Annotated in this window: 53 protein-coding genes and 1 pseudogene (1 of these 54 only partly in view); 23 read left to right on the forward strand and 31 right to left on the reverse strand. The window is 74.6% G+C overall.

The window, feature by feature from the left end; genetic code table 11:
* Positions 1-1,424: HAD-IC family P-type ATPase (locus AB0A74_RS14220; RefSeq protein ID WP_358249380.1), on the forward strand; the 1,424-nt coding region annotated here is incomplete at its 5' end.
* On the opposite strand, the gene AB0A74_RS14225 is transcribed toward AB0A74_RS14220, so the two are convergent.
* From AB0A74_RS14225 to AB0A74_RS14235, 3 genes are all read right to left on the reverse strand, one after another.
* Positions 1,390-1,959 (reverse strand): hypothetical protein, encoded by a 570-nt coding sequence (locus AB0A74_RS14225; RefSeq protein ID WP_358249382.1) that lies wholly within the window; start codon positions 1,957-1,959, stop codon positions 1,390-1,392. The genes AB0A74_RS14220 and AB0A74_RS14225 overlap by 35 nt on opposite strands.
* A 167-nt stretch (positions 1,960-2,126) precedes the next feature.
* Complete coding sequence (gene ppsA / locus AB0A74_RS14230; protein WP_358249383.1) at positions 2,127-4,352, reverse strand: phosphoenolpyruvate synthase; 2,226 nt, start codon at positions 4,350-4,352, stop codon at positions 2,127-2,129.
* On the reverse strand, positions 4,349-5,344 hold the full coding sequence (locus tag AB0A74_RS14235) for an NAD(P)H nitroreductase (RefSeq protein WP_358249385.1): 996 nt from the start codon (positions 5,342-5,344) through the stop codon (positions 4,349-4,351). The genes ppsA and AB0A74_RS14235 overlap by 4 nt, the downstream gene beginning before the upstream one ends.
* 169 nt (positions 5,345-5,513) lie before the next feature.
* Here AB0A74_RS14235 and AB0A74_RS14240 point away from each other — a divergent pair, with 169 nt between their 5' ends.
* Entirely contained in the window at positions 5,514-6,608 is a 1,095-nt protein-coding gene (locus AB0A74_RS14240) for a lycopene cyclase family protein (RefSeq protein ID WP_358249386.1), read from the forward strand.
* On the opposite strand, the gene AB0A74_RS14245 is transcribed toward AB0A74_RS14240, so the two are convergent.
* From AB0A74_RS14245 to AB0A74_RS14255, 3 genes are read right to left on the reverse strand one after another with little or no spacing between them, the layout of a single operon-like run.
* Positions 6,592-7,245 (reverse strand): universal stress protein, encoded by a 654-nt coding sequence (locus AB0A74_RS14245; RefSeq protein WP_358249388.1) that lies wholly within the window; start codon positions 7,243-7,245, stop codon positions 6,592-6,594. The two genes, AB0A74_RS14240 and AB0A74_RS14245, sit on opposite strands and share 17 nt — an antisense overlap.
* Positions 7,242-7,463 carry an SHOCT domain-containing protein gene (locus AB0A74_RS14250; RefSeq protein WP_358249532.1) on the reverse strand — a complete coding sequence of 74 codons (222 nt, stop codon included), beginning with the start codon at positions 7,461-7,463 and terminating at the stop codon, positions 7,242-7,244. The genes AB0A74_RS14245 and AB0A74_RS14250 overlap by 4 nt, the downstream gene beginning before the upstream one ends.
* 32 nt (positions 7,464-7,495) lie before the next feature.
* Complete coding sequence (locus AB0A74_RS14255) at positions 7,496-7,783, reverse strand: HPF/RaiA family ribosome-associated protein (protein ID WP_358249390.1); 288 nt, start codon at positions 7,781-7,783, stop codon at positions 7,496-7,498.
* A 142-nt stretch (positions 7,784-7,925) separates the two neighbouring features.
* Between AB0A74_RS14255 and AB0A74_RS14260 the strand changes: the two genes are divergently transcribed.
* The 5 genes from AB0A74_RS14260 to AB0A74_RS14280 are packed head-to-tail and all read left to right on the forward strand — an operon-like array spanning position 7,926 to position 12,723.
* Positions 7,926-9,278, forward strand: a complete 1,353-nt coding sequence (locus AB0A74_RS14260) for a DUF4389 domain-containing protein (RefSeq protein WP_358249392.1) — start codon at positions 7,926-7,928, stop codon at positions 9,276-9,278.
* On the forward strand, positions 9,271-9,960 hold the full coding sequence (locus AB0A74_RS14265; protein WP_358249393.1) for a CBS domain-containing protein: 690 nt from the start codon (positions 9,271-9,273) through the stop codon (positions 9,958-9,960). The genes AB0A74_RS14260 and AB0A74_RS14265 overlap by 8 nt, the downstream gene beginning before the upstream one ends.
* Positions 9,961-9,962: 2 nt before the next feature.
* Positions 9,963-10,823: a universal stress protein gene (locus AB0A74_RS14270; RefSeq protein ID WP_358249395.1), complete on the forward strand. Its 861-nt coding sequence runs from the start codon at positions 9,963-9,965 to the stop codon at positions 10,821-10,823.
* Positions 10,820-11,347 carry a flavodoxin domain-containing protein gene (locus AB0A74_RS14275; protein WP_358249397.1) on the forward strand — a complete coding sequence of 176 codons (528 nt, stop codon included), beginning with the start codon at positions 10,820-10,822 and terminating at the stop codon, positions 11,345-11,347. The genes AB0A74_RS14270 and AB0A74_RS14275 overlap by 4 nt, the downstream gene beginning before the upstream one ends.
* Complete coding sequence (locus tag AB0A74_RS14280) at positions 11,344-12,723, forward strand: MBL fold metallo-hydrolase (RefSeq protein WP_358249398.1); 1,380 nt, start codon at positions 11,344-11,346, stop codon at positions 12,721-12,723. The genes AB0A74_RS14275 and AB0A74_RS14280 overlap by 4 nt, the downstream gene beginning before the upstream one ends.
* Before the next feature lie 78 nt (positions 12,724-12,801).
* Here the strand turns inward: AB0A74_RS14280 and AB0A74_RS14285 are convergent, their stop codons facing one another.
* The 6 genes from AB0A74_RS14285 to AB0A74_RS14310 all read right to left on the reverse strand — a co-directional run bounded on the left by AB0A74_RS14285 (position 12,802) and on the right by AB0A74_RS14310 (position 16,600).
* On the reverse strand, positions 12,802-13,293 hold the full coding sequence (locus AB0A74_RS14285; protein WP_358249399.1) for a DUF6069 family protein: 492 nt from the start codon (positions 13,291-13,293) through the stop codon (positions 12,802-12,804).
* Between the two features lie 152 nt (positions 13,294-13,445).
* Positions 13,446-14,393, reverse strand: coding sequence for a DUF2157 domain-containing protein (locus AB0A74_RS14290; RefSeq protein WP_358249401.1), 948 nt, complete (start codon positions 14,391-14,393; stop codon positions 13,446-13,448).
* 9 nt (positions 14,394-14,402) lie between these two features.
* Positions 14,403-14,690: a DUF4342 domain-containing protein gene (locus AB0A74_RS14295; protein ID WP_358249403.1), complete on the reverse strand. Its 288-nt coding sequence runs from the start codon at positions 14,688-14,690 to the stop codon at positions 14,403-14,405.
* Between the two features lie 97 nt (positions 14,691-14,787).
* Positions 14,788-15,531, reverse strand: a complete 744-nt coding sequence (locus tag AB0A74_RS14300; protein WP_358249405.1) for a hypothetical protein — start codon at positions 15,529-15,531, stop codon at positions 14,788-14,790.
* A complete protein-coding gene (locus AB0A74_RS14305; RefSeq protein WP_358249407.1) occupies positions 15,528-16,403 on the reverse strand; it encodes an ABC transporter ATP-binding protein in 876 nt (291 codons plus the stop codon). Before AB0A74_RS14305 ends, AB0A74_RS14300 begins: the two co-directional genes overlap by 4 nt.
* 5 nt (positions 16,404-16,408) lie before the next feature.
* On the reverse strand, positions 16,409-16,600 hold the full coding sequence (locus tag AB0A74_RS14310; RefSeq protein WP_343939931.1) for a PLD nuclease N-terminal domain-containing protein: 192 nt from the start codon (positions 16,598-16,600) through the stop codon (positions 16,409-16,411).
* 625 nt (positions 16,601-17,225) lie between these two features.
* On the opposite strand from AB0A74_RS14310, the gene AB0A74_RS14315 reads away from it, so the two are divergent.
* From AB0A74_RS14315 to AB0A74_RS14330, 4 genes are all read left to right on the forward strand, one after another.
* A complete protein-coding gene (locus AB0A74_RS14315) occupies positions 17,226-17,984 on the forward strand; it encodes an ANTAR domain-containing protein (RefSeq protein ID WP_358249409.1) in 759 nt (252 codons plus the stop codon).
* A complete protein-coding gene (locus tag AB0A74_RS14320) occupies positions 17,981-18,700 on the forward strand; it encodes a GAF and ANTAR domain-containing protein (RefSeq protein WP_358249411.1) in 720 nt (239 codons plus the stop codon). The genes AB0A74_RS14315 and AB0A74_RS14320 overlap by 4 nt, the downstream gene beginning before the upstream one ends.
* 133 nt (positions 18,701-18,833) lie before the next feature.
* On the forward strand, positions 18,834-19,169 hold the full coding sequence (locus tag AB0A74_RS14325) for a metalloregulator ArsR/SmtB family transcription factor (RefSeq protein WP_358249413.1): 336 nt from the start codon (positions 18,834-18,836) through the stop codon (positions 19,167-19,169).
* Positions 19,166-20,767, forward strand: coding sequence for a SulP family inorganic anion transporter (locus tag AB0A74_RS14330; protein WP_358249415.1), 1,602 nt, complete (start codon positions 19,166-19,168; stop codon positions 20,765-20,767). The genes AB0A74_RS14325 and AB0A74_RS14330 overlap by 4 nt, the downstream gene beginning before the upstream one ends.
* A 9-nt stretch (positions 20,768-20,776) precedes the next feature.
* Here the strand turns inward: AB0A74_RS14330 and AB0A74_RS14335 are convergent, their stop codons facing one another.
* From AB0A74_RS14335 to AB0A74_RS14350, 4 genes and pseudogenes are all read right to left on the reverse strand, one after another.
* Positions 20,777-21,214 carry a hypothetical protein gene (locus AB0A74_RS14335; protein ID WP_358249417.1) on the reverse strand — a complete coding sequence of 146 codons (438 nt, stop codon included), beginning with the start codon at positions 21,212-21,214 and terminating at the stop codon, positions 20,777-20,779.
* Positions 21,215-21,230: 16 nt separating this feature from the next.
* Complete coding sequence (gene pflA / locus AB0A74_RS14340) at positions 21,231-21,956, reverse strand: pyruvate formate-lyase-activating protein (protein WP_358249419.1); 726 nt, start codon at positions 21,954-21,956, stop codon at positions 21,231-21,233.
* A pseudogene (pflB, locus tag AB0A74_RS14345) lies at positions 21,953-24,197 on the reverse strand (formate C-acetyltransferase). The gene pflA and the pseudogene pflB overlap by 4 nt, the downstream one beginning before the upstream one ends.
* A complete protein-coding gene (locus AB0A74_RS14350; RefSeq protein WP_358249421.1) occupies positions 24,194-25,231 on the reverse strand; it encodes a zinc-dependent alcohol dehydrogenase family protein in 1,038 nt (345 codons plus the stop codon). Before AB0A74_RS14350 ends, pflB begins: the two are co-directional and overlap by 4 nt.
* A gap of 171 nt (positions 25,232-25,402) precedes the next feature.
* Between AB0A74_RS14350 and AB0A74_RS14355 the strand changes: the two genes are divergently transcribed.
* From AB0A74_RS14355 to AB0A74_RS14365, 3 genes are read left to right on the forward strand one after another with little or no spacing between them, the layout of a single operon-like run.
* On the forward strand, positions 25,403-25,912 hold the full coding sequence (locus tag AB0A74_RS14355; RefSeq protein WP_358249423.1) for a flavodoxin domain-containing protein: 510 nt from the start codon (positions 25,403-25,405) through the stop codon (positions 25,910-25,912).
* Positions 25,909-26,799: an ABC transporter ATP-binding protein gene (locus tag AB0A74_RS14360; RefSeq protein ID WP_358249425.1), complete on the forward strand. Its 891-nt coding sequence runs from the start codon at positions 25,909-25,911 to the stop codon at positions 26,797-26,799. The genes AB0A74_RS14355 and AB0A74_RS14360 overlap by 4 nt, the downstream gene beginning before the upstream one ends.
* Positions 26,796-28,367 (forward strand): ABC transporter permease, encoded by a 1,572-nt coding sequence (locus tag AB0A74_RS14365; protein ID WP_358249427.1) that lies wholly within the window; start codon positions 26,796-26,798, stop codon positions 28,365-28,367. The genes AB0A74_RS14360 and AB0A74_RS14365 overlap by 4 nt, the downstream gene beginning before the upstream one ends.
* A 6-nt stretch (positions 28,368-28,373) precedes the next feature.
* On the opposite strand, the gene AB0A74_RS14370 is transcribed toward AB0A74_RS14365, so the two are convergent.
* From AB0A74_RS14370 to AB0A74_RS14395, 6 genes are all read right to left on the reverse strand, one after another.
* Entirely contained in the window at positions 28,374-29,372 is a 999-nt protein-coding gene (locus tag AB0A74_RS14370) for a nitroreductase (RefSeq protein WP_358249429.1), read from the reverse strand.
* A 321-nt stretch (positions 29,373-29,693) separates the two neighbouring features.
* Positions 29,694-29,849, reverse strand: a complete 156-nt coding sequence (locus AB0A74_RS14375; RefSeq protein WP_358249431.1) for a hypothetical protein — start codon at positions 29,847-29,849, stop codon at positions 29,694-29,696.
* 25 nt (positions 29,850-29,874) lie between these two features.
* Positions 29,875-30,795: a carbamate kinase gene (locus AB0A74_RS14380; RefSeq protein WP_358249433.1), complete on the reverse strand. Its 921-nt coding sequence runs from the start codon at positions 30,793-30,795 to the stop codon at positions 29,875-29,877.
* 1 nt (position 30,796) lies between these two features.
* Complete coding sequence (argF, locus tag AB0A74_RS14385) at positions 30,797-31,789, reverse strand: ornithine carbamoyltransferase (RefSeq protein ID WP_358249435.1); 993 nt, start codon at positions 31,787-31,789, stop codon at positions 30,797-30,799.
* A 15-nt stretch (positions 31,790-31,804) separates the two neighbouring features.
* Positions 31,805-33,055, reverse strand: coding sequence for an arginine deiminase (locus AB0A74_RS14390; protein WP_358249436.1), 1,251 nt, complete (start codon positions 33,053-33,055; stop codon positions 31,805-31,807).
* Positions 33,052-34,437 (reverse strand): amino acid permease, encoded by a 1,386-nt coding sequence (locus AB0A74_RS14395; protein WP_358249438.1) that lies wholly within the window; start codon positions 34,435-34,437, stop codon positions 33,052-33,054. The genes AB0A74_RS14390 and AB0A74_RS14395 overlap by 4 nt, the downstream gene beginning before the upstream one ends.
* Before the next feature lie 687 nt (positions 34,438-35,124).
* Here AB0A74_RS14395 and AB0A74_RS14400 point away from each other — a divergent pair.
* The 6 genes from AB0A74_RS14400 to AB0A74_RS14425 all read left to right on the forward strand — a co-directional run bounded on the left by AB0A74_RS14400 (position 35,125) and on the right by AB0A74_RS14425 (position 46,211).
* Positions 35,125-37,662 carry a heavy metal translocating P-type ATPase gene (locus AB0A74_RS14400; protein WP_358249440.1) on the forward strand — a complete coding sequence of 846 codons (2,538 nt, stop codon included), beginning with the start codon at positions 35,125-35,127 and terminating at the stop codon, positions 37,660-37,662.
* A 750-nt stretch (positions 37,663-38,412) separates the two neighbouring features.
* Positions 38,413-39,648, forward strand: a complete 1,236-nt coding sequence (locus tag AB0A74_RS14405) for an aspartate kinase (protein ID WP_358249442.1) — start codon at positions 38,413-38,415, stop codon at positions 39,646-39,648.
* Entirely contained in the window at positions 39,645-43,649 is a 4,005-nt protein-coding gene (locus tag AB0A74_RS14410; protein ID WP_358249444.1) for a Pls/PosA family non-ribosomal peptide synthetase, read from the forward strand. Before AB0A74_RS14405 ends, AB0A74_RS14410 begins: the two co-directional genes overlap by 4 nt.
* Complete coding sequence (locus tag AB0A74_RS14415; RefSeq protein ID WP_358249445.1) at positions 43,646-45,007, forward strand: diaminobutyrate--2-oxoglutarate transaminase family protein; 1,362 nt, start codon at positions 43,646-43,648, stop codon at positions 45,005-45,007. Before AB0A74_RS14410 ends, AB0A74_RS14415 begins: the two co-directional genes overlap by 4 nt.
* A gap of 93 nt (positions 45,008-45,100) precedes the next feature.
* Positions 45,101-45,238: a hypothetical protein gene (locus AB0A74_RS14420; RefSeq protein WP_358249447.1), complete on the forward strand. Its 138-nt coding sequence runs from the start codon at positions 45,101-45,103 to the stop codon at positions 45,236-45,238.
* Positions 45,231-46,211: a helix-turn-helix domain-containing protein gene (locus tag AB0A74_RS14425; protein WP_358249449.1), complete on the forward strand. Its 981-nt coding sequence runs from the start codon at positions 45,231-45,233 to the stop codon at positions 46,209-46,211. The genes AB0A74_RS14420 and AB0A74_RS14425 overlap by 8 nt, the downstream gene beginning before the upstream one ends.
* Positions 46,212-46,254: 43 nt before the next feature.
* Here AB0A74_RS14425 and AB0A74_RS14430 read toward each other — a convergent pair whose 3' ends face one another.
* The 4 genes from AB0A74_RS14430 to AB0A74_RS14445 form a co-directional block, all read right to left on the reverse strand.
* Complete coding sequence (locus tag AB0A74_RS14430; protein WP_358249451.1) at positions 46,255-50,052, reverse strand: S8 family serine peptidase; 3,798 nt, start codon at positions 50,050-50,052, stop codon at positions 46,255-46,257.
* A gap of 200 nt (positions 50,053-50,252) precedes the next feature.
* Positions 50,253-50,909: a lamin tail domain-containing protein gene (locus tag AB0A74_RS14435; RefSeq protein WP_358249453.1), complete on the reverse strand. Its 657-nt coding sequence runs from the start codon at positions 50,907-50,909 to the stop codon at positions 50,253-50,255.
* Between the two features lie 99 nt (positions 50,910-51,008).
* Positions 51,009-51,359: a helix-turn-helix transcriptional regulator gene (locus tag AB0A74_RS14440; protein WP_358249455.1), complete on the reverse strand. Its 351-nt coding sequence runs from the start codon at positions 51,357-51,359 to the stop codon at positions 51,009-51,011.
* A 115-nt stretch (positions 51,360-51,474) separates the two neighbouring features.
* A complete protein-coding gene (locus AB0A74_RS14445; RefSeq protein ID WP_358249457.1) occupies positions 51,475-51,969 on the reverse strand; it encodes a lamin tail domain-containing protein in 495 nt (164 codons plus the stop codon).
* A 445-nt stretch (positions 51,970-52,414) separates the two neighbouring features.
* On the opposite strand from AB0A74_RS14445, the gene AB0A74_RS14450 reads away from it, so the two are divergent.
* Positions 52,415-53,155: a hypothetical protein gene (locus tag AB0A74_RS14450; RefSeq protein ID WP_358249458.1), complete on the forward strand. Its 741-nt coding sequence runs from the start codon at positions 52,415-52,417 to the stop codon at positions 53,153-53,155.
* A gap of 26 nt (positions 53,156-53,181) precedes the next feature.
* Here AB0A74_RS14450 and AB0A74_RS14455 read toward each other — a convergent pair whose 3' ends face one another.
* From AB0A74_RS14455 to AB0A74_RS14465, 3 genes are all read right to left on the reverse strand, one after another.
* Complete coding sequence (locus AB0A74_RS14455) at positions 53,182-53,523, reverse strand: spore germination protein GerW family protein (protein ID WP_358249459.1); 342 nt, start codon at positions 53,521-53,523, stop codon at positions 53,182-53,184.
* A gap of 113 nt (positions 53,524-53,636) precedes the next feature.
* Entirely contained in the window at positions 53,637-54,299 is a 663-nt protein-coding gene (locus AB0A74_RS14460; RefSeq protein WP_358249461.1) for a DUF998 domain-containing protein, read from the reverse strand.
* Positions 54,296-54,505, reverse strand: coding sequence for a hypothetical protein (locus tag AB0A74_RS14465; RefSeq protein ID WP_358249463.1), 210 nt, complete (start codon positions 54,503-54,505; stop codon positions 54,296-54,298). Before AB0A74_RS14465 ends, AB0A74_RS14460 begins: the two co-directional genes overlap by 4 nt.
* Positions 54,506-54,704: 199 nt before the next feature.
* Between AB0A74_RS14465 and AB0A74_RS14470 the strand changes: the two genes are divergently transcribed.
* Both AB0A74_RS14470 and AB0A74_RS14475 read left to right on the forward strand, forming a co-directional pair.
* Entirely contained in the window at positions 54,705-55,139 is a 435-nt protein-coding gene (locus AB0A74_RS14470; RefSeq protein WP_358249465.1) for a nitroreductase family deazaflavin-dependent oxidoreductase, read from the forward strand.
* A 34-nt stretch (positions 55,140-55,173) separates the two neighbouring features.
* Positions 55,174-55,350 carry a hypothetical protein gene (locus tag AB0A74_RS14475; protein WP_358249467.1) on the forward strand — a complete coding sequence of 59 codons (177 nt, stop codon included), beginning with the start codon at positions 55,174-55,176 and terminating at the stop codon, positions 55,348-55,350.
* A gap of 31 nt (positions 55,351-55,381) precedes the next feature.
* On the opposite strand, the gene AB0A74_RS14480 is transcribed toward AB0A74_RS14475, so the two are convergent.
* Complete coding sequence (locus AB0A74_RS14480) at positions 55,382-55,891, reverse strand: hypothetical protein (protein WP_358249469.1); 510 nt, start codon at positions 55,889-55,891, stop codon at positions 55,382-55,384.
* Between the two features lie 238 nt (positions 55,892-56,129).
* Positions 56,130-56,511: the 3' portion of an MMPL family transporter gene (locus AB0A74_RS14485; RefSeq protein WP_358249471.1), read on the reverse strand. It continues 1,793 nt past the right edge of the window; the window shows 382 of its 2,175 coding nt (coding positions 1,794-2,175); the start codon falls outside the window, past its right edge; its stop codon occupies positions 56,130-56,132.

The raw sequence follows: 56,511 nt of genomic DNA on the forward strand, positions 1-56,511 counted from the left end.
GGGTGCCCGTCGGCGACCCGATGGAGGTCGCGCTGCACGCCCTGGCCGCCCGGCTCGGGGTGGACGGGCCACCGCCCGACGCCGTGCGCCGCCCGTTCGACCCGCGCCGCCGGCGCTCGTCCGCCGTGGACTCCGACGGCGTGCACGTGATGGGCGCGCCGGACGCGGTGCTGCCGTTGTGCCGCGACGACTTCGGCGCGCACGACGAGGTGGAGCGCCTGGGCCGGGAGGGGTTGCGGGTGCTCGCCGTCGCCCGGCGGCCCGACGGGGACACCGAGGAGGACCTGACCCTGCTGGGCGTGGTGGCCCTGCAGGACCCGCCCCGCACCGACGTGGCCGAGTCCGTCGCGGCCTGCCGCACCGCGGGCATCCGGCTCGCCATGGTCACCGGCGACCACCCCGCCACCGCCCGCGCCATCGCCGAGCAGGTCGGCCTGCTCGGCCCCGACCGGCTCGTGGTGACCGGCGCGGACCTGCCGGACGACGACGCCGCGCTGGGCGAGCTGCTCGACCGCGACGGCGTGGTGGTGGCCCGCGTGACGCCGGAGGACAAGCTGCGCATCGCCCGCGCCCTCCAGCACCGCGGCCACGTGGTGGCCATGACCGGGGACGGGGTCAACGACGGGCCCGCGCTGCGCGCCGCCGACATCGGGGTCGCGATGGGCGCCTCGGGCACCGACGTGGCGCGCGAGGCCGCGGACCTGGTGCTGCTGGACGACCACTTCGGCACCATCGTCGCCGCCGTGGAGCTGGGCCGGGCGACCTTCGCCAACATCCGCCGCTTCCTGACCTACCACCTCACCGACAACGTCGCCGAGCTGACGCCGTTCGTGCTGTGGGCGTTGTCGGGCGGCTCGTTCCCGCTCGCGCTGAGCGTGTTGCAGGTGCTGGCGCTGGACATCGGGACCGACCTGCTGCCCGCGCTCGCGCTGGGCGCGGAACCGCCCAACCCGCGCACCCTGCGCGGCCCGGCCCGCACCGGCGGTCTGCTCGACGGCTCGGTGCTGCGGCGGGCGTTCGGCGTGCTGGGACCGGCGGAGGCGGTGACGTCGATGGCGGCGTTCGCCGGGGTGCTGTGGCTGGGCGGCTGGGACCTGGACGACCCCGCGCTGCTCGCGACCGCGTCCGGGACGGCGTTCACCGCGATCGTGATCGGGCAGCTGGCCAACGCGTTCGCGTGCCGCAGCGCCACGAAGCCGGTGCGGACGTTGCGCGGCAACCGGTTGCTGCTCGGCGCGGTCGCCTTCGAGGTGGCGGTGCTGGCGGTGTTCCTGTTCGTGCCGCCGCTGCCGGGACTGCTGGGCGGCGGCCCGCCGAGCGCGTGGGGGTGGCTGTTCGCCGCCGCCGCGGCACCCGCGGTGCTGCTGGTGGACGCGCTCTACAAGAAGGTCACCGCACGAGCCGGCGCAACGCGAAACCGGTGACGGCGGCCATCGTCGCGGCCATCAGCACCCCGCCCGCCGCGCCGACGAGCACCACGGTCGCGGCGGGCTGGCCGGGCCGCCACAGGGGCGTGGTGAAGGCGGCGAAGACGGTCAGCGCCGCCGCCCACGCCAGCCCGTTGGCCCAGATCCAGCCCGCCGACCGGGGCACCCACCGCCGCAGCACCAGCCACTGCGCGCAGCCGATCGCCACCAGCGCCGGCGGTCCCGCCACGACCGCCACCGCGACGAGCAGCGGCAACGGCCACCGCGCGGCCCGTTCGCCGAGCGCGACCGCCGTCATGGCCACCGACCAGGTGAACCCGGCATCCAAAACGGTCGCCACCACCCACGCCCGCGCGTCGAACCCGCGCACCACCCGCCGCAGCACGTGCGCCTGCGCCGCGCCGAGCACCGCGCCCTCGACGCACCCGGCGAGCACCAGCGCCACCGGCGCCGTGCTGACCGCGCCGACCACGGCCGGCACCGCGAACCCGACGGCCTCACCGGCCGTGACCCACCAGAACCACCGCTTCACACCCACGACGATCGACCGGTCCGGGCCGCGGGGGCAGTAGCGAAGGTCCCGTCCCACCAGGGACCGCGCCCGCACGGCGAAGGGATCGCTGTCCGCCCGGATCAGACGCCCGCACGGCTGAGGGGGACCGCACCCGTCCCGGCGCGGTCCCCCTCAGCCGTGCGGCGTCACCGGGCCCGTTGGAGCACCAACCGCCGTTCCGCCGACCCGATCACCCTGCGGGTCGCCGCCACCGCGTCGGGGTTGACCGACACCGACGTGATGCCCATGCGCACCAGGTGCTCGGCGAAGTCCGGCCGGTTGGACGGGGCCTGGCCGCACAGCGACGACGTGATGCCGGCGTCGCGGCAGGCCGTGACGATCCGGCCGATGAAGTCCAGGACCGCCGGGTCGGACTCGTCGAACAGCTCCGCGCACACCTCCGAGTCGCGGTCCACGCCCAGCACCAGTTGCGTGAGGTCGTTGCTGCCGATGGACACGCCGTCGATGCCCATCCGCGCGTACTCCGGGATCCAGTACGCCACCGACGGGACCTCCGCCATGACCCACCGGTGCAGTCCGCGCTGCCGGCCCAGCGGGCTGCGGTCGATCTGCTCCAGGCACGCCTCCAGCTCCCACTTGGTGCGCACGAACGGGATCATCAACCCCAGGTTCGGCGTCTGCTCCCGCACCCGCGCCAACGCCTGCAACTCCAGCGCGAACAGCATCGGGTCCCGCACGTACCGGTAGCAGCCGCGGAAGCCGATCATCGGGTTGTGCTCGACCGGCTCGAACTCGCCGCCGCCGGACAGCTCGCGGAACTCGTTGGTGCGGAAGTCCGTGGTCCGGTAGACCACCGGCCGGTCGCCGAACGGCCGGGTGATCCGCAGCAGCGAGTCCGACAGGGCGTGCAGGAACTCCTCGCTGCCGTGCCGGGCCAGGAAACGGCGCGGGTGCTCGGCGTTGAGCGCCTCGGTGAGCATGAACTCCGCGCGCAGCAGCCCGACCCCGTCGACCGGCAGCGCGGCGACCTCCTCGGCGTGCTCGGGCATCGCCAGGTTGACGTACACGCGCGTGCCCAGCGCCTCGACGGCGGTCACCACCGGCGTCCGGTCCGCGGTCACCACCGGGGCGCTCACCGCGCCGGCGACGACGGTCCCGGCGCTGCCGTCCACGGTCACCTGTTGCCCGTCGCGCAGCACGGCGGTCGCGGAACCCGTGCCGACCACGCACGGCACGCCCAGTTCGCGCGCCACGATCGCGGCGTGGCAGGTGATGCCGCCGCCGTCGGTGACCACGGCCGCCGCGCGGCGCATGGCGGGCACCCAGTCCGGGTTGGTCATCCGCGCCACGAGGACCTCGCCGTCGCGCAGCTTCGAGCCCTCGGCGGGGGAGCCGAGCACGCGGACGCGGCCGGTGGCGGTGCCGGGGGACGCGCCGAGCCCGGAGACCAGCGGGCGGGCCCCGCCGGCGGGTTCGGGCAGGGTCGTGATGGGCCGCGACTGCACCAGCCAGCACTCGCCGCCGGTGATGGCCCACTCGATGTCCTGGGGCGTGCCGTAGTGCTGCTCGACGCGCACCCCGAGCCGGCCCAGCGCCTCCGCCTCGGCCGGGTCGAGCACCCGGCGCGCGGAGTCCTCCGGACCCAGCGGCACGCGCAGGTCCCGCCCGTCGGCGCCGCGCACGATCTTGTGCGTCTTGCGGCCCACACGAGTGTCCACAAGGGACACCTCGTCGCCGCCCTCGCGGCGCAGGGTGTAGGTGTCCGGCTCGACCGCGCCGCTGACCACCACCTCGCCCAGCCCGAACGCGGCCTCGACCACGACCGCGCCCCGGTCGCCGGTGGCGGGGTCGGCGGTGAACAGGACGCCGGACCGCTCGGAGTCCACCATCCGCTGCACCACGACGGCGATCGCGGGCTCCTCGGCCAACCCCTGCTCCGCCCGGTAGGCCAGCGACCGCGCCCCGAACAGCGACACCCAGCAGTCCACCAGCCGGCCCAGCACGTCGTCCTCGCCGGTGGTGTTGGTGAACGTGCTGTTCATGCCCGCGAACGACGCCCCGGCGGTGTCCTCGGACGTCGCCGACGACCGGATCGCCACCGACCCGCCCAGCTCCCGGTAGGCGGCCCGCACGTCGGCGGCCACCTCCGGGGCCACCCCGGCCGACCGCACCAGCTCCTGCAGGCGTTCCACGACGTCGTCGTCGGGCGAGACCAGAGCTTTGGCCAGCAGCTCGTCCAGCTCCGCGCGCACCGGCCGCACCGACGCCAGGTAGGCGTCGGCGGTCACCACGAACCCCGGCGGCACGGGCAGCCCGGCGGCGGTCAGCTCGCCGAGGTTGGCGCCCTTGCCGCCGGCCACGGCCGTGTCGCGCACGCGCAGCTCCGCGAAGTCCCGGACGTACCGGCTCATACCCTTTCCCACCCTTCGATGACGCCCTCGACGGCGCGCCGCGGGGTCGCGGGCAGCGGCGCGGTCTGGAACGGGGCCCAGCCCACGCGCAGCACGATCTGCGGGCACAGGGCGTCGTCCAGCACGGCCGACCGGACGCGGTCGCGGGTCGCGGCGACCTCCAGCGGCTGGCTGATCGGCGTGGTCGCCAGGCCCGCGACGGTGGCCTCCAGCAGCACGGCGCTGAGCGCCTCGCCCGCGCGCAGGACCGACAGCCGGTCGTCCGACGACGTGCCCAGCACCACCAGGGCCGCGCCGTCGTCCTCCCACTCCCCGGCGTGCTCGTCCACCAGCTCACCGCCGGGGAACTCGCGCAGCTGCACGTCGCCGTGCCGGGGCAGCCCGGCCGGCGCGTTCGCCGCGGGCACGCCCTCGTCGTCGGCGTGGGTGCCGCTCCACGCCGAGGTCTCCGACCGGTAGAACGGGTCGCCGTCCTGCACGGCGGCGGCCTGCGCGATGGCCGTGGTCAGGTCGAACCGCGCCCGCGAGCCGGTGACCTCGCGGAGGATCGCCCCCTCGGCCGTCGCCCGGTCCTCCAGCAGCAGCAGCACCGCGCGGGGCACGCCCCAGGACGAGAAGCGCCGCCGGTCGGTCCGCCGCCGCGGGATCGCCCCGGCCAGCGCGACCTCGTCCTCGGTCGGCTCGTGGGGCGTGAACTCGACCGCCGCCAGGTGGTGCGGCTCGGCCGGGTTGGGCAGGCGGTGCACGACCGCGCGCAGTCCCATCGCCGCCAGCGCCACCCGCAGGTGGTGCAGGGCCGCGCCGCAGCTGAGCAGCAGGTCGCGGCCCTCGGGGTCGGTGGCGGGCAGCCTGCGCGAGTCGTCGGCGTACAGGTGCACGCTCCGGTCGCCGATCCGCCACCGCCAGGGCTGGGTGTTGTGCACCGAAGGGGCACGGCACGCCAGCGCCAGGGCGGCCCGGACCGTGGCGTGGTCGGGACGGCCAGGCTCCATCGGGCTCACCTCCGCACTCGTGTCCATGCCTCGACAGTGACCCGGCGGCCGGCCCGGCGAGAGGGTCGGAGGTCCCCACCCGGCAGGGACCCGCTCCTCCGCCGCCGGGTCCCCGACGCCTCTGGGCGGTGCGCGGGCGCCGGGGCGACGGTGGGGGCGGGAGGTTGTCGTGACCGGACTGGTGATCGCGGGCGGTGGGATGAGCGGGCTGAGCCTGGCCGCCCACCTCGCGCCGCTGCCGGTGACCGTCGTGGACGACGGGCGCCGGGACGTGGCGGCGCTGTCGTGGGCGTCGTGGGCCGACCGGCCGGGGCTGCTCGACGCGGCCGTGTCCCGGCGGTTCGACCGGGTGCGCGTGCACGTCGGCGGGCGGACCCGGGTGCTGGGGCTCGGGCGGTACCGGTACCGGGTCGTGCGGGGCGCGGACCTGCTGCGCGTGGTGCGGGAGCGGGCGCCGGGGTGCTCGTTCGTCCGCGGGCGCGTGTCGGAGGTCGGCGACGGGCGGGTCGTCGTGGACGGTCGCGAGCTGGCCGCGCGCTGGGTGTTCGACAGCGTGCGCGAGCCGCCGCCGGCGCAGGCCCTGTTGTCCTTCCACGGGTGGCACGTGCGCTCGGAGCGGCCGGTGTTCGACGCCGGGGTGCCCACGCTGTTCGACTTCCGCACGGCGCAGCTCGGCGGCGCGAGCTTCGTCTACGTGCTGCCCGTCGACGCGCACCGGGCGCTGGTGGAGCACACCTCGTTCACGCGGTCCGCGGTGGACTCGGCGGACGCGGTGCGCGAGTACCTGGAGGACGTGCTGGGCGCGGGCGACTTCGTCGTGGAGCGCGCGGAACGGGCGGTCCTCCCGCTGTCGGCGCGGGAACCGGTGCGGCGGCGCGGGTCGGTGCTGGAGATCGGCACGCCCGGCGGCCTGGTGAAGGCCTCGACCGGCTACGCCTACCAGCGGGTGCAGCGGGACAGCGCCGCCATCGCGGCCTCCCTGCGCCGGCACGGGCACCCGTTCGACCTGCCCGTGCCGCCCGGCCGGTTCCGGCTCTACGACGCGGTGCTGCTCGACGTGGTCGGGCGGGAGCCGGCGCGGTTGGAGCAGGCGTTCGCGGCGTTGTTCCGGTACGGGACGGCGGAGCCGGCGTTGCGGTTCCTGGACGAGCGGACCTCGCCGGCCCAGGAGGCGCGGCTGTTCGCGGCGATGCCCGCCGGGGTGTACCTGGCGGCCCTGCGCCGTCGGGTCAGTGGGCGCCGTAGGGTCAGTGGGCCGCGGTGACGCGCGGGTCGCGTTGGGCCGGCACGTGCGGGACCGCCGGGTGGCGCACCACGAGCACCGGGCACGTCGCGTGGTGCAGGGCGGCGCGGGTGACCGGTCCGGGGTCGCCGGTGACCAGCAGGTCGGTGTCGGCGTAACGGGTGATCGCCTCGTGCGGGTGCATCCGGGCCAGCACGGACGTGTGCCGCACACCGCGCAACAACTGGTCGGCGTGCGCCACCGGCCACCGCGCGTCGTCCACGCGCACCGGCAGCGGCGGCACCGCGTGCAGCACGCGCAACGCGCAGCCCCGCAGCCGCGCCAGCTCCACCGCCTCGGCGAGCACCGGCGCGTCGTGCACGGTCCCGGTGACCAGCGCGGTCACCCGGTCGAACGTCGGGCGCGGGTCGCCGCGGACCACCACGACGTCGCACGCCGCGTGGTCCACCACCGCGAGCAGCGGTCGGCGCAACGCGAACGGCCCGGCGTGCCCGACCACCACCGCCCGGGCGCGGGCGGCGGCGACCAGCAGGTCCGGCGGGTCGCACGGGCAGGTCTCCAGCGGCGCGCCGAGCAGGCGGGCGAACCCGGTCGCCCACCCCACGGCGGCGGCGCCGGCCGGCGTGCGGTCGGCGGCCACCACCACGGGCGCGGTCATCGCGCCCCCAGGGCGCGCCGCAGCCGGTCGAACTCGTCCTCGTCGATCTCGCCCCGGGCCAGCCGCAGCTCCAGCGTGCGCACGGCGTCGTCGTCGCGCGTGGGGCGGCGCAACGCGACGACCGCGAACGCCACCACGGTGCCGACGACCGCCAGGGTCGCCAACGTCATGAACAACATCCCGGCCCACCCGGGTCCGTAACCGCCGTACCAGTGCATCACGGCCGGCTCCTCTCTGGTCCTGCCCGAGGTCAGTCGGACATGGCGAGCAGTTGGTGCTTCAACTTGTCCTGCAACAGGTCCACGGCCTCGGTGTAGGTCGCGGCGGCGGCCTTGGCGTTGACCGGGACGCCGTTCACGTCGAGCCGGCCGTGCGCGACGACCAGGTGCGGGCCGTCGAAGTCCAGGCGCGCGGTGGCGACCGGGACGTCGGCGGGCGCGTAGCGGGCCAGCGCCCCGACCTTGGCGCGGGCGTAGTCGCCGGCCGCCGAGGGGATGCCGTGGGCCAGTTCGGTGTGGATGTTCGCGATCTCGTGCATGGCCGAATCGTCGGTCGGCGGGCGAGCGGCCCCACAGTGGCCAAGGTCCCGACCGAACAGGGACCACCGGGACGACCAACGACTCTGTGCCCGGCCGCGGGCCGGCGGCAGCGTGGGGGTGGACACGAGGAGGTCGGTGGTCATGACGACGTATCCGGTCCGGGTGCGCGCTCGGCTCGACCCGGGGCTGAACCGGTGGCTGTGGCTGGTGAAGTGGTTCCTGGCCATCCCGCACTACGTCGTGCTGTCCCTGCTGTGGGCGGCCTTCGCGGTGCTCAGCGTGGTCGCGTTCGTGGCGATCCTGGCGACCGGCCGCTACCCGCGGTCGCTGTTCGGGTTCAACGTGGGCGTGCTGCGGTGGACGTGGCGCGTCGCCTACTACACGTTCGGCGCGCTGGGCACCGACCGGTACCCGCCGTTCAGCCTGGGCGAGGAGCCGGACTACCCGGCCACGCTGGACATCGCCTACCCCGATCACCTCTCGCGCGGCCTGGTGCTGGTGAAGTGGCTGCTGGTCGTGCCGCACCTGCTGGTCGTGGGCGTGTTCCTCGGCGGCGGCGGGTACCTGGCGACGCGCGGCGGCGAGTGGGCCTTCGGGCTGGTGGGGCTGTTCGTGCTGATCGCCGGGGTGGCGCTGCTGTTCACCGGCCGCTACCCGCGCGGGGTGTTCGACTTCGTGCTGGGCATGGACCGGTGGGCGTTGCGGGTCGCGGCCTACGCGGGCCTGATGACCGACGCCTACCCGCCGTTCCGCCTGGACACCGGCGGTGACGAGCCCGGCACGGCCACCCTCGACCCGCCGCCGCCCGCCGCCGCCCCCGCGCCCGCGCGCGGTTCGGCCGGCCGGGTCGTCGCCGCGGTGTTCGGGGTGCTGCTGCTCGTGGCCGGCACGGGGTTCGCGGCCACCGGCGCGGTCGCGCTGTGGGCGCACCAGACCGAGCGCGGCGCGGACGGGGTGCTCGCCACCCCCGCGCAACCGCTGCACAGCGACGGGTACGCGGTGGAGATGGGCGGGTTCGACCTGCACCGCACCGGCACGGGCTGGTTCCTCGGCGAGGACTGGCTCGGCGCGGTGGGGCTGCGCGCCGACCGGGACGCCTTCGTCGGCATCGGCCCGGCCGACGACGTCGCCCGCTACCTGTCCACTGTGGACCGCGACCGGGTGGTGGAGGTCGGCGAGCGGGTGGGCTACGAGCACGTGACCGGTGGCGCGCCGACGTCCGCGCCGACCGCCCAGCCGTTCTGGGTCGCCTCCGGCGTCGGGTCGCTGACCTGGGACGTGCGGCCCGGCCGCTGGACCGCCGTCGTGATGAACGCCGACGGCGCGCGGGTCGTGGACACCGCCGTCACCGCCACGGCCACCCTGCCCGCGCTCGGACCGGTGGCCTGGCTGCTGGTCGCCTCGGGCGCGCTGCTGCTGCTGTTGGGCGGTGTCCTGCTGTTCACCGCCGTCTTCCGCTTCGACCGGACCAGAGGAGAGCCTTCCCATGCGTGAGCCCGAGATCGAGACCGTGATGACCCGCGAGGTGGTCACCGTCCGCCCCGCCACGCCGTTCAAGGAGATCGTCGAGCGGCTGGCCGCCGGGTCGTTCAGCGCGGTGCCCGTGGTGGACGACGACGGCCGCCCGGTCGGCGTGGTCTCCGAGGCGGACCTGCTGGCCAAGGAGGAGTACCGCGGCGGGGTCGAGGAGCGGCCCGGTGTGCTGGCCGGGCGCGCCCCGCGGCGGCGGTGGCGGCAGGCGCACGGCGTGACCGCGCGGGACCTGATGACCGCGCCCGTGCGCACCACCACCCCGGCCACCCGGATCAGCGACGCGGCGCAACAGCTCGCCTCCGCCGGCGTGCGGCGGCTGTTCGTGGTGGACCGCGACGGGAAGCTGGTCGGCGTGCTGTCCCGCCGGGACCTGCTCAGCGTGTTCCTGCGCGGCGACGACGAGGTCGAGGCGACCGTCGTGCGGGACGTCCTGGGCCGCGCGCTGTGGCTGGACCCGTTGGCGGTGACCGTGGAGGTGACCGACGGCGTGGTGACCCTGCGCGGGCACATCGAGCGGCGCAGCGAGGCGGACATGGCGGTCCGGCTGACCCGCGCGCTGCCCGGCGTGGTCAGCGTGGACCCGCACCTGTCCTACGGCTGGGACGACACGGCGTCGGCGGCCCGCTACACCACGGGAGGGTGACCATGACCACGAGCAGGACCGTGACGGTCGGCGTCGACGGCTCGGAGTCCGCGCTGGACGCGGTGCGCTGGGCGGCGGAGGAGGTCCGGCTGCGCGGTGGCCGGCTGCGCCTGGTGCACGCCGAGTCGCCGCTGTTCGACGCGCCCGACCTGGAACGGCGGGTGCGCGCCGCGTTGCGCGAGGCGTCCTGGCGGGTGGTGCGCGAGGCGGCCGAGGTGGTCGATCCGTTGGTGGAGCTGGAAGTCCACGTCGAGGTCGGCGGACCGGCGCAGGTGCTGGCGGTGGAGTCCGCGCACGCCGCGCTGCTGGTGCTCGGCACGCGTGGCCTGGGCGGGTTCGGGGCGCTGGCGGTCGGGTCCACGGCCATCGCGGTGACGTCGCACGCGGCGTGCCCGGTGGTGGTCGTGCGCGGCGACAAGCCGACCCGTCCCGGCCCGGTGGTCGTCGGTGTGCACGGCGGTCCGCACAGCGTTCCGGTGCTGGCCAAGGCGTTCGCCGAGGCGTCGGCGCGCGGTGCGGGTGTGGTGGCGGTGCACGCGTGGCACCCGGTGGTCGGTGACGTGGTAGCGATGTCCGCGGGCATCGACCTGGCCGAGTACGACGCCCTGCACGGCGGCCGGCTGGCCCGGCTGGTTTCCCCGTGGCGGGCGAAGTACCGCGACGTCCCGGTCGAACTCGTCGTCGACCGCGGTTCGGCGTCGGCGGTGCTGCTGGGCCGGGCCGAGGACGCGGCGCTGGTGGTCGTGGGCGGCCGGGGCCGCAACTCGCTGACCGGCCTGTTGCTGGGCTCGACGTCCCACGCCCTGCTGCACCACGCGCCGTGCCCGGTGATGGTTGTGCACACCCCGGCGGAGGACACGTGACGCGCGTGCTGGTCGCCTACGCCACCGCCGAGGGCTCGACCCGGGGCGTGGCCAGGCGGGTCGGGACCGTCCTGGCGCGCCACGGGCACGACGTCGTGGTGCGCGAGGTCGCCGACGTGACCGGGCTCGACGGGTTCGACGCGGTCGTGCTCGGCAGCGCGGTGCACGACGAGGCGTGGCTGGCCGGGGCGACGGCGTTCGTCGCGGCCCACCGCGCCGAGCTGGCCCGGGTGCCGGTGTGGGCGTTCAGCGTCGGCATGCCCGACGCGCTGCCCGGCGTGTTCGCGCGGGCGGTGCGGGCGGAGGGGGCCGTCCTGCTGGACGACCTGCGCGCGCACGTCACCCCGTTGAGCCACCGGCTGTTCTCCGGCGTCACCCGGCCCCGGCAGTACCCGTGGCCGCGCCGGTTGCTGTTCCGCCTGGCCGGCGGCCGGTTCGGCGACCACCGCGACTGGCCGGCGATCGACCGCTGGGCGCACGAGATCCACCGCGCCCTCTCCACCGCACCGAGGAGCACCGCGTGAGCACGTCCCTGACCTTCCTCGGCGGCACCGGCACGGTGACCGGCAGCAAGTTCCTGTTCGACACCGGCCGCGCGGCCGTGCTCGTGGACTGCGGCCTGTTCCAGGGCCTGGCGCCGCTGCGCCGCCGCAACTGGCGCCCACCGGAGCTGGACCTCGACCGCCTCGACGCGGTCGTGCTGACCCACGCCCACCTGGACCACTGCGGCTACCTGCCGGTGCTGGCCCGCAACGGCTGGCGCGGCCCCGTCTACGCGACGGAGGGCACCGCCGAGCTGGCCGCGATCGTGCTCGCCGACAGCGCCCACCTGATGCAGGAGGACGCCCGCCAGGCCAACGAGGGCGGCTGGACCAGGCACCGCCCGGCGCTGCCGCTCTACGACACCGACGACGCCGCCGCGGCCCTGCGCCTGTTCCGCCCGGTGGACTTCGGCGCCACCGAGGCCGTCGCGCCCGGCGTGGCGCTGGAGTTCGGCCGCGCCGGGCACATCCTCGGCTCGGCGTGGGCGCACCTGGACCTCGGCGGGCGCACCGCGGTGGTCAGCGGCGACCTGGGGCGGCAGGAGCACCGCGTCCTGCGCCCGCCCCAGCCGCGCCCGGACTGCGACGCCCTGCTGGTGGAGTCCACCTACGGCGACCGGTCCCACGACGACGCCGAGGCGACCAGGCGGCTGGCCGACACCGTCAACCGCACCGTGCGGCGCGGCGGCAGCGTGCTGGTGCCCGCGTTCGCGGTGGACCGCACGGAGGTCGTGCTGGTGGAGCTGGCGAAGCTGGTGCGCTCCGGCGCGATCCCGGACCTGCCGGTGCTCGTGGACAGCCCGATGGCGCTGGCGTCGCTGCGCGTCTACCGCAAGGCGATCGCCAACCAGCGCCCCGAGATCCGCCCGGAGCTGTTGGACGCGTCCGACGACGTGTTCGACCCGGGCCACCTGTCCGAACTGCGCACCGCCGAGCAGTCGATGCGCGCCAACCGCCCGGAGACGCCGTCGATCGTCATCTCGGCGTCGGGCATGGCCACCGGCGGACGCGTGCTGCACCACCTGAAGTCGATGCTGCCCGACCCGAAGCACACCGTGCTGATCGTCGGCTACGCCGCCGCCGGCACCCGCTCCCGCCGCCTGGCCGACGGCGCCCGCGAGGTGAAGATCCACGGCCGTTACGTGCCGGTCCGCGCCGAGATCGAGGTGATCGACGCGTTCAGCGCCCACGCCGACGTTGGCGAGCTTGTCGCTTGGACGACGACGGGAACGCCGCCTTCCGCCACTTACGTCGTGCACGGCGAACCGGAGAGTTCCGAGGCTTTCGCGTCACGCCTGACCGCGGACCACGGGTGGAACGCCGTCGTGCCGCGCGACGGGGAACGCGTGCTGGTCTGACCCTGTGGTTCACGACGGCGGCGTAGGCGGCGTGCGTCCCTTGCGGGAGAGGCACTTCGTCTACGCCGCCTCGTGCCGTCACATCCGGGACCGGCGGGCGACGTCCCGCAGCGAGGCCGTGATGGTGATGCCGATCAGGCTGTTGAGCACGGCGGTGGCCACGCGGGCGCCGGGGTCGAGGTCCAGGCTGAGCGGTACGACGGCGGTGATCGCGGTCAGCAGCAGCACGCTCCACGTGAAGAAGTGCACCGGGTCCGGTGTCGTGGTCAGCAGCAGGTGCAGCAGGCCGGTGGCCGCGAACGCGCACCCGGCCGCGGCGATCGTGTAGGTGAGCGTGTCCGCCACATCGCCCTGCGGGGCGAGCACGGCGAGGTCGAGCAACCCGCGCGCCACCAGGGTGCCGACGACGGCGAGCAACCCGGACACCAACGCGGTGGCCGCCCCGCCGGCCCACAGGCGGCCCGCCGAGTACGGGCGCAGGACGTCGTCCTCGGGCGGCGCGGGGTGTTCGATCTCGAACCGCTTGGTGGGGTCGTGGCGGGGCCGGGTGTCGTTCCTCCGGTCGGTCATGGTGGTACCCCTCTCTCGGGTGGGCCTCGTGCCCGTCACCCGAGGGTCCCTCCGGCCGTTCCCGGCAGGCAGTGCCCAAAGACCCGTCGCGCCGGGGACAAAACGCCAGGTAGCCGCACATGTGCGGCTACCCGGGGACCGTCCGCCCCCGGCTACTCCGCGGGGGTGGCGCGACGCAGGCGCAGCCCGACACCGCCGGTCGCGAGGAGGACGGCTCCGGCGACGAGCAGCAGCCAACCACCGCCGACCGCGCCGTCGGTCCAGTCCCACACCGCCTCGGTCACGACGACCGTGGTCGCCACGACCCCCGCCACCAACAACACGATCGTGCGCGCCTGCACGTAACCCGCGAAGCACACCACGGCCAGCGCCGCGGTCAGGACGTAGGCCCAGACCGCGTCGTCGGACGAGCCAAGCGGTTGCTGCGCGCCGAAGAACGCGACCACCGCGCCGATCGCGAGCCCCAACCGCCGGTGACGGACCAAGCGACCCGCCGACACCAACAGCCACACCGCGCCCAACCCGAACAGGCACAGCCCCATCGCCGGCGGACCGGCGGACGGGTCTTCGCCGACGAACGCCATGACCGCGACCACGCTCAACGCCCCCGACACCAGCAAACCCGCACCGGTCGGGACCACCGCGTAACCCGCCACCGCGACCGGCAGCCCCACCGCGGCTCCGACGAGCACGACGTGGTCGTCCACCGCGACACCGCCGGCCAGCGCCGCCGTGATCGAGGCGAGCGCGAACAACACGCCCACGACCCGGTGCGCGACCGTGCCCGCGTCGAGCCGCAGGAGGGCGCGGGGCCCGCCCCCGACGAGCACCCCCGCCACCACCAACAACACCGTGGCCGCGAGCGGCAGCACCAGTCGGCCCACGCGCGGGAGGTCTTCCCACGCCGCACCGACCAGCAACACCGCGCCGCCCAGCAGAAGACCACCGCCCACGTACCCGGCGGCCTCCACCAGCCGCCCCGCCCGGGACGTCACCGCCGGCGCGCCGTCCAGGGCACCCCGCACGGCCCGCTCCTGCTCCGCCGAGATCACCCCGTCCCGGACCAGGCCGCGCAACGCGGCGGACTGCCGCTCGTCCACGGCTCCTCCTCAGGCTTCCGGTCCGTCCGCGGGCCGGTCGCCCTCCACCGTCTCCCGCCGCTGGACCTCGATCGTCCAGTCCCCGGCCAACGCCGCCACGGCCGCGACCGCGGTCACGACCGGCGCGGCGACGGCGGCGACGACGCCCGCGGTCACCGGGACCTCCATCACGGTGTGCCCCTTGGCGTCCTTGATGACCAGCCGCCGGACAGTGCCCTCGTGCAGGAGCTCCTTGACCTTCACCACGAGCGCCTCACCGCGCAACCGGTGCACCTTCTCCTCGACGTGCTGCGACATGACCAATCCTCCTGTTCGGCTGACATGATCAGTGTCCGACCGGACCGACAACCCCGACCGCAGCCGGAAGTCCCGCGACACCAGGGACTTTCGAGGGCTAGATGTCCCGGCGGCTCAGCAAGGCGGTCGCCGCTGCCGTCGCCGCCACCGCCAGGACCGCCGTCACCACCAGCGCCGGCGTGTACGACGACGGCGCGGCTCCGCGCAGCAGACCGTCCAGCGCACCGACCAAGCGGCTCGGCAGCCATCGGCCGAAGGTGCCGAGCGGTTCGAGCAGCGCGGCCGACAGGAGGACACCCAGGCTGGTGAGGGCCGTGCCCACGACGCCGCGCAGCACCGCCGCCGCCAGTGCGGTCAGGGCCACCGCGAACGCCAGGTACAGCGCCATGCACGCGACCCCCAGCACAGCGCGGCCCACGGGCGGTGCGCTCAGCAGGACCGCCGTTTCGTACCAGGCCGCCGCCGCGCCGAAAGCGAACGCCCCCACCCCGGCCGCCGCGTTCACCACGACCTTCGGCACCACCACACGCCACAGGGCCGCCACCCGCGTTCGCAGGAACACAGCGCTGTCGCGTTGCGCGTCGAACGCCAGCGCCGCGGCGGCGACCAGCACGAGCACCGGCAACCCCAGTTGCACCGCGTTCTTGACGTACCCGGCCATGCCGTCGGCGGCCGTCGCGGGCGGCAGGACGACCTCCACCCCGCCGAAGCGGCGGATGATCTCCGGCAGGTAGCGGACCGAGATCGGGCCCACCAGACCGAACAGCCCGTACACCGCGAGCAGCGCGACCAACCGGCGCGTCCGCACCAGGCGCAGCCACTCCAACCGCCACAGGCTCACCGGGTCAACTCCAGGAACACGTCCTCCAGGTCGGCGCCGCGGCGGTCCACCCGCAGGACGTGCGCGCCGACGTCGGCGAGGACCCGGACCAGGTCGGTCTCGGCGTCGGCGGGCGAGGAGGTCTCGACGACCAGCTCCTCGGCGCCGGTCCGCCGCACCGCGGCCACCCACGGGCGGGCGGCAAGCGCGGCCTCCACCGGTTCCAGCGGCGGCCGGCAGCGCACCACCCACGTGGGCGCGGCACGTCCCACCAACAAGTCGTCCAACGCGCCCTGGTGCAGCAGGCGGCCGTCAGCGAGCACGCCGACCCGGTCGCACACCTCCTGGACGTCCGCGAGCAGGTGCGTGGACAGCACCACGGTGGCCCGGCCGCCCATGCGCGCGATCAGTTCCAGCACCTCCCGCCGCCCGGCGGGGTCCAGCGCGGAGCACGGCTCGTCCAGCAGCAGCAGTTCCGGATCGCCCACGACCGTGGCCGCGATGCCGAGCCGTTGCAGCATGCCGCGCGAGTAGCCGCCGACGCGGCGGTGCGCGGCCCCGGTCAACCCCGCGTCCGCCAACACCTCGGCGACGCGCCGGCCGGGCACCTCCGGCGCGGTCAGGGCACGGGCCAGGCCGACCACTTCGGACCCGGTCAGCCACGGGTCGAACCCGGGCGTGTCGGGCAGCACCGCCACCCGCCGCCGGTCGCACGCGAGGTCCACCGCGCCACCGGTCGGCCGCCGGAGTCCGGCCAGGACGGCCAACAACGTGGTCTTGCCCGCCCCGTTGGGCCCGACGAGCCCGTAGACGCTGCCGCGCGGCACGACCAGGTCCACCCCGGCCAGCGCCTCGTGCCGCCCGTACCGCTTGCGCAGCCCGGCGGTCGTCACCGCGTTCACCGGTCCCGCCGCCCGGCGAACAGGTAGACGATCCCGCCCAGCGGGATGGACAGCAGGCACACCAGCGCCCACGCCCACTTCGGCAGCCCCCGCACGGGGTGGTGGGCGATGTCCCACCAGCACCAGCCCACCCACCCCAGCGCGAGCAGGACGACCGGCAGCAGCGCGGCGATCGGGATCTGTTCCACCACCCCATCGCAGCACCCGCCGGGTGACGCCGCCGGGGGCCGAAGTCCCGTCGCCACGGGGCCGCAAGACCCGACCGGGGGACGGCTTTCACCGAGCCCGACCGGCGGAACCACACGGAACGACGAGTCGCGAACCGGCGCGCGAGGCCAACCCTGGACCACGCCGCCGGGTGGGGCGGATGCTGGCGGGACCCCGTTGCGCGGGAGAGGCGCGGTGTTGGCAGGGAGCACCGCGCGCGTGGAAGGGGGCACCTCCGCACGTGGATGTCGCGCGTCCGACACACAGCACTCCGCGGCGCACCAGGAGTGCCCCCTTCCCGCCGCCCGCCGGCTGCGGACCGCTCCTGCCCGCGGCGCGCGGCCGCCACTCGTCTGCCGTGCGCGGCCGCCACTCGTCTGCCGTGCGCGGACCGCTTCCATCTGCCGGCCGCGGGCTGCGGTCGTCGCGCGCGGACCTATGCCGGAATGGCCGCTGCCCCGCGCGGTCGCCGTGCAGTACTGTCGCCGCCGGCCGAAGCCGTGGTGTCGCACCCGCTCTGGTCGGGAGCGGCCGTTCCGGTGCCGCCGGCGGAGGTCCTCGACGCAGTCCCTGCCCGACACGACCGTCTGACAGGATGGGTCGGCTATGCCGGACGACGACGCCGCCGACGAGCGGAGAGCCAGGCTGTGGACGTGGATCCGCGAGCTCGCCGACCGGGACGGGTCGGCGGTCGCCGTGCGGCACGTGTGCGCGGTCGCCGTGGCGGTGCTCGGGGCCGAGGACGTGGTGGTCTACCAGACCTCCACGGACGGGAACTGCGAACCCGTCGCGGTCACCGGGCCGCTGGCCGACCGGGTCAGCGAAGCGGAGATCACCTTCGGCGAGGGCCCGGCCCTGGAGGCGATGGTCGACGAGCGGCTGGTCGTGGCGGCCGACCTGGAGGCCCGCAAGTGGCAGGTGTGGTGGCCGGTGTTCGCGCCGTTCGCCGTGGCCGAGGGCGTCCGCGGGGTCACCGCGTTCCCCATCGTCATGGGCGCGGTCGTGATCGGGGGCCTGGAGGCCTACCACCGCTCGCCGGTCGCGCCGGACCGCGAGCGGCTGGTCGACGGCCTGCTGCTGGCGGACGCGGCGTTGCTGGTGCTGCTGCGCGGCGACTTCGAGGGCACCGGTGACGACCCGTTCAGCGACGGGCTGGAAGCGCGCTGGGCGACGGTCCACCAGGCCACCGGCGCGGTGTCGGTGCAGCTGGGCACCGACCTGGCGACGGCGTTCGTGCGGCTGCGGGCGCACGCCTACCGCACCGGGCGGCGGCTGGGCGACGTCGCCGCGGACGTGGTGGCGCGCAGGGTGACCTTCAGGCCGGAGTCGGGGCGGGAACCCGACGCCGAGGCGGAGCAGGGGTGATCGGGGTGTGGGAACAGCGGATGGTGCGCAGCCTCGTGGAGCTCGCGGACGTCCTGGTCGCCGGCGCGGACGTGATCGAGTTCCTCCAGGCGGTGACCGAGCACTGCGTCGCGGCGCTGGAGGCGGACGCGGCGGGCGTGCTGCTGGCCGACCACGGCGGCGCGCTGACCGTGCTCGCGGCCAGCGACGAGGGCGCGGCGCTGCACGGGCTGCTCGACGCCCGGGACGGACCGGCCCGCGAGTGCTACCAGCGCGGCGCGCCGGTGCGGTGGGACCTGACCGCGGCGAACTCGACGGGGTTCGCCGCGCTGGCCGGCGACGCGGGGTTCGGCGCGGCGCACGCGGCCCCCATGCGGCTGCGCGAGCTGACCGTGGGCGTGGTGACGGTGTTCCACCGCGCGGGGTCGCCCCACGGGCACACCGGCCGGTTCACGCAGTCCTTCGCCGACATGGCGAGCATCGGCATCCCGCACGTGCGGTCGCGAGAGCACCCGGAGCTGGTGGCCGAGCAGGTGCGCACGGTCGTGCGCGACCGCGTCGTCGTGGAGCAGGCCAAGGGCGTGCTCGCCGAGCGCCGCGGCATCGACGTGGTCGAGGCGTTCGCGGAGATGCGCGCGTGGGCCCGCCACCACCGGACCCAGGTGGTGGAGGTGGCGCGCGCGGTGCTGGAGAACGGCCCGGCGGTCGCCGACCTGGTCCACCGCCGCGACGGCTGACCCCCGGCCTCACACCCCCGGCGCCGCACCACCGGGCGTCACACCCCGGCGTCACACCACCGGCCGGAGGGTCGCGACGACCGACTTGTAGAGTTGAAGAAGTCTTCAACTCCTCGACCGTCGGAGGTCCGGCGTGCCCCTCCCGCTGCACGAGGCCAAGGCCGAGTTCTTCCGCATCCTCGGGCACCCCGTGCGGATCAGGGTGCTCGAACTCCTCCAGGACGGCCCGACCCCGGTGCGCGACCTGCTGGCCGACATCGGGATCGAGGCGTCGAGCCTCTCGGCGCAGCTCGCGGTGTTGCGCCGCTCGGGCATCGTGCAGGCCACCCGGGACGGCACGACCGTCGTGTACGCCCTGACCAGCGAGGACGTGGGCGAGCTGCTGCGGGTGGCGCGGAAGGTCCTGCGGGGCCTGCTGGCCGGGCAGAACGAGCTGCTGGCGATGCTGCGCGAGGAGGAGCGGCCGTGACGGCGTTCCTGCCGGCCCGGGCGGACTGGGTCGGCGCGACCCGCCGCGACCTGCTCGCCGGGGTGACGGTCGCGGTCGTGGCGCTGCCCCTGGCCCTCGGGTTCGGCGTCGCCTCCGGGTTGGGCGCGGCCTCGGGCCTGGTCACGGCCGTCGTGGCGGGGGCGCTGGCGGCGGTGTTCGGGGGTTCGAGCCTCCAGGTGTCCGGGCCGACGGGCGCGATGACGGTGGTGCTGGTGCCGATCGTGGCCCGGTACGGCGTGGACGGCGTGCTGACCGTCGGGCTGCTCGCGGGCGTCCTGCTGGTGCTGCTGGCGGTGGCCCGTGCGGGGCGTTACATGCGGTACGTGCCCGTGCCGGTCGTGGAGGGGTTCACGATCGGCATCGCGGCGGTGATCGCGTTGCAGCAAGTTCCCGCCGCGCTGGGGGTCCCCACGCCCGGCGAGGACCACGTCGTGCGGGCCGTCGGCGCGGCCTTCGCGGAGTTCGCCGCGGCGCCGCGGTGGGAGCCGGTGGCGCTGGCCGGCGGCGTGGCGCTGGTGGTGCTGGCGGGCGCGCGGTGGCGGCCGGGTGTGCCGTTCTCGCTGCCCGCGGTGGTCGTGGGCACGCTGGCCGCGCAGTGGTTGACCGTCGACCGCATCGGGGACCTGCCGGCGACGCTGCCCGCGCCGTCGCTCGCGTTCCTCGACCTCGGCGCGGTGTGGTCGCTGCTGCCCTCGGCGGTGGCGGTGGCCGCGCTGGCGGCGCTGGAGAGCCTGCTGTCCGCGGCGGTGGCCGACGGGATGAGCGTCAACCAGCGGCACGACCCGGATCGCGAGCTGTTCGGGCAGGGCCTGGCCAACCTGGTCGTGCCGCTGTTCGGCGGGGTGCCCGCCACGGCCGCCATCGCGCGCACCGCGGTCAACGTCCGCTCCGGCGCGACCTCGCGGCTGGCCGCGTCCACCCACGCGGTGGTGCTGCTGCTGATCGTCCTGGTCGCCGCGCCGTGGGTGGCCCGCGTGCCGCTGGCGGTGCTCGCCGGCGTCCTGCTCGCCACGGCGGTCCGGATGGTCGAGGTCGGCTCAGTGCGCGCGCTGGTGCGGTCGGGCCGCTCCGACGCGGCCGTGCTCGCGCTCACCGCCGTGGCGACGCTCGCCCTGGACCTCGTCACCGCGGTGATCGTCGGTCTGGTGCTGGCGGGGGTGTTCGCGCTGCGCGCGGTGTCGCGGACGGCGCGCCTGGAGGAGGTGCCGCTGGAACCGGGCGACCACCGGGAGGAGGAACGCGCGCTGCTCGCCCAGCACATCGTCGCCTACCGCCTGGACGGCCCGCTGCTGTTCGCCGCGGCCCACCGCTTCCTGCTGGAGTTGACCGAGGTCGCGCCGGTGTCGGTGGTGATCCTGCGGATGTCGAGGGTGTCGGCGATCGACGCCACCGGCGTGCACGTGCTGCGCGACGCCGTGCGGCGCCTGGAGCATCGGGGCATCACGGTCCTGGTGTCCGGGGTGCGCGCGGAACACCGGCGGGCGCTGGGCGCGCTGGACGTGCGCGCGTTCGACCACACCCCGGACGCCATCGAGCACGCCCGCGCCCTGCTGGCCGAGCGCGACATCCTGCCCTGACAACAGGCGTCACGGCCGGCGCTCGCGCGCCGCCGCCGTCCGCGCGAACAGCACCAGCTGCACCACCAACGCGATCGACACGACCACGATGATCGACGTGAGCGCCGCCTTCGTGATGAACGCCCAGTCGGTCGGGCCGTCGGCGAAGGCGAACGGGAACACCGCGCGCAGGTGCGTCACGGCGGCCAGGCCCAAGGCGGTCGTCACGACGTCGACCGCCCGCATCAGGAGCGGACGCGGGCGCAGCACGCACCCCAGGTTCAGCACCAGCCCGATCGCGAGGACCACGTCGATCGTGACGACCACCTCCCGGGCGGCTGCCGTCACCACCGGGACCGCGCGCCACCCCGGCCACACGTTGAGCAGGTAGAGCGCCACGACGCCGCCCGCGACGGACAACAGGTACCCGAGCCGTCGCGACGACGTGCGTTCGGCTGACGTGGTCATGACGGCCTCCCGGGGTTCACGCCGCCAGCCCGTGGGCGGCGAAGCGGGCGCGGGTCGCGTCGACCAGCGCCGGGGTCGGTGTGGGGGTGTCGGCGAGGGGGAACGGGATGCCCAGGGCGGCGTACTTCGGTGCGCCGAGCTTGTGGAACGGCAGCACGTCCACGCGTTCGACGCACCCGAGCCCGGCGGCGAAGGACGCCACCCCCTCGACGTTGGCCGGGTCGTCGGTCAGGCCGGGCACCAGCACGAACCTCAGCCACACGGGCTTGCCCAGCTCGGCCAGCCGCACGGCGAAGTCCAGCGTCGGGGCCACGTCCACGCCGGTGAGCCGGCGGTGCAGCGCGCGGTCCCAGGACTTGATGTCCAGCAGCACCAGGTCGGTGTCGGCGAGCAGCGCGTCGGAGGCCCGCGCGCCCAGGTGGCCGGAGGTGTCCAGCGCGGTGTGCAGGCCCAGCCGCTTGACCTCGTGCAGCAGGTCGCCCACGAAGTGCTCCTGCAACAGGGGTTCCCCGCCGCTCACGGTCACGCCGCCGCCGGCCACCTGGATGAACCGCCGGTAGGGCTCGATCTCCGCGACCACGTCGGCGACCTCCACGCGCTTGCCGCGGCGCTCGTGCCACGACTCGGGGTTGTGGCAGTACAGGCAGCGCAGCGGGCACCCGGCCGTGAAGACCACGAACCGGGTGCCGGGGCCGTCCACCGCCGTGGCGATGTCCCAGGACAGGACCGACCCGGTGGTCACAGCGACCCGTGGAAGGTCCGGTTGAGCACGTCCAGTTGCTGCTCCCGGGTCAGCCGCACGAAGTTCACCGCGTAGCCGGACACGCGGATCGTGAGCTGCGGGTGGTTCTCGGGGTGGGCCATCGCGTTAAGCAGGGTCTCCCGGTCGAGCACGTTGGCGTTGAGGTGGAAGCCGCCCGCGTCGGTGTAGGCGTCCAGCACGCCGACGAGGTTGTCCACCCGCTCCTCGGGCGAGCGGCCCAGCCCGTCGGGCGCGATGCTCGCGGTCAGCGAGATGCCGTCCAGGGCGTCGTCGTAGGGCAGCTTCGCCACCGACAGCGCGGCGGCCACCAGGCCGTGCCGGTCGCGGCCGTTCATCGGGTTCGCGCCGGGCGCGAACGGCTCCCCGGCGCGGCGGCCGTCCGGGGTGTTGCCGGTGTGCCGGCCGTAGACGATGTTGGAGGTGATGGTCAGCACCGACTGGGTGTGCCGGGCGCCGCGGTGGGCGGGGTAGCGGCGCACCAGCGCCATGAAGTCCTCGACCAGGCCCACGGCGATCGTCGGCGCGGTCGTCGTTGTTGCCGTAGCGCGGGAAGTCGCCCTCGACCACGTAGTCCACCGCCAGGCCCGACTCGTCGCGCACCACCCGGACCCGGGCGTGCCGGATCGCCGAGAGGCTGTCGGCGACGACCGACAGACCCGCGATGCCGCAGCCCAGCAGCCGTTCCACCGGGTGGTCGTGCAACGCCATCTCGATGCGTTCGTAGGCGTACTTGTCGTGCATGTGGTGGATGACGTTCAACGCGTCCACGTACGTGCGCGCCAACCAGTCCAGCATCCGGTCGAACGCCGCACGGACCTCCCGGTAGTCCAGGTACTCGCCGGTCACCGGCGGGTGCGCGGGCCCGACCTGCTCGCCGGTCACCTCGTCCCGGCCGCCGTTGATCGCGTACAGCAGCGCCTTCGCGAGGTTGACCCGGGCGCCGAAGTGCTGCACCTGCTTGCCGACCCGCATCGCCGACACGCAGCACGCGATGGCCGCGTCGTCGCCGAAGCGCGGCCGGACCAGCTCGTCGTTCTCGTACTGGATCGAGCTGGTGTCCACCGACACCCCCGCGCAGAACCGCTTGAACCCGGCGGGCAGGCGCGGCGACCACAGCACGGTGAGGTTCGGTTCCGGTGCGGAGCCGAGGGTGTAGAGGGTGTTCAGGAACCGGAAGCTGGTTCGGGTGACCAGCGGTCGGCCGTCCTCGCCGATGCCGCCGATGCTCTCGGTGACCCATGTGGGGTCGCCGGAGAACAGCTCGTCGTAGGCGGGGGTGCGCAGGAACCGCACGATCCGCAACTTGACGACCAGGTCGTCCACCAGTTCCTGCGCCCGCTCCTCGGTCAGGACACCGGCGTCGAGGTCGCGCTGGAGGTAGACGTCCAGGAAGGTCGAGGTGCGGCCCAGCGACATGGCGGCGCCGTTCTGCTCCTTCACCGCCGCCAGGTACGCGTAGTACAGCCACTGCACCGCTTCACGGGCGGTGCGGGCCGGCACGGAGATGTCGTCGCCGTAACCCGCGGCCATCTCCTGCAGCTCCTGCAACGCGCGGACCTGCTCCGCCAGCTCCTCCCGGTCGCGGATCACGGCCTCGGTGGACCGCGCGTCGTCCAGCGCCGCGCGCTCCGCCCGCTTGACCTCGACGAGCCGCGCCACCCCGTACAGCGGGACCCGGCGGTAGTCGCCGATGATCCGCCCGCGCCCGTAGGCGTCGGGCAGGCCGGTGATGACGCCGGCGCGGCGGGCGCGCAGGATCTCGGGGGTGTAGGCGTCGAACACGCCGTCGTTGTGGGTCTTGCGGTACTTGGTGAACACCTCCCGCACGGCCGGGTCCAGCTCGTGGCCGTAGGCCTGGAGGCTCGTCTCCACCATCCGCAGGCCGCCGTTGGGCATGATCGCCCGCTTGAGCGGCGCGTCGGTCTGCAACCCGACGATGATCTCGTTGGCGCGGTCGAGGTACCCGGGGCGGTGGGAGGTGATCGTGGACGGCGTGTGCGCGTCCACGTCGAGCACGCCACGCCGGCGTTCCTCGGCGAACAACCCCGACAGGTCGCGCCACAACGCGCTGGTGCGGGCGGTGGGGCCGCTGAGGAACCCCGCGTCCCCCTCGTACGGGGTGTAGTTGTCCTGGATGAACCCGCGCACGTCGATGCGCTCCCGCCACCGCGTGCCGCGGAAGCCCTGCCACGCCTCGACGCGCTCTTCGACGGCGGTCACCGGGTCAGCACCACCTTCAACGCGCCCGTGTCACCCGCGCGGGCGAACACGTCGTACGCGGTGTCCATCTCGGACAACGGGAAGTGGTGGGTGGCGAAGCGGCTCGCGTCCAGGCGGCCGGTGGTCAGCATGCGCAGCAGGTCGGGCGTGGAGACGGTGTCCACCAGGCCGGTGGTGATGGTGATGTTGCGGATCCACAGGTCTTCCAGGTGCAGCGTGGCGGGCCGGCCGTGCACGCCGACGTTGGCCACCCGGCCGCCCGGCCGCACCAGCCGCGCGCACAGCTCGAAGGTCTCCGGCACGCCCACGGCCTCGATCGCCACGTCCGCGCCCAGCCCGCCGGTCAGCTCCGCGACCACGCCGAGGGGGTCGTCGGTCGCGTTCACCACGACGTCCGCGCCGAACTGCTTGGCCGCCTCCAGCCGCGAGCCGGCCAGGTCCACGGCGACGATCCGGCCGGGGCTGTAGAGCTTCGCGGTCTCGATCGCGGCGAGGCCGATGGGCCCCGCGCCGACCACGACGACGGTCTGGCCCGGCTCGACGCGGCCGTTGCGCACGCCCACCTCGTACGCGGTGGGCAGGATGTCGGACAGCATCACCGCGTCGGCGTCGGCCACGCCGTCGGGCAGCCGGTGCGTGGACAGGTCGGCGAACGGCACCCGCACGTACTCGGCGTGCGTGCCGTCCACCAGGTGCCCCAGCACCCACCCGCCGCCGCCCCGGCACTGCCCGTAGGACCCGGTCCGGCAGTACGCGCAGCGCCCGCAGCCGCTGATGCACGACACCAGCACCCGGTCGCCCGGCGCGATCCCGGTGACGGCCGCGCCGACCTGCTCCACGACCCCGACCGCCTCGTGCCCGAGCACCCGGCCCGGCGCCACCTCGGGCACGTCGCCCTTGAGGATGTGCAGGTCCGTGCCGCAGATCGTGGCCGCCGTGACCCGCACGACCGCGTCGGTGGGCTCGACCAGCACCGCGTCCGGCACGTCCTCCCACGACCGCTGCCCGGGACCGTGGAACACCATCGCCTTCATCGCGAACCTCCTCGCAGTGGTTTCCACCCCACCCTTGCCGGCGGCGGCCGGCGGGAGCAGAGACCGAGGACCCCGCGGCGCGGCACGAAGGTCCCGGTCGCGGCCGGCCTTTCGCCACTGCCCGCGCCGACCGGCCGGGACGAGGGTGGAACCGGAGGAAAGGGGTGCCCCATGGCACGAGCGCTGGTCGTCTACGAGTCGATGTTCGGCAACACCCGGACCATCGCCGAAGCGGTCGCACGGGGCCTGGTCGGGTTCGACGTCGAGGTGGTCGAGGTGTCGCGGGCGCCCGACACGCTGCCCGACGACGTCGAGCTGCTGGTGGTCGGCGCGCCCACGCACGCGTTCGGCCTGAGCCGGACCGGCACGCGCGCGTCCGCCGCCGAGCAGACCACCGGTCCGCTGGTGTCGCCGGGGCGCGGCGTCCGCGAATGGCTGGACGTGTTGTCGCACAACGTCAACCGCACGGTCGCGGGTGTGTTCGACACCCGGGTGAAGGTCGGCATCCTGCCCGGGTCGGCGGCCAAGGTCATCGCGAAACGCCTGCGCAGGCTGGGTTTCCCGCTCGTCACGCCGCCCAGGACGTTCTGGGTCACCGGCACCACCGGCCCGTTGCGCGAGCGGCAGGGGGACGAGGCGGTCGAGTGGGCGCGCGGCATCACCGCGGGGAGCAGGCGGTGAACCTCGCCGTCGAGGTCGTCGGGCTGCGCAAGGCGTTCGGCCGGACCGTGGCGCTCGACGGGCTCGACCTGACCGTGCGGCAGGGCGAGGTCCACGGCCTGCTCGGCCCCAACGGCGCGGGCAAGACGACCGCGTTGCGCGTCCTGCTCGGCCTGCTGCGCGCCGACGCGGGCCGGCTCACGCTGCTCGGCGGCGACCCGTGGCGCGACGCCGTCGCCCTGCACCGCCGGCTGGCCTACGTGCCCGGCGACGTGACGCTGTGGCCGACCCTGACCGGCGGGGAGATCATCGACCTGCTCGGCCGGTTGCGCGGCGGCCTGGACCGGGCCCGCCGGGACGCCCTGGTCGAGCGGTTCCACCTCGACCCGACCCGCAAGGCCCGCTCGTACTCCTCGGGCAACCGGCAGAAGGTCGCGCTGGTCGCGGCGCTGGCCTCGGACGCCGAACTGCTCGTCCTCGACGAACCCACCACGGGCCTGGACCCCTTGATGCAGGCGGTGTTCGAGGACTGCGTCGCCGAACTGCGCCACGACGGCCGGACCGTGCTGCTGAGCAGCCACGTGCTGGCCGAGGTGGAGAAGCTGTGCGACCGGGTGAGCATCATCCGGCAGGGCCGGGCGGTGGAGAGCGGGTCGCTGGCGGACCTGCGCCACCTGACCCGCACGTCGGTCGACGCCGACCTCGTGGCCCCGCCCAACGGCTTGGCCGCGCTGCCCTCGGTGCACCACCTGCGGGTGGACGGCACGCGCGTGCACTGCCAGGTGGACACCGACGACTTGGACGCCGTGCTGCGGCAGTTGACCCACGTCGGCGTGCGCAACCTGGTCTGCCGGCCGCCCACGTTGGAAGAGTTGTTCCTGCGGCACTACGAGGGAGCCGAGCGATGACCCCGTTGGCCGGCACCGGGCGGTTGGTGCGGTTGGCGCTGCGCCGCGACCGGGTCCTGCTGCCGGTGTGGATCCTCGGGCTCGTGGTGCTGGCGGTGACGTCCGCGGCGGCCACGGGAGGGTTGTTCGCCGACACCGAGTCGCTCGTGCGGGCCGCGGAGAGCATGAACGCCTCGCCTGCGATGGTCGCCGTTTACGGACGCGTCCACGACACCGCGTCCCTGGGCGCGGTCGCGATGCTCAAGGCGTTGGGCAGTGGTGCGGCGCTGGTCGCGGTGTTCGCGATCACGTTGGTGGTGCGGCACAGCCGTGGGGACGAGGAGTCCGGGCGGGGTGAACTGGTCGGCTCCACCGTGGTGGGCCGCCTCGCGCCGCTGACCGCCGCGCTCGCCGTCGCCGGGGGAGCGGTGGTCGTGCTCGGGCTGGTGACCGCGCTCGGTGTGGCCGCGTCCGGGTTGCCGGTGGCCGGGTCCTTCGCGTTCGGGCTGGCCTGGGTGTGCATCGGCACGGCCTTCGCCGCCACGGCCGCCGTGACCGCCCAGGTGGCGCGTGGCGCGCGGGCGGCGACCGGGCTCGCGCTCGCCGCGCTGGGCGTGGCCTATCTCGTCCGGGCGGTGGGGGACGCCGTCGGCCCGGCGTGGTTGTCGTGGCTGTCGCCGTTCCACTGGGGGCACCAGGTGCGGCCGTTCGCCGGTGACCGCTGGTGGGTGGCCGTGGTCGCCCTCGGCTGCGCCGCCGCGCTGACGGTGGCGGCCTTCCGGCTCGCCGCGCGCCGCGACCTCGGCGCGGGCGTCCTGGCCGAACGCCACGGTCCGGCGCATGCCCGCTTCCACGGCCCGCTGGGGCTGGCGTGGCGGTTGCAGCGCGGCGCCCTCGCCGCCTGGGCCGTCGGGTTCACCCTCTACGGGCTGCTGGTCGGCAGCGTCGCGTCGAGCCTGGGGGACATGCTCGACACCCCGGCCGCGCGGGAGGTGTTCACCAGGCTCGGCGGCGAGAAGGGCCTGTCCGACGCCGTGCTGACCGCCATGTTCGGCTTCCTGGGCGTGCTGGCCGCCGCCTACGGGATCCAAGCCGCGAAGCACCTCGACACCGAGGAGACCTCCGGCCGCCTGCACGCCCTGCTGGCCGTCCCGCTGGGCCGGACCCGGTGGGCGGCCGGTCACCTGGCCATCGCCTTCGGCGGCACCGCCGCCCTGCTGCTGTGCGCCGGCACGGCCACCGGCGCGATCCGGGCCGCGCAGACCGGCGACCGGTCCGTGTTCGGCGACGTGCTCACGGGCGCGCTGGTCCAGGTCCCGGCCGCGTGGGTGCTGACCGGCTTGGTCGTCCTGGTCCACGGCCTGGCGCCCCGCGCCACCGCCGTCACGTGGGCGCTGTTCGCGGCCCTGCTCCTGCTCGGCGAACTGGGCCCGCTGCTGGACCTGGACCACCGCCTGCTGGACCTCTCTCCGTTCACCCACGTCCCGGAACCACCCGTCACCGCCACCCCGCTGCTGTGGCTGACGACCGTCGCGGCCCTCCTCACCGCCGCCGGCCTCGCGGCCCTGCGCGGACGCGACATCCGCTGAGCCGCCTCAATCCCGGGTGCCGTTGCGCAGCAACAGGTCCTCGACCGCGCGTCGGGGTGTCGGCGGGACGGGGGAGCCGAAGCCGATGCGCAGCATGGTCTGCGGCAGGACCGCTCCGCCCAGCGACCGCCGGACCTCGTCGCGCACCGGACGCACCTCGATCGCCTGGGACAGGAACGACACCGACAACCCGAGCGTGGTCGCGGTGAGCAGGACCCGTTGCAGCGCCTTCCCGGCCCGCAGTTCGCCCACCGGGCCGTCGTAGAAGGAGCACAGCACCGCCACGAGCGGGTCGTGCTCGTACTCCTGGCCGGGTGCGCGTTCGGCGGCTTGGAAGTCCCGCATGGCCCAGTCGTCCCGGGGCGCGGGTTTCAGGCCCGCCGACGCCGGGGGCACGCCGTCGGGCGACACCCGTTCGCCGGTCCACGCCGCCAACTCCCGGCGCACGCCCTCGTCGGCGGTCTGGACGGCGTGCGCGCGGGCGGCGAGTCGCTGGAACCTCGCGCGCTCCTCGGCGTCGAGGACGAAGTGCAGCCACGAACGCTCGCGTTCGGCGGCGCGGACCAGTGCCGTGCGATGGGGGACGGGGACCGCCCGGTCGCGGAACGGGGCGCGGTTGGACCGCCGCACCGGCACGGCCTCCCACAACGCCCGGGTCTCCTCGTCGAACGGGGTGCTCCAGCCCCGGCGCACGACGGCCAGCGCTCCGGGCGCGTCGGCCCCCGGCGCCAGCGAGACGATGGGCTCGACCCCGTGCCGGCGCAGCCCGAGCCGGAGGTTGAACAGCGCCGCGCCGCAGGACAGCCGCAGTTCGCGGTCCTCGGGGTCGGTCGCGGGCAGCCGGCGGTCCGGGTCGGGGTGCAACTCGATGCGGTCGGGCGCGAGCCGGAACAGCCACGGCTGCGTGTTGTGCAGCGACGGCGCCAGCGAGGCGGTGCGCAACACGTCCGCCACCTCTTCCCCCGTCAACCCCAACGCGCCCGTCACCTTCCGCACCGCAGCCACGCCCGTTCCTCCCCGGTCAACGCGATGCGTCCACGGTGCGCCCGCCCGCGACGGTGATCACACGGCCGAAGGTCCCTTCTCGACAGGGTCTTCGGACTTCGCGGCCTCCGGTGCGAGGCCGGTCCCCTGGCCGGACCGGAGGACTCGTCCCACGAACTGCCCGGCGGCCCGCGGCTGGACGAGCTGGACGAGATCCGGGAGCGGCCGGCGGCGGCACGCGGGGCGGGGCGTCCTCGCGCCCGCGCTGGTCCACGCGGCGACCGACCCCGGTGGCCTGGCCGTGTCCTGGTGGGTGCTGACCGCCGGGTGAGTCCCCGGTGCTCATCGGCGTCGGCCGGCGAGCAGCACCGCCGCCCCGGCCGCGGCCACGACCGGTTGCAGCGGGCTGAACGTGCGGATCACCGCGACCTGCACCGCGATCCACCCGATCAGGCAGCCGCCCGCGAACACCGCTACGGTCCGAGGTCCCGTGCGCACGGGGTCCGGCGACCCACGGTCGCGGTCAGCCGGTGGCCGGTGACCGGGTGACCGTCGTGCCCGCCTCGCCGGCCACGACCGCGCCCGCGTCGGTCAACGCGCCGATGGCCGCCGGGAACCCGGTCGCCGCCACGAACCGGCGGCACGCCTCCACCTTCGGCCCCATCGACCCGGCGGGGAAGCGCAGGTCCCGGAGTTCCCCGACGTCGAGGTGGCGCAGCGGCCGCGCGTCGGGGGTGCCGAAGTCGCGCATCACGTGCGGCACGTCGGTGAGCAGCACCAGCCGGTCGGCCGCCAGCCCGATGGCCAGCGCCGCCGCCGTGAGGTCCTTGTCCACCACGGCCTCCGCGCCGCGCAGCCGCCCGTCGCCGGCGCGCGCGACCGGCACCCCGCCGCCCCCGCCGCACACCACGACGACCCCCTCGGCCACCAGCCGCGCGATCGGCTCCCGCTCGGTCAGCCGCAGCGGCTCGGGGGAGGCCACGACGCGACGCCAGTGCGGGCCGTCGGCCGCGACCGCCCAGCCGTGCCGGCGCGCGAGGTCCTCGGCCCGCGCCCGGTCGTAGACGGGCCCGATGGGCTTGGTGGGCGTGCCGAACGCCGGGTCCCCGGGATCGACCTCGGTCTGGGTCACGACGCACAGCACCGGCCGGCGCACGCCCTCGTTGCGCAGCGCCTGCGCCAGCCAGTAGCCGATCATGCCCTGGGTCTGGGCGCCCAGCACGTCCAGCGGGTACGGGTGGGTCAGCGACTCGTCGCGCTGGCTCTCCAGCGCGAGCAGCCCGATCTGGGGGCCGTTGCCGTGGCAGACCACCAGCTCGTGGTGCTCGGCGAGCGGCGCGAGGGCCCGCGCCGCCGCCTCGACGTGGTGGAGCTGGACCTCGGCGTCCGGCCGCTCGCCGCGCGCCAGCAGGGCGTTGCCGCCCAGGGCGACCACGATGCGCATGTCAGGCCGCCAGCGCGGCGACCAGCACCGCTTTGATGGTGTGCAGCCGGTTCTCGGCCTGGTCGAACACGATCGAGCGGTCGGAGGTGAACACCGCGTCGGTGACCTCCGCGCCGTCCAGCCCGAAACCCTCGTGCACCTGCCGGCCGACGGTGGTGCTCCGGTCGTGCACGGCGGGCAGGCAGTGCAGGAACTTCGCGGCGGGGTTGCCGGTGGCCGCCATCAACCGCTCGGTGACGCGGTAGGGCAGCAGCAGCGGCACGCGGGTGTTCCACTCCTGCGGCGAGTCGCCCATGCTCACCCACACGTCCGTGTAGACGAAGTCGACGCCGGCCACGCCCCGCTCCGGGTCGTCGGTGACCAGCACCCGCGCCCCGCTGGTCTCGGCCAGCCCGCGCGCGGCGGCCACGACGTCGTCGGGCGGCCACAGCTCGCGGGGCGCGGCGACGCGCACGTCCATCCCCAGCAGCGCCCCGGTGATAAGCAGGGAGCGGGCGACGTTGTTGTGGCCGTCGCCGACGAAGCAGAACGAGATCTCCTCGACCGGGCCCGGGTGGTGCTCGGTCATGGTCAGGACGTCGGCGAGCGCCTGGGTGGGGTGCCAGGAGTCGGTCAGCCCGTTCCACACCGGCACGCCCGCGTGGTCGGCGAGCAGCTCGACGGTGTCCTGGGCGAAGCCGCGGAACTCGATGCCGTCGAACATCCGGCCGAGCACCTTCGCGGTGTCCGGGACGGACTCGTCGCGGCCCATGTGCGAGCCGGTCGGGTCGAGGTAGGTGACGTGGGCGCCCTGGTCGTGCGCGGCGACCTCGAACGCGCACCGGGTGCGGGTCGAGCTCTTCTCGAAGACCAGGGCGATGTTCTTGCCGGTCAACGCGGGGATCTCGACGCCGTCGGCCTTCGCCCGCTTGAGCTTGGCGGCGGCGTCCACCAGGGCGAGGAAGGCGGTCTTGTCGAGGTCCAGTTCCTTGAGCAGTGATCCGGGGTGGCGCATGGGATGTCGTTCCTCTCAGATGCCGTCGCGCTGGACGGGGCAGGTCATGCACCGGGCGCCGCCCCGGCCGCGGCCGAGTTCGCTGCCCGGGATGGCGACGACCTCGATGCCGTGGTCGCGCAGCATGGTGTTGGTGACGGTGTTGCGCTCGTAGCCGACGACGACGCCGGGTGCGAGGGCCAGGAAGTTGTTCGCGTCGTCCCACTGCTCGCGCTCGGCCGCGCGGGCGTCCTCGTCGGCGCACAGCACCAGCGGGCGGTCCGCGCCCCACGCGTCGGCCACCGACGCGAACAGGCCCTCGCGCTGCTCCACGCGCATCCCGGCCGCGCCGCGCTCCACGACCTCCAGCGGGTCCGCGGCCGTGATCACCCAGGTGGGCAACGCGTCCGGGTCCAGACCGGGGTAGCGGACGAACGTGTCGACGTCGAGCATCGTCAGGACGGTGTCCAGGTGCATCAACGCGTGCGACTTCGGCAGTTCGACGGCGATCACGGCGGTGGCCTGGCCGGTGCGGAACAGCTGAGCGGCAAGCACTTCCACCCCCATTGGCGTGGTGCGCTCACCCATGCCGACGAGCACCACGCCGCGGCCGAGCACCAGGATGTCACCGCCCTCCACGGTGGCGGGGTGGTGCTCCCGGTCGTCGTCGCCGCAGTAGACGGGGAAACCCGCCGCGGCGAACAGCGGGTGGAAGCGGTAGACGGCCCGGCAGTGCAGCGATTCCCGCCTGCGGGCCGGTTTGGCCATCGGGTTGATCGTCACGCCGCCGCCGATCCAGGCGGAGCTGTCCCGCGGGAACAGCGTGTTCGGCAGCGGCGGGAGCACGAAGTCGTCCAGGCCCAGCGTGCTCCAGCGCAGGCTGCGCACGTCCAGCGGCGACAGGTCCGCGCGGGTCATCCCGCCGACGAGCAGGTCGGCCAGCACCGGGGCGTCCACCTTCTCGGCGAACTCGCGCACCGGCTCGACCAGGGTCGGGCCCAGCTGTTCGGGCGTGCACACCCGGTCCAGCACGAACGCCCGGGCCTCGGGCAGGGCCAGCGTCTCGGCGAGCAGGTCGGCGAAGTGGTGGACGACGACGCCGCGGTCGCGCAGCACGGCGGTGAAGAAGTCGTGCTCCACGCGCGCCTTCTCCGGCCACAGCACGTCGTCGAACAGCAGGTCGTCGCAGTTGGCCGGGGTCAGGCGGTCCAGTTCCGGGCCGGGCCGGTGCACCACGACCCGGCGCAGGGCCCCGACCTCGGAGTGGACGCCGTGCGGGGCGCTCACCGCTGCTCCGCCGCGGTCGGGTGCTCGCCGTACTCGCGGCGGCCGGCCTTGAGCCAGACGTAGACCGGGACGCCCAGCAGCAGGCAGACCACGCCGTAGTAGACGGCCTGGTAGCCGCTGCCCGCGAGCGCCCAGAACGAGAAGACCAGCGCCAGCGCCGAGATCCCGCAGTCGCGGACCAGGTGCGCGCGGTGCGCCGCCCGGCCGCGCACCACCAGCCAGTACAGCTGGGCCGCCGCGCTGAACAGGTAGGGCACCACGGCGGTGAAGACCGACAGCAGCACCAGCGTGGTGAACACCTGCTCGAAGTTGGTGTAGCTGACCACGACGAGCACCGACGCCAGCACGGTCGAGCTGACGATGCCGAAGTGGGGGACGCCGCCGCGGGTGCGGGCGAAGCGGGCGGGGAACAGGCGGTCGCGGGCCGCCGCCATCGGCATCTCGCCCACGACGAGCGTCCAGCCGACGAGCGCGCCCAACCCGGACACGACCGCCGCGACCGCCACGGCCTGACCGGCCCACTGGCCGCCGAAGATGGCGTTGGCGGAGTCGGTGAACGGCGCGGTGGAGTCGCGCAGCGCCGCGTTGGGCACGGTGCCGAACACGGTCAGCGTGCCCAGCACGTAGACCAGCGCGCAGCCCAGGGTGCCCAGCACGGTGGCGCGCCCGACGTTGCGGCCCGGTTCGCGCACCCGGCCGGCGGCCACCGACGCGGTCTCGATGCCGATGTAGCTGAACAACGCGATCGCCGCGGCGGCGGAGACGGCCGCGCCGGCGGAGGTGCCGCTGCCGTTGAACGCGCCGAAGTTGTCCGCCTCGACGAACAGCAGCCCGACGGTGGCCATGAACAGCAGCGGCACGAACTTGAGCACCGTGGACACGACCTGGGTCACCGCGAAGTTGCGCAGCCCGGACAGGTTGACCAGCGCCGGCACCCACAGGCCCGCCAGGGCGATCACGATCGACCAGACCACCCGGTGGTCGGTGTTGACGAACACCTCGACGTAACCGACCAGCGCCACGACGATCGCCGCGTTGCCCGCCCACGCGGTGATCCAGTAGCACCAGGCGTTGAGGAAGCCCGCGAAGTCGCCGAAAGCGTCCCGGGCGTACACGTACGGCCCGCCGGAACCACGCAGGCGGTGGGACAGCGCGCCGAAGGTCACGGCCAGCGCCAGCGCCCCGATCGTCACCAGGACGAAGGCCACCAGGCTGATCGGGCCGAACGCGGCCAACGCGCTCGGCAGGCCGAACACGCCGGTGCCGATCACCGACCCGACCACCAGCGCGGTGGCGGTCGGCAACCCGAACCCGCCCTGCCGCCCGGGCGGGCCGCCGCCCGCTGTCGTCCCCGCTTCGGGGACCGTCGTGTGTGCGCTCACGAGACGCCCTCGCTTCCCTGTCCGACCGCCGGTGCGATCACCCCGGACAGCCTGGCCAGGACGGGCGACCACCCCACACCGCCGCAGGACCCGTCGCGACCGGGCCCTTGGTCACCGATCACCCGGGCGGTCAGGCGGGCCGTGCGGACACGATGAACGTGATCGGGTGCCAGACACCGTGCCGAAGCCCGCCGGCGGCACACCGCCCACAGTGGACACGTCGTTCGGCCCGGCCACGCAACCCGCCGCCACCACGACCACCACCAGGAGCGCGCCGAGCAGGCGCCGGGAGATCGTCGTCATGCCGCCGCGGTCGCGCGGCGGGGGCCGGCGGGGGTGCCGCGGCAGCTTCCCGGCACGTCGACCGCTACCCCGCGCACGGCGTGGGGCCTACACTGCTCGCGCTGGGACCTCCCCCTTCCCAGCGGTCGAGCGGTTCCCGATTTCCTCCCCCCGAAGCCGGGAACCGCTCGAAACCCTCGCCGGGCCCGGGCACCGTGCGACAAGGCGGCCCGGCTCGGCCGGCCGGCCCTCCGACCCCGGACCGCCGGCCACCGCACCAACCGCGTCCGCCACCCCGCGAGGGCCGGAAGACCCTGCCGCCCGCCTACCGACGTCCCTGTCCCGGTGGCCGCTCCACGCGCACGATCGGGTCAGCCTCCGCGCACCGGTGAAGGGAGCACTCCCATGACCACCGCCGACATCGTGGTGCTGACGACCGCCGTGGCCGTCATCGCCGGGCTGGGCTGGTACTTCTTCGGTCCCCGCCGCGCCCGCCGCGCGGAAGAGGCCGACGGGGTGCAGCGCGTCGAGGTCACGGTGCGCGGCGGCTACCGGCCCGACGTCATCCGGGTGCGCCAAGGCGTTCCCCTGGAACTGGTGTTCCACCGCCGGGAAAGCGGCGACTGCACCTCGCACGTCGTGTTCCCCGACTTCGGCGTGAACACCGCGCTGCCCGCCTCCACCCGCACCACCGTCCGGATCGACCCGGTCCGCGCGGGCACGTTCGGGTTCTCCTGCGGCATGAACATGGTCCACGGCACGCTCCTGGTCGAGCCCGCCGACCAGACCGACAGCGCCGCACCGACCACCACGGCACCTCCGAACGCGACGGACTCGCGCACCGCCGCCGAGGAGGAGGCCGCCCAGTCCCGGGAGCGGCGCGCGGAGATCGCCGACCTGACCCGGCGGGTGCTGGTGGGCGCGGTCCTCACGCTGCCGGTCCTGGTCGCGATGATGGCGCACGAGCTGTTCGGCGCGGACTGGGTGCCGGGCGTGCTGCTCGACCACCGGGTGCAGCTCGTCCTGATCACCCCGGTGATGCTCTACACCGGGTGGCCCGTCCACCGCACCGGCTGGCTGACCCTCGCGCACCGCGACGCGGACATGAACAGCCTGATCACCCTCGGCACGGTCGCCGCCTACGGCTACAGCCTCGTCGTCACCCTCGCCCCGGGCCTGCTCCCGGAGGACGTCCGCGAGGTGTACTACGAAGCCGTCGGCGTGATCCTCACCCTGATCCTGCTCGGCCGCCTGCTGGAGGCCCGCGCCAAGGCGGGCACCGGTGAAGCCGTCCGCGCGCTGCTCGGTCTTCAGGCCCGCACCGCGCGCGTCGTGCGCGACGGCGTCGAGGCCGAGGTCCCCGTCGAGCAGGTCCTCGTGGGCGACGAGGTCGTGATCCGTCCCGGCGAGAAGATCCCCGTCGACGCCACTGTCCTGTCCGGACGGTCCGCCGTGGACGAGTCGATGGTCACCGGCGAACCGATCCCGGTCACCAAGCACGCCGGCGACACCGTCATCGGAGCCACCATCAACACCACCGGCTCCCTGCGCGTCCGGGCCGCCAAGGTCGGCGCGGACACCGTGCTCGCCCAGATCATCCGCATGGTCCGGCAGGCCCAGGCCTCCAAGGCCCCGATCCAGCGACTGGCCGACGCGACGTCCGCCTACTTCGTCCCCGTGGTCATCGCGACCGCCGTCGCCGCGTTCACCGCCTGGTACCTGGTCGGGCCGGCCCCGGCGCTCACCCTCGCGCTGGTCTCCGCCGTCGCGGTGCTGATCATCGCCTGCCCGTGCGCCCTCGGCCTGGCGACCCCGTTGTCGATCATGGTCGGCACCGGCGAGGGCGCACGGGCGGGCATCCTGATCCGCTCCGCCGAAGCCCTGGAGACCGCGCACAGGCTCGACACGGTCGTGCTGGACAAGACCGGCACCATCACCGCCGGCCGGCCCGCCCTCACCGACGTCCGCGCCACCGCCGCGATCGCCGGGGACGACCTGCTCGCCCTGGTGGCCGCCGCCGAAGCCGACAGCGAACACCCCCTCGCGTCGGCCATCGTCGCCGGGGCCCGCGCCCGCGGCCTCACCCCGGCCACCGCGTCCGGGTTCGACTCGGTCACCGGCGGCGGCGTGCGGGCCACCGTCGACGGGCGCGCCGTGCTCGTCGGCACCCGCAAGCTGCTCGGCGACGCCGGCATCGACACGGGCGCGCTCGACCCGATCGCCGCGGACCTCGCCGCGCAGGGCAAGACCCCGGTGCTGGTCGCGGTGGACGGCCGACCCGCCGGTGTGCTCGCGGTGGCCGACACCGTCAAGGACGACTCCGCCGCCGCGATCGCCGCGCTGCACCGGCTCGGCCTCGACGTCGTCATGATCACCGGCGACAACCCGCGCACGGCCGCCGCGATCGCCCGTCAGGTGGGCATCCGCCGCGTGCTCGCCGAAGTCCCGCCGGAGCACAAGGCCGACGAGATCCGCCGCCTGCAAGCGGAAGGCCGCCGGGTCGGCATGGTCGGCGACGGCATCAACGACGCGCCGGCGCTCGCCCGGGCCGACATCGGGCTGGCCATCGGCACCGGCACGGACGTCGCGATCGAGGCCGCCGACATCACCCTCATCTCCGGCTCGTTGGCGGGCGTGGTCACCGCGATCCGGCTGTCGCGGGCCACCATGCGCAACATCCGCCAGAACCTGTTCTTCGCCTTGGTCTACAACGCGGTCGGCGTCCCCGTCGCCGCCGGGGTGCTCTACCCGTTCCTGGGCCTGCGCCTGAGCCCGGTGCTGGCCGCCGCCGCGATGGCACTCAGCTCGCTCTCGGTGGTCGGCAACGCCAACCGCCTGCGCCGCCACCACCCCGCACCGCTCGCCACCACGCGGGCCGCCGCGGTAGAGCCGGCCGCGGAGGTCGATGCCGACCACATCGAACCGGTGGCCTCCGGCCGCTGACCGCGCGGCAAGGGTCGGCACCGCGCCGCCGCCTGTCGCGGGGGCCCGTTCCGGTGGGTCGGCGACGGCACCGCGGCGGCGATCACACGGTGTCGGTGGCTCCGCTTTTGGCGCGTGCCAGCCGGATGTGCTGTTTGACGGTGCACCGACCGCAGCAGTGCGGTGCTTTTAACAGAATGCGCGGCAATGTGTCGTCCGTTGCCGGCCGATCGACGTCGGATGAGCGGGCGGGGGAACCGGTCGAGGGTGGCAAAACTGTTTATCCCGGCAGGGCGTCGCAGGTCTGGCCGGTGCGCGCCCGCAACCGTGCCCGCCTTTTTCGATCACTCGGCCGACCGCACACCGATCGGCCCAGCGTGCGCCGAGTGGAAGGGTGCCGAGATTGGTCGTGGTCATCTTTTCACGATGGCCGCTACCTGGGGTGCGATGTCGATTGTGGGCCGATGGATCGGGCGTTGGAAGGGTTGTGTTCCGCATTCCGACGGAACCTGCGGTGGGCTTGCCGGAGGTGTACCGGCCGGTTCGGTGTCACGATAAGTGCGGAATGTCGCCGGGATTTCCGAAATTGACCGGATAATCCTTCTGGAGGTGCACCCGGTCGTCGCGGGTGCGCTACCTTCCGTTCCGGCGCATCGCGTCGCACGTGTCTCGCCCGCCGGTTCGGGGGGATCGTGACCCGCCCTTTTGCCGTGAACCGGCGGGTCGCCCGGCGCATTCGATCGCGGTTCGGAACAAGGGGGTGGGTTCGTCATGGAAGGTGTTCGCGATCCACACGCGGCGCAACCGGCAGGGGGCCGGGGTGCGCCGCCGCCCGGCGCGGTGCTGGTGCGCAAGTACGGCGGCTCGTCGCTGGCCACCCCCGCCCGGGTGCGGGCCGTGGCGAGGGCGTTGGCGGACGTGGTCGGGGCCGGGCACCGGGTGGTGGTCGTGGTCTCGGCGATGGGGCGCACGACCGACGACCTGGTCGCGCTGGCCCGGCTCGTGGGCGACCGGCCGGACCCGCGCGAGCTGGACCAGTTGCTCGCCACGGGGGAGCAGGCCTCGGCGGCGCTGGTGGCGCTGGCGTTGCGCGGGCTCGGGGTGCGCGCCGGATCGCTGTGCGGCGACCAGGCCGGGATCGTGGTGGGCGGGCGGCCCGGGGCCGGGGTCGTGCAGCACGTCGAGCGCGGCCGGCTGCTCGCGCGGCTGCGGCAGTGGGACGTCGCGGTGGTCGCCGGGTTCCAGGGGCGCACCGAGGACGACGACGTGCGCACGCTGGGCCGCGGCGGGTCCGACACCACGGCGGTCGCGCTGGCCGCCGCGCTGGGCGGCGACGACTGCGAGATCTTCACCGACGTGCCCGGCGTGCTCACCGCGGACCCGTCGGTGGTGCCCGGCGCGCGGCGGCTCCCGACCGTGCCCTACGACGTGATGCTGGAACTGGCCGGTCGCGGCGCGAAGGTGCTGCACCCGCGGTCGGTGGCGGTGGCCGCGCGGCACGGCGTGCGCCTGCGGGTGGCCCACACCGAGCGGCCGGAGGTGGGCACGACCGTCGCCGCCGCGCCGCTGGAGGGCGGGCACCGCGTGGTCGGGGTCGCGCACGAGCGCGACGTGCGGCTGGTGACGGTCTCGGGCGTGCCCTGGCCGTTCGCGCTGGCGCACCTGGCCCACCACGGGCTCGCCCCGGACGTCGTGGTGCGGTGGGACGCCGACGAGGTCCGGTTCACCGTGCGGGGCGCGGCGGCCGCGGACGTGCTGCCCGGGGTCGTCGGCGCGCTGGGCGCGCAGTGGAGCGTCGAGGACGGTCTCGGGTCCGTGTCGGTCGTCGGGACCGGCCTGCTGGACCACCCGCGCTACCTGGCCGGCACGCTGGACGTCCTGCAGGACGCGGTCGTGACCATGACGACCTCGCCGTCCCGCTTCACCGCCGTCGTGGCCGCCGACCGGGTCGCCCCGCTGGCACGGGCGCTGCACGCGGAGTTCGGGCTCGCCGAGGCCGCCCGGTGACCGCCTACGACGTGCCCGTGGGCGTCGCCGACGGGCCGGTGCTCACGTGCGCCGACCAGTCGGTGCGCCGGCGGCCCGGCGAACGCCTGGACGCGCTGTTCGAGCGGCACTGCGCGGAGATGGGCGACCGGATCGCCGTGGACACCGGCGACACGACGCTGACCTTCGCCGAACTCGACGCGGACGCCGACCGGCTGGCCCGGCACCTGCGCGCGGCGGGGACGGCCCCCGGCGACCGCGTCGGCCTGCTGTTCGACGACCCCGCGCGCACCTACGCCGCGATGCTCGCGGTGCTCAAGCTGAACGCGGTGTACGTGCCCCTGGACGCCGCGTTCCCCGACGACCGCCTGGCGTTCATCGCCCGCGACGCCGGGATCGCCCGCGTGCTCACCGTCTCGGCCCTGCGCGACCGGGTGGCCGGGTCGGCGGCGGTGTGCGTGGACCTGCTCGACCCGGAGGCGGTGCCCGCCGGGCGGCTCGGCGCGGACGAACGCGGCCGTCCCGTGGACGACCTGTGCTACGTCGTCTACACCTCCGGCTCGACCGGCAGGCCCAAGGGCGTCGCGATCGAGCACGCCGCCATCTGCAACTTCGTGCGGGTGGCGGCCGAGGTCTACGGCATGCGGCCGGGCGACCGGGTGTACCAGGGGATGACGATCGCGTTCGACTTCGCGGTGGAGGAGACCTGGGTGCCGCTGCTGGCCGGGGCGACGCTGGTGCCCCGCCCGCCGGGCCCGCCCCTGGTCGGCCGGGAGCTGCGGGAGTTCCTCGCCGACCGCCGCGTCACCGCGCTGTGCTGCGTGCCCACGCTGCTGGCGACCGTGGACGAGGACCTGCCCGACCTGCGGCTGCTGCTGGTGTCGGGCGAGGCGTGCCCGGAGGACCTGGTCCGCCGCTGGCACCGGCCGGACCGGCGGTTCCTCAACGTCTACGGGCCCACCGAGGCGACGGTCACCGCCACCTGGGCCGTGCTGCGGCCCGACCGGCCGGTCACCATCGGCGTCCCGCTGCCCACCTACTCGGTGGTCGTGCTCGACCCGGACGAGCCGCGCGCGCTCGACCACGGCGAGGCCGGCGAGATCGGCATCGCCGGCATCGGCCTGGCCACCGGCTACCTCAACCGCCCCGACCTCACCGACCGCGCGTTCGTCCCGGACTTCCTGGGCATCCCGGACAACCCGTCCGGCCGCATCTACCGCACCGGCGACCTCGGCCGGGTCCGCCCCGACGGCGAGATCGAGTACCTGGGGCGCATCGACACCCAGGTCAAGGTCCGCGGCTACCGCGTCGAGCCGACCGAGGTGGAGTCGGTGCTGCTGGAGGTCCCCGGCGTCGCGCAGGCCGTCGTGGAACCCGCCCGCCGCGACGACGGGACGGTGGAACTGGTCGCGTACTACAGCGTGCGCGCGGACGCCGCCGACCCCGGCGCGCCGGAGGTCTACCGCCGGCTGCGCGACCGGCTGCCCGCGTACATGGTGCCCGCGTACCTCGAACGGCTCGACCTGGTCCCGATGACGGCCTCGGGCAAGGCCGACCGGCGCGCGCTGCCGCCACCCCGGTCGCCCCGCGCGTCGGCGGGCGGACCGCACGTGGCGCCGGCGACCGCGACCGAACAGGCGTTGGCCGCGGCGCTGGCGGACGTGCTGGGCGTGGCCCGTGTGTCCGCGGCGGACGACTTCTTCGCCGTGCTGGGCGCGGATTCGTTGCTGCTGGCCCGGTTCGGCGCGGTGGTGCGGCAGCGGACCGACCTGCCGCCGGTCGCCATGACCGCGGTCTACGCCCACCCGACCGTGCGGGCGCTCGCGGCGGCGCTGGACGGCACCCGGGCCGGTGCCGCCGAACGGGTGGAGCCCGCCCGCCGCCACGGCTCCCTCCGGCACGTGTCGTGCGGCGTCGGCCAGGCGCTGGTGTTCCTCGCCTACGCGTGCGGCGCGGGGTGGGCGGCCGAGACCGGCTTCGGCTGGATCGCCGACGCCGGCGGGCCGCTCGCGGCGTACTCCCGCGCGGTCGCGGTGGCGGCGACGGGCCTGGCGCTGGCCTCGGTGGTGCCGATCGCGGCCAAGTGGCTGCTGGTCGGCCGCTGGACGGCGCGCGAGATCCCGTTGTGGGGCTGGGCGTACCTGCGGTTCTGGACGGTCGCGACGCTGGTCCGGTTCAGCCCGGCGGTGCTGTTCGCCGGGTCGCCGCCCTACGTGTGGTACCTGCGGGCGCTGGGCGCGCGGATCGGCGCGGGCGCGCTGGTGCTGACCCGGCACCCGCCGGTGTGCACCGACCTGGTGACGATCGGCGCGGGCGCGGTGGTCCGCGGCGAGTGCCACCTCAACGGCTACCACGTGCGCGCCGGGTGGCTGCGCACCGGGCCGGTGACGATCGGCCGTGACGCGTTCGTGGGCGAGGCGACCGTGCTCGACGTGGACACCGCGCTCGGCGACGGCGCCCAGTTGGGGCACTCGTCGTCGCTGCACCGCGGCCAGGTGGTGCCGGCGGGGGAGTCGTGGCACGGCTCGCCCGCTCGCCGGTCCACAGTGGACTACCGTGGTCTACGGGCCGAGCGGCCGTCCCGGGTTCGCGGCGTGGTGTTCGGCGTGTCGCAGCTCTTGGTGCTGGTGCTGGTGTCGCTGCCCGCCGCGCTGCTGGCCACCGGCTTCGCGGTGGGTGTCGTCTACGAGGGACGCGCGGACTTCACCCGCGCCGCGCTCTACGGGGAACTGGCGGTCGAGGCGGCCGTGTTCTACCTCGGGGCGCTGGCGGCCGTGCTGGTCGTCGCGCTCACCGTGCCCCGGTTGCCGGCCCGCCTGCTCCCGCCGGGACGGGCGCTGGCCCTGTACGGGTTCCGGCACTCCTGCCACCGGGCGGTCCTGCGCCTGACCAACTCGCGGGCGCTGGCGCACCTGTTCGGCGACAGCTCGGCGATCGTGCACTACCTGCGCGCCCTGGGCTACCGGCTGGGCGCGGTGGTGCAGACCGGGTCGAACTTCGGCGTCGAGGTGCGGCACGAGGCGCCCACCCTGTGCGAGGTCGGCGCCGGCACCATGACCTCCGACGGCCTGTGGCTGCTCAACGCCGAGTACTCGGCCGCGTCGTTCCGCCTGCGCGAGGTCCGGGTGCCGGCGAACTCGTTCCTGGGCAACGACATCTTCTACCCGCCGGACGCCAGCGTGGGCGAGGACTGCCTGTTGGCCACGAAGGTGCTCGTGCCGCTGGACGGCCCCGTGCGCGCCGGCACCGGGCTGCTCGGCTCGCCGCCGTTCGAGATCCCGCGCACCGTGCACCGCGACACCGGGTTGGACATCGAGGCCCAGCGGCGCGCGCGGCTGCCCGCGAAGAACCGGCACAACCTCGTCACCGCCCTGCTGCACCTGGCGGCCGGGTGGCTCCAGGCGTTCGCGGTGCTGCTGGTCGGCGTGGCCGCCGGCACCCTGCACGCCCGGCTGGACTGGCTCGCCATCAGCGCCGAGATCGTCGTCACCGTGGTGGTCTCCGTGCTGCTCGCGGTGCTCGTCGAACGGGCCGCGCAGGGGTTCCGGCCGCTGCGGCCGAGGTTCTGCTCGATCTACGACCCGGTGTTCTGGCGGCACGAGCGGTTCTGGAAGCTCAGCCCGGGCCGGTACCTGGCGGTGTTCAACGGCACCGCGTTCAAGGGCGTGCTGTGGCGGCTGCTCGGGGTGCGGATCGGGCGGCGCGTGTTCGACGACGGCTGCGCGATCCCGGAGAAGTCGCTGGTCGCGATCGGCGACGACTGCTCGCTCAACGCGGGCGCCGCCGTCCAGGCGCACTCGCTGGAGGACGGCGCGTTCAAGTCCGACCGCATCGCGCTGGGCACGGGCGTCACGCTCGGCGTCGGCGCGTTCGTCCACTACGGAACGGTGGTCGGCGAGCACGCGGTGCTCGAAGCCGACTCGTTCCTGATGAAGGGGACCGAGGTCCCGCCGCGGTCGCGGTGGCGCGGCAACCCCGCCGCGCAGCTCACCGCGGACCAGCCCGTGAGGAGGCGACCATGAGTCGAGTGCCGGAGCTGATCGGGGGACCGGTGGTCCGCACGGACCTGCCGGGTCCGCGGTCGGCCGAGTACCTGGCGCACCAGGGGCGGTGGGAGTCCAACGCGCGCACCTACCCGCGCCGGCTGCCGATCGCGCTCGCCGAGGGGTTCGGCAGCTTCGTGCGCGACGTGGACGACAACGTGTTCATCGACTTCCTGTCCGGCGCGGGCGTGCTGGCCCTGGGCCACAACCACCCGGAGGTGGTGCGGGCCGCCGAGGCGTCGCTGCGCGCGCTCACCCACGGGCTGGACTTCCCCACGCCGGCCAAGCGCGAGTTCACCGACGCCCAGCTCTCGATGCTGCCGCCGGGCATGCGGTCGCGGATGAAGGTGCACTTCTGCGGACCGACCGGGGCCAACGCCGTGGACGCCGCGCTCAAGCTGTGCAAGACGGCCACCGGACGGGGCGGGGTGGTGTCGTTCCAGGGCGGGTTCCACGGCTCGACCCACTCGGCGATGGCGGTCACCGGCCTGGTGGCGCAGAAGGAGCCGGTCGCCGACGGGATGCCCGGCGTGCACTTCTTCCCGTTCTCCTACTGCGCCCGCTGCCCGCTCGGGCTGTCGCCGGAGTCGTGCGAGACCAACTGCGTGGCGCTGCTGGAACGCTCGCTGCGCGACCCCAACGGCGGCATCCCCAAGCCCGCCGCCGTGGTGGTCGAACTGGTGCAGGGCGAGGGCGGCGTGGTGCCCGCGCGCCCGGAGTTCGTGCGCCGCCTGCGCGTGCTCACCGCCGAGCTGGGCGTCCCGCTCGTGGTGGACGAGGTGCAGACCGGGTGCGGGCGCACCGGCACGTGGTTCGCGTTCGAGCGGTACGGGATCCAGCCGGACGTCGTCGTCGCGTCGAAGGCGTTGAGCGGCATGGGTTTGCCGGTGGCGATCATCCTCTACGACCGCCGCCTGGACACGTGGGCGCCCGGCGCGCACACCGGCACGTTCCGGGGCAACCAGGCGGCGTTCGCCGCCGGCGCGGAGACCGTGCGGATCGTGCGACGCGACGACGTGCTGGGCAACGTGCGGCGGCGCGGCGAGCAGATCGGGGCCCGGCTGGCGGAGCTGACCGGGCACCCGTGGGTGCGGGAGGTGCGGGGTCGCGGCCTGATGTGGGGCGTGGAACTGGCCGACCCGTGCGACGGCACCCCGGCCGGCGCGGTCGCCGCCGCCGTGCAGGCCGACGCGTTGCGCAACGGGCTGATCGTCGAACTGGGCGGGCGGGAGGACTGCGTGGTGCGCATGCTGCCACCGCTGAACGTGACGGCGGAGGTGGTGGACACGGCCTGCGACATCCTGACCGCGTCCGTGCGGCGCTGCTGCCCGGGGTGAACGCGCATCTCACACCTGGCTGATCGGCCCCCTGACGGGGTTCGCACGCGGCGGTACAGTGCCCGTTCGGTCCGCCCGGGGTGAGGGCCCGACGTGCGACTGGAGGTGAGCGGGGTGCGGGAGCGGCTCGACGGGTTCGCCGGGGTGCGCGCGTCGGCCCGGCGCCACCGGGTCGAGGTGGGCCGCGCGGTGCCCGCCCTCGTGGACCTGGTGCGTCGCCGGGATGGGTGACCTCGACCTGGACCCCCTGGACGTCGAGGTCTACCGGGCGTTGCTGGACCGTCCGGGCACGGTCGCGGAGTTGGCCGACCGGACCGGGGTCGGCCCGGGTCGGGTGCGGGTGGCGGTGGGGCGGCTCGTGGCGTTGGACCTGGCCACCCGGTCCGGCGGCCGGCCGGTGGTGTTCGGCCCGGTCCGGCCGGAGATCGGCTTCGGTGGCCTGGTGGTGCGCGAGGAGCGGCGGCTGGAGCGGATGCGGGCGCTGCAGGCGGAGTTCGAGGAGCGCTACCGGCGCGCGGTGCGCGGCACCGACCCGGCCGAGCTGCTGGAGGTGGTGCGCGGCGCGGACGCCATCTCGCAGCGGGCCGAGCAGTTGATGCGGTCGGCGCGGCACGAGGTCCGGTTCGTGGACAAGCCGCCCTACGCCGAGCCGCCGTCGGTGCTGCACCCGGCCGAGCGGGAGCTGCTCGACCGGGGCGTGCGCTTCCGCGGCGTCTACGACCGGGCCGCGCTGGAGCTGCACGCGCTGGACGAGGACCTCGAACCCGGGCTGGCGCTGGGGGAGCAGGCCCGGGTGGTGGGGGAGGCGCCGCTGAAGATGATCCTGGTCGACGGCCACGCCGGCCTGATCCCGCTGGATTCCGGCGAACCCGAGCTGCGCACCGCGCTGGTGGTCCGCCCGTGCACCCTGCTCGACGCGCTGGGCGCGTTGTTCGAGGTGCTGTGGCAACAGGCGTTGCCACTACGGCTGCACGACCACACCTCACTATCCACACAGGACGCGCGGCTGCTCGGGTTGCTGACCACCGGCATGCCCGACCGGGCCATCGCCAAGCAGTTGGGGCTGAGCTACCGCACCTTCCAGCGGCGGTTGCGCGACCTGATGGACGCGCTCGGCGCGCAGACCCGCTTCCCGGCGGGCCGGCGCGCCGCGGCCAAGGGGTGGGTGCGCATGCCGTTCCCCGAGGACCCCGGGCAGCGGTGACGTGTCCGGCCGCGGGGGACGCGCGGCCGGACACGACGGTGCGTCACCGGGAGCGGTAGGCCCGTTCCACGGTCTGCACCACGGTGTTGCCGCGGGTGTCGCGGGCCTCGGTGCGCAGCCACACGTCACCGGACACCTTCGGCGCGGTCACCGACCACCGGCCCGTGTCCACCGCCTTGGCCGGCAGGTCGGTCCAGGTCGTCCCGTCGAGCGAGTAGGCGATGCGCGACCACAGCACGGGTCCCGCGCCCCGCGCCCCGGTGTGCGAGGCCGCCGCGACCTCGAACGTGTCCCCGGTCAGCGTGTTGGCGGCGTCCAGCGGCAACCGGTAGTCGATCTGGACCAGCGGCTGGAACGAGCACCGGTCGCCCTCCGCGCACGCGAACCCCGCGGGCGGCGGGGCCTCCGACCGCGCCGAGGTGAAGTGCCACGTCGTGGTCACCCGCTGGGCGTGCCCGAACAGCAGGGTGCTGGGCGCGCCGGGCTTGCCCGCCCCGGCCATCACGTCGGTCACCTCCAGCCGGTACTTCGCGCTCTCCGGGGCCATCCGGAAGCGGGGGAACCGGGCGTAGGGGTCCGGCACCGGGGCGATCTCCTCCGCGCCCCGGAACAGCCGGGCGGTCGTGGTGGTGAAGTACCTGGAGTTCTCCTGCGGGCTGACGTGGTGCTCGCCGTCCACCCACTCCAGCGCCGGGGTGAACAGGTCACCCTCCCGGCAGTGCGAGCACGGCACCCGCCACCGGCCCGCCGCCCACGGCGCGAGCGCCGGGTGGTTGGCAGGCAGTTCGACGGCCGCCGAGCGCACCGGGGCGCGGAACCAGTGCTCGTCCGGCGTCGCGGTCCGGCCGGGCCGGTGGACGCCGAACTGGTTCATCGACAGGGTCGCCGCCGTGCCCGCCGCGACGTTCGTGGTCCGCTTCCACAGCGTCCGGTCGTCGGCCGGGCCGGTGTACTCCGTCCACGTCCCCGGCAGCGGGATGGGCGTGCCCTGGATGAACTGGGTCTTCCACAGCTTGTCCGGGAAGGCGTACCAGCTCTTGAACCCGGTCACGCCGGGCCGGTCGGCGTGGTAGGTGGTCCTGGTGGCGACCAGGTCCGCCGGCCCGAACCGCCGGGCGTGGTCGGCGGGCACGCCGTTGCGGTCCACGACGTCGAGGTTGAACATCGCCGCCGGCGCGGCCCGCACCGTGAAGACGGCCTCCGGCGGGCCGGTGCGCAGCGCCTCGCCCTCGCGCCGGTCCAGGGAGAACACCGGCAGCGGCTGGTTGCGCAGCGGGGCGATCGGGATCGCTCCGGGCACGTCCACGTAGGCCACCAGCGCCGCCGCGCCGGCCTGCGCCGCGCCGCGGGCCGCGTTCGCCACCGCCGTGTTCACCGCCGTCACCGGGTCGCCGCCGCCGGTCGGCGCGGGCACCCGCAGCAGCACGGCCTTGCCCCTGACGTCGGCGCTGTCGGGCGGGACGACGGCGAGGCGGTGCTCGCCCGGCCACGCCGCGGTCACCGACCCGATGTCGTACACCGGGCTGAACCGGACGCCGCCGGCGCTGAGGTCCACGGCCGGGTCCGAGCGGACCGCGTAGTCCTGCAACGAGATCGCGCCGACCCGGGTGGCCGGCGCCGGGGTGACCCTGGTCTCCCAGTCCGCCCCGCCCGCGCTGACCCCGACCTCGGTGATGCTGCCCGGTCGGTAGTCCTCGGGCGACACGACGCGGCGCAGCGCCACGGTCCGGTCCCGTTGCTCGGTGCGCGTGGTGGTGCCCAGCGACACCGGGACCGTGGCGCGGGAGTCCAGCGTGATGGTGGTCGGTCCGTCGACCGCGACCTCGGCGGCGCTGAGCCCGTACCAGCGCCGCGCGGTCAGCCCGACCTCGGAGGTCCAGCCCAGCGCCGAGTAGGTGCCCCGGCGCACCATCACGCGGCCCTCGCCGTTGACGATGCCGACCTTCTGCACGTTCTGGTCCACGAACGGGTCGTTGCCGCCGCCGGCCCCGAGCGTGTCGTCCACGAGGTTGACGGTGGCGCGCTTGGCGGGCGCGCCGGCCGAGTCGAGCACCCGGACCGTCACCGCGACCAGCGGCGCGGGGTGGTAGGTGCTCACCGGCGTCCGGATGGTGTCGCCGCCGGGGGTGGTCGCGACGACCGTCCCGCCGTACACGCCGAACGCGCCCTCGTCGGGGTCCACGGCCACGGCGGCGTCGGCGGTCGAACCGGGCGGCAGCGTCACCGCGCCCGCGGCCAGCCGCATGCTGTCCGGGTCGGGCCTGCCGCCGTCCCACGACTGCACGGCCAGGGCCAGGTCGGCCCGCACGGCGGCGTCGCCCGCGTTGCGCAGCGTCACCGGGCGGTGCACCGGCTCGGTGCCCTCGACCCGGCCGAAGCTCGCCGACGCCGGACCCGTCGCGCGCTGGGTCACCGCGCGCGCCACGTCGAGGCGGCCCGCGCCCTGCTCGAACCACTTGTGCCCGACGTCCTTGGCGGTGGAGGCGAGGGCGTCCTTGATGGCCTGGCCGGTCCAGTCCGGGTGCTGCTGGGCGAGCAGCGCCGCCGCGCCGGCCACGTGCGGGGTGGCCATCGAGGTGCCGGAACCGGCCGTGTAGCGCTCGTCCACCGGCGAGCCCATCGAGGTGCCGGCGGCGCGGGCGGCGACGACGTCCACGCCGGGCGCCACGATCTCCGGCTTGACCAGGGCGTCGCGCAACCGCGGGCCGCGGCTGCTGAACCAGGCGAGCTCGTCGTCGCGGTCCACCGCGCCCACGGTGAGGGCCCGCGCCGCCGCGCCCGGCGTGCTGATGGTCCGGTTGCCCGACCCGGAGTTGCCCGCCGCGACCACGAACAGCGTGCCCGTCTTCTCCGACAACGAGTCCACCAGCTCGCTCATCGGGTCCGCGCCGTCGGTGACGCCCGCGCCCAGGCTGAGGTTGACCACGTCGGCGCCCTGCTCGACGGCCCACTCGATGCCGGCCATCACCTGCGACTCGTCGCCCGCGCCGGAACCGTCGAACACCTTGGCCGACAACAGGGTCGCGCCGGGGGCCACGCCCCGGTACTTCCCGCCCGAGGCGGCTCCCGTCCCGGCGACGGTCGAGGCGACGTGCGTGCCGTGGCCGTGCCGGTCGACGCCGTCGCCGTCGGCGGTGAAGTCCGCCGAGGCGGCGACCCGGCCCACGAGGTCGGGGTGCCCGGCGTCCACGCCGGTGTCCACCACGGCGACCTTGACGCCGCTGCCGTCGAGGCCGAGCGCCCACGCCGCCGGCGCGCCCACCTGGACCGTGCTGCGGTCCAGCAACGCCTTGACCTTGCGGTCCAACGACACCTTGGCCACGCCGAGGTCACCGGTCTTGAGCGACTGCCAGACGTGCGGGGTCCGCGCCTTGTCCACGCGCGCGCCCACCGCGTCCGACAGTCGCGTGTGGACGGTCAGGTCCAGCGGGCCGCCGTCGGGCTCGGCGATCACCGGGATGGTGCCGGTCTCCCGGTCGGTGCGGCCGTCGGCGGCGAGCGCGGTGATGTTGAACAGGTCGGCGTCGAGCGTGCCCGCCTCGATCAGCGGGAGCGCGTCCGAGGGCTGCACGAACACGCCCTCGCCGGTCGTGGTGGTGAAGAACGCCGGTCGGGAGCCGTCCTCGCGGGCCGCCGGCTCGACCCGCGCGGAGGACGGGTCGCCCTGGTAGGTCACGACGTCACCGGTGATCAGCGTGATGCGCTCCACCGGCGCGGTGAACGCGGCGGCGGGACCGTCGTCCGGCGCGGCCGGCGCGGCGGCGCCCGGTGGAGCACCTCCGGTCAACGACGTGGCGACCAGCAGTGCCACGGCGGCCCCGGAGCGGCGACGACTTCTCATGTGCGGCCTCCTCGGTTGCAGGGAACCCGAGGATGAGGCGGCGCGCGGCGTTCACGGAACCGGTGCGGGGGGCGGCAAGTCGCCGCCGGCGACTTGCCGCCACGCCACGAACCCCGACCGCGCTGCGGCGGTCGGGGCCCTCGGCATCCGGTCGTGGGGTGTGCGGTGCGGACGAACCGGATGTGCTGGTCACCCGGTGCTCAGTTCAGGGCTCCCGGGGTGGCGGTGTGCAGGGTGAAGTCCACCCGGTTGTTGTCGGTGTCCGTGCTCAGGACGTCCCGGGCGGACGCCACGCGCAGCAACGGGTCGACGTTGAGGTTGGTCATCGGCCGCGCCGCCTGGCCCTCGCGCGCCCTGGTGGTCGGGACGTTGTTGGAGAAGGCCACGCCGTCGATCTTCTGGCCCTGCTGGTTGCCCTGCGGCACGGTGTAGATCGCGACGCCGCCGAGGTCGGGGATGTCGAGCTCCTCCGGCAGCGGCACCTGCGTCACGTTCGGCGGGATGGTGCCGGCGAAGTTCTCGTGGACCAGCACCAGCATGTCGCCCTCCTGGCCGCGGGGCGCCAGTTGCGTGCCCGCGGGGAAGTCCACGGTCTCCAGCAACGTGCCGTCCTGCGAGTAGATCCGGACCTCGAACTGGCCGGCGGGCTCGAACGACTGCGTGCTCAGGTTGCGGATCTCGACGAACTCGTCCAGGTTGCCCAGCGGGCCGCGGGTCGCGACCTCGTTGACCACCAGCGACGACGAGATCATCGGCACGACCTCGTCACCCTGCTCCGGCGCTGCCTGGGCGAAGCCGGTCGTCACCGCTGCCGCGAGGAGTGCGAACGCGGCGGCACCGGTCGAAAATCGGCGCATGACATTCCTTCCAGAGATTTGTTCGCGCATTTTCCGGGTGCGGTCCGAAATCGTGTTCCCGGTCCTCGGGAGTTCGGCCGGACCGCGTTCCCCCTGGCCTCAATCCTGGCCTCGGCACCGGCTTGCGGAAAAGGGGCCAAATCGGCTGAGGGGATTTCCGCCGACCGCGCGCGTGCGTTCTTGGCGCTGTCGCCGGGCGGATGCCGCCGCCCGCTCCAACTCCTGCGTCGGCACCTCCAGGACGCGGCTGAGCCAGGTCCGCCAGTAAGGGCCGGGGATGCGCTTGCCCCGTTCCCAGCGGGACACCTCCTCACGGGTGACGCTGGCATTGCCGGAGGCGGCGTGCAGGCGCGTGGCGAGGTCGTACTGGGTCAGTCCGCGTCCCTGGCGCAGTTTCGGCAACATGGTGCTGATCGGTTCGGGTCTCGACTTCCGATCGTCGTCAAGCACGAGAGAAGACCTTCCTTGTCCGGCGCGGCGTCGAACGACCCGCACCGCGCCCGCCCGGCGGCGGGGCGACGCGGCGCGGGCGGTGGCCCCGGCGGGTGGGCCAGCCTTCGACGGTTCAGCCCGACCTCGCGGCGCCACCGGGATCCTCCGGGTGCGGGGCGCAGGTGAAGTCGGCGCGGTTGTCATCGGTGTCCGTGCTGTTGTCGTCACGGGACGGCGTCGTGGCGGTGCCGGCGCACGATCGGGCGGCATCGCGTTCGCGGCAGGGTGAACCGGGCGCGGTGGCGACGCGGTCGACCAGCGCGCCCCGCTGGTCTAGCAGCGCGACGCCGTCGCCCGCGACCTCGGCCACGGTGACCCTCGGCAGCCCGTCGTGGGCGCGGTCCAGGCCCGCGATCCGCAGGTGGCCGCGCGGCGGCAGCACGGTGCCGGCGGGCAGCTCCACCAGCAGGTCCCGCGCCGGGCCCGAACACGACTCGACCGACCAGCCGGCCAGGTCGACCGCCGCCGGCGACGGGTTGTGCAGGTCGACGAAGCCGGCGTGGCCGGCGGTGGACAGCGAGTGCACGCGGACGGGCGGGACACCGGGACCCGTGACCGTCGCGCACATCAGTGAGAACACAGCGATGTGGCGACTGACCGTAATCACGTGACACATTCTTGTGAACTCCGCGTGATCGTGCACGGGGCCAAGGTCCTCACCGGTGGCGGTCCTCCGACCCGTCGGCCGAAAATCGGGTGGTGTGCCGGTCCGTGGTGGGCCGACCGGCGCACCCGGCTCTTCTCTTTCCACCAATGAGCGTTCGTCACGAGCCGTCCGCTGTGAAATACCGGCCTACGCCGGAAATGTGAACGACGGCGCTTCGAATGGTAATGCGACCGCTTCCGTTTGTGGCGTCACGGAAGAAGTCCACGGCATTCCGACAGTCGGGTGACGCGCGCGCGGGCGACCCGGCGCGATCGCCGCGCTGAACCCGCCGGCAACCGGGTGATACCCGCCGGCGGCGCGGAACCGGCCGATGACAGCGCCCACCCGGCGCACTAGGACGGAACAGATGACACCCGACAGGTGCCCTACCGCCGCGCGGTCGGTGGTGAGCGATGGCCTGACCCTGCGCGCGGCGGACTACGGCGGCACGGTGGTGCTCTCCCTGATCGGCCGGCTCGACCTGTCCACGTACCCGGTGCTGCGCGACGGGCTGGTCGGGTACCTGGCCGAGCAGCCGACGGCGGTGGTCGTCGTGCTCGGACCGGGCTTCGAGCTGGGCAGCGACCCGCTGGCCGCGACGTTCGCCCTGGTGCGGGAACGCTGCCGCACCTGGCCGCGCGTGCCGCTGGCCGTGGTCGCCACGGTCGAGCCGCACCGGCGGATGCTGCGCCGCACCGACCTCCGGCGGTTCGTGCCCTGCTTCGACAGCGTCGCCGAGGCCCTGGCGGCGCGGGCGCCCGAACGGGAGCGGGCCGCGGTCCGCCTGACCGGCGACGACCTCCCGTACCGGGCGGGCGATGTCACCCGCCGGACGTGCACGGCGTGGGGCGGCCTGCACGGGGCGACACCCCGCGCGGTGCTGCTGGCCATCGAACTGACCGGGGTGGCCCGCGCCCTCGGCGAGCCCACCCCGTTGCTGCGGATCGAGCGCTTCCCGGACCAGCTCACCATCTCGGTCCGCCACACCCGCACCCCACCGACACCCGAACCGCTGCCGACCCGGGTCCACCGACTCGGCGCCGCCTGCGGCCGGACACCGCTACCGGGCGGCGGCGAGGTGGTGTGGGCGGTGATCACCCTGGCGTGACACCCCGGTCCGCGCTCGCCCCGGGTTCAGCCTCCCGTCGCCCTGGCCCTCGCGACGCGCACCCGAGCCACCAGGCACGCGACCACGACCACCGTCAGCGAGCCGACCAGGCGGTTCACGTCGATCGCGGGCCGCCAGCTCACCTGGCCGCCGCGGATCACGTAGGCACCCACCGGCCGCCCGCCGACGCCGATGCCACCACCCTCCCCGGTCTGACCGCGCTCGTCGGTCCCGCTACCCCCACCCGCACCACCGCTGACCGCGGCGGCCGGGATCACGGTCACACTGTCCTTCTCGTAGGGCTCCCCGTACACCCTGCGCACGGAGACGGCGTCCCGCGCGGCGGCGGCCAGTTCCAGCACCTTCATCGGATACCTCCCGAGCTCGTCGGTCACTCCCGACCGTAGGCGCGCGGGGCGCGCCGTGGGCGAGCCGTCCTTGCCCTTTCGCGAGGCCTGGGCCTTGAGCCCCTGGCCGGAACTCAGCGACAGGTCCGGTGGCTTCGGTGCGAACGCAGCAACAGCACCGCCAGCACCACGATCCACAGCATGGTCGCGTAGATGTTGAGCCGCTCCCACAACCCCATCCACGGCGTCGGCAGGTCGGACGGCACGTTCCCCGCGCCCCTCCCCGCCATGAACCCGCCCACCACCAGCACCGCGACCGTGCCGATCGAGTAGAACCGGAACGCACGGCCGAACGCCGCCGCCCCGAACCCCATCGCGACCAGGTAACACAGCGCACCCAACGCGGTGACCGTGATGTGCAGCGTGTCGGTGAACGTCGGCTCCACCCCGCGCATGTGCATCGGGCCGAACGCCGTGCCCACGATCCCGAGGACTTCCTTGACGACCAGCGCCACGGCGACCACGCGCACCGCACGCCGGCCACCTGCCGACAGCCAGACACCGCAACCGAAAGCGATCGCCATCACGCTGTAGACCAACATCAACGGGACGGCGAGCGCGGCGGTGGGAGCGCCGATCGCGAACAGCTCGCTGACGGTGTGGTCGGCGAAGCGATACCCCTCATACCGGCTCACGAGCAGGCCATCGACCACCACGTAGTACACCGGCGCCACGAGGCCGAACCACAGCAAACCCCGCCGCACCACCGTGCGCCGACTCCCCAGCGTTGCGCTCACCACGACACTTCCCCCGAAATCGACCCGATCACCGGAACGCCGCAGCGGACAACCGAAAGCGGCGTGATGACGACGTGCGCCGGACGGGACTGGGCGCAGTACCGCCACGCGATGCGCGCGAGCACCATCCCGGGCACCGCTCGGGCACGTCCCCGCACGAGCAGCCGTTCACCGCCGTGCCCGCCCTCGCCGCCGAACAGGACCATTCCCTCAGGGTGTTCAGGCGCGCCCGCTCCTGACAGGGCCCTCCGACGCCCGACGCCCGTGACCTCCGCCCCTGTCCGACCCGCTCCCGGGTCCGGCCCGCTGAATCACACGAGCCGGTGGTGACCTTGTGCTCTGCCGGCCCGGCGATGACCGGAGGAGCGTTGGTCCCAGAACCCCAGCGGCCCCGAGGAGGAACCGATGTCCGCGAAAGACCACGTCCCGACCACGACCGGACGGCGCACGGTCAAGGACCGGGTGCGTGCGTTCAACCGGCGCTTCTTCAACCCGTTGATGCTGTTGTTGGCCGGCCGCAGTCACTGGTACGCGGCGGCCATCCGGCACATCGGCCGCCGCACGGGCCGCGAGTACGCCACGCCCGTGATCGCGGTGCGCGTGGACGACCGGTTCGTCATCCCGCTGCCGTACGGGATCGCCGTGGACTGGCTGCGCAACGTCCAAGCCACCGGCCGCGCCACCCTCGACGCGAAGGGCGAGCACTACCAGGTGGTCGCGCCGCGCGTCGTCGACGCGACCACGGCCTTGCCACTGCTGGCACCCGTGCGCCGGAAGATCTGGCGGCTGTTCCAGATCGAGCACTACCTCATGGTGACCATCGAGGCCCGGGTGCCCTGAACGCCCGCAGGTCATCCCCAGCGAGGAGGCACCCATGACCACCGCAGTGGACGTGGACACCGCACGCGTCGAAGTCCGGCACGTCCGCGGCGAGGAGTACGCGGTGCGTCTGCGCGACCACGAAATCCTCCTGAACGACGGCAGTGGGACGCGCATGGGGGAGCGGGCGGCGTTCCGGCCGCCCGCTCCGTGGTGTCGCTGGCCGAGGTGAACCGCGCAGGCGGCCATTCCGCCGCCCACATTCAGGCGCGGCGGCGGGCGGCGAGCGCCAGCAGGGCGGTGCCCGCGATCAGCAGGAGTCCGCCGACCAGGAGGAACGTGCCGGGGGTGAAGCCGGTGTTCGCCAGCGCGGCGGTCTGGTGGAGAGCGCCGGGCGGGTGGTCGCGCACCTTGGAGAAGCCCAGCGGCGGGAAGCGGGTGGTGGTGCTCTCCAACGGCGTGGTCGTGGTGGTGGTCGTCGTGGTGGTTTCCGACGGCGTGCCCGTGGTGCTCGTGGTCGTGGTCGTGGCGGTGGTTGTCGTGGTCGTGTCGGTGGTTGTCGTTGTGCTGTCGGTCGTCGTGGTGGATGTGGTCGGCTCGCCCTTCGCCTCCTCGGCGGTGGGATGCCGGTCCGACACCTTCTCGGCGGTCCAGGCGGTCACCCCGGGCGGCTCGGGGCGGTCGGTGGCGTCCGCGACGCCGATGCCGTGCGCGGCGACGAGTGCGACCAGAGCCAGTCCGCCGGTGAGACCGGCGAATCTCCTTGTCCTCATGAGCTCGATCTTGACCACAGTGGACGGCCCGTACTGGCTTGAACAGGTCGAATCAGTCCGTCGGGTAACACATGCGCCTGATCGGGCAAGTTCAACCGCCGGCGGGGTCGAGGGTTTGCTGTCGGGCTCGACACCGATGGCGAGGCCCGAGAGGCGTGGTCCCGGTGGCGGGTGCCATGCTTGTCCCGCACCGAGGTGGTACGGCAGTGGCCAAAACCTTGGTTGCCCCGCCATCCGCTCAACGGCCGGATCGCGCTCTTGCGCCGCTGCCTCCGCCGGACAGCGGCGCGGGTTCCCGCTTCGGGGGTCGTCGGCCCGGCGCCCACCAGTTGAGGTCGCCGAGCACCGCCATCGTGGCCGGGACGAGCAGGCAGCGCACGATGGTCGCGTCCACGGCGATCGCGACCGCCATGCCGACGCCGAACATCTTGATCGTCGGGTCGTCGTTGGGCACGAACGCCAGGAAGACGCCGACCATGATGGCCGCCGCCGCGGTGATCACCCGGCCGGTGCCGATCAGGCCCTCGCGGACCGACCGCAGGTTGTCCCCGGTCTCGCGCCACCGCCGCTGGACGTCGCTGAGCAGGAACACCTCGTAGTCCATGGAAAGCCCGAACAGC

Source organism: Saccharothrix sp. NPDC042600 (genome assembly GCF_040647305.1).
Classification (GTDB): Bacteria; Actinomycetota; Actinomycetes; order Mycobacteriales; family Pseudonocardiaceae; genus Actinosynnema; species Actinosynnema mutabilis.

Coding starts and splice junctions, on each gene's coding strand:
- ppsA (WP_358249383.1), bottom strand. CDS start 4,352: ATGAGCCGGTACGTCCGGGACTTCGCGGAGCTGCGCGTGCGCGACACG.
- AB0A74_RS14235 (WP_358249385.1), bottom strand. CDS start 5,344: ATGGAGCCTGGCCGTCCCGACCACGCCACGGTCCGGGCCGCCCTGGCG.
- AB0A74_RS14245 (WP_358249388.1), bottom strand. CDS start 7,245: ATGACCGCGCCCGTGGTGGTGGCCGCCGACCGCACGCCGGCCGGCGCC.
- AB0A74_RS14250 (WP_358249532.1), bottom strand. CDS start 7,463: ATGCACTGGTACGGCGGTTACGGACCCGGGTGGGCCGGGATGTTGTTC.
- AB0A74_RS14255 (WP_358249390.1), bottom strand. CDS start 7,783: ATGCACGAGATCGCGAACATCCACACCGAACTGGCCCACGGCATCCCC.
- AB0A74_RS14260 (WP_358249392.1), top strand. CDS start 7,926: ATGACGACGTATCCGGTCCGGGTGCGCGCTCGGCTCGACCCGGGGCTG.
- AB0A74_RS14265 (WP_358249393.1), top strand. CDS start 9,271: ATGCGTGAGCCCGAGATCGAGACCGTGATGACCCGCGAGGTGGTCACC.
- AB0A74_RS14270 (WP_358249395.1), top strand. CDS start 9,963: ATGACCACGAGCAGGACCGTGACGGTCGGCGTCGACGGCTCGGAGTCC.
- AB0A74_RS14285 (WP_358249399.1), bottom strand. CDS start 13,293: ATGACCGACCGGAGGAACGACACCCGGCCCCGCCACGACCCCACCAAG.
- AB0A74_RS14295 (WP_358249403.1), bottom strand. CDS start 14,690: ATGTCGCAGCACGTCGAGGAGAAGGTGCACCGGTTGCGCGGTGAGGCG.
- AB0A74_RS14315 (WP_358249409.1), top strand. CDS start 17,226: ATGCCGGACGACGACGCCGCCGACGAGCGGAGAGCCAGGCTGTGGACG.
- AB0A74_RS14335 (WP_358249417.1), bottom strand. CDS start 21,214: ATGACCACGTCAGCCGAACGCACGTCGTCGCGACGGCTCGGGTACCTG.
- AB0A74_RS14350 (WP_358249421.1), bottom strand. CDS start 25,231: ATGAAGGCGATGGTGTTCCACGGTCCCGGGCAGCGGTCGTGGGAGGAC.
- AB0A74_RS14355 (WP_358249423.1), top strand. CDS start 25,403: ATGGCACGAGCGCTGGTCGTCTACGAGTCGATGTTCGGCAACACCCGG.
- AB0A74_RS14365 (WP_358249427.1), top strand. CDS start 26,796: ATGACCCCGTTGGCCGGCACCGGGCGGTTGGTGCGGTTGGCGCTGCGC.
- AB0A74_RS14380 (WP_358249433.1), bottom strand. CDS start 30,795: ATGCGCATCGTGGTCGCCCTGGGCGGCAACGCCCTGCTGGCGCGCGGC.
- argF (WP_358249435.1), bottom strand. CDS start 31,789: ATGCGCCACCCCGGATCACTGCTCAAGGAACTGGACCTCGACAAGACC.
- AB0A74_RS14400 (WP_358249440.1), top strand. CDS start 35,125: ATGACCACCGCCGACATCGTGGTGCTGACGACCGCCGTGGCCGTCATC.
- AB0A74_RS14405 (WP_358249442.1), top strand. CDS start 38,413: ATGGAAGGTGTTCGCGATCCACACGCGGCGCAACCGGCAGGGGGCCGG.
- AB0A74_RS14415 (WP_358249445.1), top strand. CDS start 43,646: ATGAGTCGAGTGCCGGAGCTGATCGGGGGACCGGTGGTCCGCACGGAC.
- AB0A74_RS14425 (WP_358249449.1), top strand. CDS start 45,231: ATGGGTGACCTCGACCTGGACCCCCTGGACGTCGAGGTCTACCGGGCG.
- AB0A74_RS14430 (WP_358249451.1), bottom strand. CDS start 50,052: ATGAGAAGTCGTCGCCGCTCCGGGGCCGCCGTGGCACTGCTGGTCGCC.
- AB0A74_RS14435 (WP_358249453.1), bottom strand. CDS start 50,909: ATGCGCCGATTTTCGACCGGTGCCGCCGCGTTCGCACTCCTCGCGGCA.
- AB0A74_RS14445 (WP_358249457.1), bottom strand. CDS start 51,969: ATGTGCGCGACGGTCACGGGTCCCGGTGTCCCGCCCGTCCGCGTGCAC.
- AB0A74_RS14450 (WP_358249458.1), top strand. CDS start 52,415: ATGACACCCGACAGGTGCCCTACCGCCGCGCGGTCGGTGGTGAGCGAT.
- AB0A74_RS14455 (WP_358249459.1), bottom strand. CDS start 53,523: ATGAAGGTGCTGGAACTGGCCGCCGCCGCGCGGGACGCCGTCTCCGTG.
- AB0A74_RS14465 (WP_358249463.1), bottom strand. CDS start 54,505: ATGGTCCTGTTCGGCGGCGAGGGCGGGCACGGCGGTGAACGGCTGCTC.
- AB0A74_RS14470 (WP_358249465.1), top strand. CDS start 54,705: ATGTCCGCGAAAGACCACGTCCCGACCACGACCGGACGGCGCACGGTC.
- AB0A74_RS14475 (WP_358249467.1), top strand. CDS start 55,174: ATGACCACCGCAGTGGACGTGGACACCGCACGCGTCGAAGTCCGGCAC.
- AB0A74_RS14480 (WP_358249469.1), bottom strand. CDS start 55,891: ATGAGGACAAGGAGATTCGCCGGTCTCACCGGCGGACTGGCTCTGGTC.